Source organism: Prevotellamassilia timonensis, from assembly GCF_900106785.1.
Lineage (GTDB): Bacteria > Bacteroidota > Bacteroidia > Bacteroidales > Bacteroidaceae > Alloprevotella > Alloprevotella timonensis.
The window spans coordinates 1-57,671 of the sequence record NZ_LT629830.1 but is presented as its reverse complement, the minus strand read 5'-3'; the positions used below and the strand labels follow the sequence as shown (position 1 = coordinate 57,671).

General features: G+C 49.1%; 44 protein-coding genes and 2 tRNA genes. 34 read left to right on the top strand and 12 right to left on the bottom strand.

Features of this window, described 5'->3' with window-relative positions; translation table 11 throughout:
- Nucleotides 1-86 precede the first annotated feature (86 nt).
- Nucleotides 87-1,001 carry an energy transducer TonB gene (locus BQ5453_RS00260; RefSeq protein ID WP_071121645.1) on the top strand — a complete coding sequence of 305 codons (915 nt, stop codon included), beginning with the start codon at nt 87-89 and terminating at the stop codon, nt 999-1,001.
- Between the two features lie 104 nt (nt 1,002-1,105).
- Here the strand turns inward: BQ5453_RS00260 and BQ5453_RS00255 are convergent, their stop codons facing one another.
- The 5 genes from BQ5453_RS00255 to BQ5453_RS00235 form a co-directional block, all read right to left on the bottom strand.
- Nucleotides 1,106-1,594 carry a 3'-5' exonuclease gene (locus BQ5453_RS00255; RefSeq protein ID WP_071121644.1) on the bottom strand — a complete coding sequence of 163 codons (489 nt, stop codon included), beginning with the start codon at nt 1,592-1,594 and terminating at the stop codon, nt 1,106-1,108.
- A 7-nt stretch (nt 1,595-1,601) separates the two neighbouring features.
- Nucleotides 1,602-1,886, bottom strand: coding sequence for a virulence RhuM family protein (locus BQ5453_RS00250; RefSeq protein WP_071121643.1), 285 nt, complete (start codon nt 1,884-1,886; stop codon nt 1,602-1,604).
- A gap of 211 nt (nt 1,887-2,097) precedes the next feature.
- A tRNA-Pro gene (locus BQ5453_RS00245) sits at nt 2,098-2,170 on the bottom strand.
- 59 nt (nt 2,171-2,229) lie between these two features.
- Nucleotides 2,230-3,678, bottom strand: coding sequence for a CotH kinase family protein (locus BQ5453_RS00240; protein WP_235859998.1), 1,449 nt, complete (start codon nt 3,676-3,678; stop codon nt 2,230-2,232).
- Between the two features lie 146 nt (nt 3,679-3,824).
- Nucleotides 3,825-4,886, bottom strand: coding sequence for a DUF1573 domain-containing protein (locus BQ5453_RS00235; RefSeq protein ID WP_071121655.1), 1,062 nt, complete (start codon nt 4,884-4,886; stop codon nt 3,825-3,827).
- Between the two features lie 195 nt (nt 4,887-5,081).
- Between BQ5453_RS00235 and BQ5453_RS00230 the strand changes: the two genes are divergently transcribed.
- The 4 genes from BQ5453_RS00230 to BQ5453_RS00215 all read left to right on the top strand — a co-directional run bounded on the left by BQ5453_RS00230 (nt 5,082) and on the right by BQ5453_RS00215 (nt 10,104).
- Nucleotides 5,082-5,837: an exodeoxyribonuclease III gene (locus BQ5453_RS00230; protein ID WP_071121641.1), complete on the top strand. Its 756-nt coding sequence runs from the start codon at nt 5,082-5,084 to the stop codon at nt 5,835-5,837.
- Between the two features lie 608 nt (nt 5,838-6,445).
- Entirely contained in the window at nt 6,446-8,224 is a 1,779-nt protein-coding gene (gene sppA / locus BQ5453_RS00225) for a signal peptide peptidase SppA (protein ID WP_071121640.1), read from the top strand.
- A gap of 55 nt (nt 8,225-8,279) precedes the next feature.
- Complete coding sequence (lpxK, locus tag BQ5453_RS00220; protein WP_235859997.1) at nt 8,280-9,308, top strand: tetraacyldisaccharide 4'-kinase; 1,029 nt, start codon at nt 8,280-8,282, stop codon at nt 9,306-9,308.
- Nucleotides 9,292-10,104 carry a purine-nucleoside phosphorylase gene (locus BQ5453_RS00215; protein ID WP_071121638.1) on the top strand — a complete coding sequence of 271 codons (813 nt, stop codon included), beginning with the start codon at nt 9,292-9,294 and terminating at the stop codon, nt 10,102-10,104. The genes lpxK and BQ5453_RS00215 overlap by 17 nt, the downstream gene beginning before the upstream one ends.
- A 518-nt stretch (nt 10,105-10,622) precedes the next feature.
- On the opposite strand, the gene BQ5453_RS00210 is transcribed toward BQ5453_RS00215, so the two are convergent.
- The 4 genes from BQ5453_RS00210 to BQ5453_RS00195 all read right to left on the bottom strand — a co-directional run bounded on the left by BQ5453_RS00210 (nt 10,623) and on the right by BQ5453_RS00195 (nt 13,486).
- Nucleotides 10,623-11,018, bottom strand: a complete 396-nt coding sequence (locus tag BQ5453_RS00210; RefSeq protein WP_071121637.1) for a DUF2752 domain-containing protein — start codon at nt 11,016-11,018, stop codon at nt 10,623-10,625.
- 12 nt (nt 11,019-11,030) lie between these two features.
- On the bottom strand, nt 11,031-11,588 hold the full coding sequence (locus BQ5453_RS00205) for an AraC family transcriptional regulator (RefSeq protein ID WP_071121636.1): 558 nt from the start codon (nt 11,586-11,588) through the stop codon (nt 11,031-11,033).
- Nucleotides 11,585-12,577, bottom strand: coding sequence for a DUF4435 domain-containing protein (locus BQ5453_RS00200; RefSeq protein WP_071121635.1), 993 nt, complete (start codon nt 12,575-12,577; stop codon nt 11,585-11,587). The genes BQ5453_RS00205 and BQ5453_RS00200 overlap by 4 nt, the downstream gene beginning before the upstream one ends.
- An 81-nt stretch (nt 12,578-12,658) precedes the next feature.
- Nucleotides 12,659-13,486: an AAA family ATPase gene (locus BQ5453_RS00195; protein ID WP_071121634.1), complete on the bottom strand. Its 828-nt coding sequence runs from the start codon at nt 13,484-13,486 to the stop codon at nt 12,659-12,661.
- 261 nt (nt 13,487-13,747) lie between these two features.
- On the opposite strand from BQ5453_RS00195, the gene BQ5453_RS00190 reads away from it, so the two are divergent.
- The 3 genes from BQ5453_RS00190 to BQ5453_RS00175 all read left to right on the top strand — a co-directional run bounded on the left by BQ5453_RS00190 (nt 13,748) and on the right by BQ5453_RS00175 (nt 18,430).
- On the top strand, nt 13,748-16,813 hold the full coding sequence (locus tag BQ5453_RS00190) for an outer membrane beta-barrel protein (protein WP_071121633.1): 3,066 nt from the start codon (nt 13,748-13,750) through the stop codon (nt 16,811-16,813).
- A 198-nt stretch (nt 16,814-17,011) separates the two neighbouring features.
- Complete coding sequence (locus BQ5453_RS00180) at nt 17,012-17,416, top strand: BamJ family beta-barrel-assembly machinery protein (RefSeq protein ID WP_022103244.1); 405 nt, start codon at nt 17,012-17,014, stop codon at nt 17,414-17,416.
- A 12-nt stretch (nt 17,417-17,428) separates the two neighbouring features.
- Nucleotides 17,429-18,430, top strand: coding sequence for an acyltransferase family protein (locus BQ5453_RS00175; protein ID WP_071121631.1), 1,002 nt, complete (start codon nt 17,429-17,431; stop codon nt 18,428-18,430).
- A 97-nt stretch (nt 18,431-18,527) separates the two neighbouring features.
- Here BQ5453_RS00175 and BQ5453_RS00170 read toward each other — a convergent pair whose 3' ends face one another.
- The 3 genes from BQ5453_RS00170 to BQ5453_RS00160 form a co-directional block, all read right to left on the bottom strand.
- Nucleotides 18,528-18,968, bottom strand: a complete 441-nt coding sequence (locus tag BQ5453_RS00170; RefSeq protein WP_071121630.1) for a heavy-metal-associated domain-containing protein — start codon at nt 18,966-18,968, stop codon at nt 18,528-18,530.
- Between the two features lie 74 nt (nt 18,969-19,042).
- Complete coding sequence (locus tag BQ5453_RS00165; RefSeq protein WP_071121629.1) at nt 19,043-21,295, bottom strand: heavy metal translocating P-type ATPase; 2,253 nt, start codon at nt 21,293-21,295, stop codon at nt 19,043-19,045.
- Between the two features lie 53 nt (nt 21,296-21,348).
- On the bottom strand, nt 21,349-23,364 hold the full coding sequence (locus BQ5453_RS00160; protein ID WP_161942387.1) for a TonB-dependent receptor plug domain-containing protein: 2,016 nt from the start codon (nt 23,362-23,364) through the stop codon (nt 21,349-21,351).
- A 304-nt stretch (nt 23,365-23,668) separates the two neighbouring features.
- Here BQ5453_RS00160 and asnA point away from each other — a divergent pair, with 304 nt between their 5' ends.
- The 26 genes from asnA to BQ5453_RS00030 all read left to right on the top strand — a co-directional run bounded on the left by asnA (nt 23,669) and on the right by BQ5453_RS00030 (nt 57,420).
- A complete protein-coding gene (asnA, locus tag BQ5453_RS00155; RefSeq protein WP_071121628.1) occupies nt 23,669-24,706 on the top strand; it encodes an aspartate--ammonia ligase in 1,038 nt (345 codons plus the stop codon).
- 1,239 nt (nt 24,707-25,945) lie between these two features.
- The gene (gene xseA, locus BQ5453_RS00150; protein WP_074027628.1) at nt 25,946-27,361 is read left to right on the top strand and encodes an exodeoxyribonuclease VII large subunit; all 1,416 of its coding nucleotides are present in this window, start codon (nt 25,946-25,948) and stop codon (nt 27,359-27,361) included.
- A gap of 411 nt (nt 27,362-27,772) precedes the next feature.
- A complete protein-coding gene (gene xseB / locus BQ5453_RS00145) occupies nt 27,773-27,973 on the top strand; it encodes an exodeoxyribonuclease VII small subunit (protein ID WP_022101355.1) in 201 nt (66 codons plus the stop codon).
- Nucleotides 27,960-28,736 carry a tRNA (guanosine(46)-N7)-methyltransferase TrmB gene (gene trmB / locus BQ5453_RS00140; RefSeq protein WP_022101354.1) on the top strand — a complete coding sequence of 259 codons (777 nt, stop codon included), beginning with the start codon at nt 27,960-27,962 and terminating at the stop codon, nt 28,734-28,736. The genes xseB and trmB overlap by 14 nt, the downstream gene beginning before the upstream one ends.
- A gap of 138 nt (nt 28,737-28,874) precedes the next feature.
- Nucleotides 28,875-29,975: an Mrp/NBP35 family ATP-binding protein gene (locus tag BQ5453_RS00135; RefSeq protein WP_071121627.1), complete on the top strand. Its 1,101-nt coding sequence runs from the start codon at nt 28,875-28,877 to the stop codon at nt 29,973-29,975.
- Between the two features lie 6 nt (nt 29,976-29,981).
- Entirely contained in the window at nt 29,982-31,130 is a 1,149-nt protein-coding gene (locus BQ5453_RS00130) for a DUF2027 domain-containing protein (protein ID WP_071121626.1), read from the top strand.
- Nucleotides 31,131-31,348: 218 nt separating this feature from the next.
- Nucleotides 31,349-32,212 carry a MotA/TolQ/ExbB proton channel family protein gene (locus BQ5453_RS00125; RefSeq protein WP_022101350.1) on the top strand — a complete coding sequence of 288 codons (864 nt, stop codon included), beginning with the start codon at nt 31,349-31,351 and terminating at the stop codon, nt 32,210-32,212.
- Nucleotides 32,213-32,235: 23 nt separating this feature from the next.
- Entirely contained in the window at nt 32,236-32,847 is a 612-nt protein-coding gene (locus BQ5453_RS00120) for an ExbD/TolR family protein (protein WP_022101349.1), read from the top strand.
- Nucleotides 32,848-32,859: 12 nt separating this feature from the next.
- Nucleotides 32,860-33,504: an ExbD/TolR family protein gene (locus tag BQ5453_RS00115; RefSeq protein WP_022101348.1), complete on the top strand. Its 645-nt coding sequence runs from the start codon at nt 32,860-32,862 to the stop codon at nt 33,502-33,504.
- Nucleotides 33,505-33,531: 27 nt separating this feature from the next.
- Nucleotides 33,532-34,395 (top strand): energy transducer TonB, encoded by an 864-nt coding sequence (locus BQ5453_RS00110; protein ID WP_022101347.1) that lies wholly within the window; start codon nt 33,532-33,534, stop codon nt 34,393-34,395.
- A gap of 774 nt (nt 34,396-35,169) precedes the next feature.
- Nucleotides 35,170-35,243, top strand: a tRNA-Met gene (locus BQ5453_RS00105).
- Between the two features lie 183 nt (nt 35,244-35,426).
- A complete protein-coding gene (locus BQ5453_RS00100; protein WP_071121625.1) occupies nt 35,427-37,655 on the top strand; it encodes an LptF/LptG family permease in 2,229 nt (742 codons plus the stop codon).
- A 115-nt stretch (nt 37,656-37,770) separates the two neighbouring features.
- Entirely contained in the window at nt 37,771-38,979 is a 1,209-nt protein-coding gene (locus BQ5453_RS00095) for a bifunctional 3,4-dihydroxy-2-butanone-4-phosphate synthase/GTP cyclohydrolase II (protein WP_071121624.1), read from the top strand.
- A gap of 13 nt (nt 38,980-38,992) precedes the next feature.
- Nucleotides 38,993-39,718, top strand: a complete 726-nt coding sequence (locus BQ5453_RS00090; protein ID WP_071121623.1) for a Bax inhibitor-1/YccA family protein — start codon at nt 38,993-38,995, stop codon at nt 39,716-39,718.
- Between the two features lie 90 nt (nt 39,719-39,808).
- Nucleotides 39,809-40,996 carry a pyridoxal phosphate-dependent aminotransferase gene (locus tag BQ5453_RS00085; RefSeq protein ID WP_071121622.1) on the top strand — a complete coding sequence of 396 codons (1,188 nt, stop codon included), beginning with the start codon at nt 39,809-39,811 and terminating at the stop codon, nt 40,994-40,996.
- 491 nt (nt 40,997-41,487) lie between these two features.
- Nucleotides 41,488-42,996, top strand: a complete 1,509-nt coding sequence (locus BQ5453_RS00080) for an N-acetylmuramoyl-L-alanine amidase (RefSeq protein ID WP_235859999.1) — start codon at nt 41,488-41,490, stop codon at nt 42,994-42,996.
- Between the two features lie 38 nt (nt 42,997-43,034).
- Nucleotides 43,035-43,952, top strand: coding sequence for an MlaD family protein (locus BQ5453_RS00075; protein WP_071121620.1), 918 nt, complete (start codon nt 43,035-43,037; stop codon nt 43,950-43,952).
- A gap of 1,002 nt (nt 43,953-44,954) precedes the next feature.
- The gene (locus BQ5453_RS14645; RefSeq protein WP_262503116.1) at nt 44,955-45,083 is read left to right on the top strand and encodes a hypothetical protein; all 129 of its coding nucleotides are present in this window, start codon (nt 44,955-44,957) and stop codon (nt 45,081-45,083) included.
- 268 nt (nt 45,084-45,351) lie between these two features.
- On the top strand, nt 45,352-46,734 hold the full coding sequence (gene dnaA / locus BQ5453_RS00065) for a chromosomal replication initiator protein DnaA (protein WP_022101395.1): 1,383 nt from the start codon (nt 45,352-45,354) through the stop codon (nt 46,732-46,734).
- Nucleotides 46,735-47,069: 335 nt separating this feature from the next.
- Entirely contained in the window at nt 47,070-49,964 is a 2,895-nt protein-coding gene (locus BQ5453_RS00060; RefSeq protein ID WP_071121618.1) for a TonB-dependent receptor, read from the top strand.
- Between the two features lie 375 nt (nt 49,965-50,339).
- On the top strand, nt 50,340-51,572 hold the full coding sequence (locus BQ5453_RS00055) for a site-specific integrase (RefSeq protein ID WP_048927172.1): 1,233 nt from the start codon (nt 50,340-50,342) through the stop codon (nt 51,570-51,572).
- A gap of 22 nt (nt 51,573-51,594) precedes the next feature.
- A complete protein-coding gene (locus BQ5453_RS00050) occupies nt 51,595-51,984 on the top strand; it encodes a virulence RhuM family protein (RefSeq protein ID WP_048927171.1) in 390 nt (129 codons plus the stop codon).
- A gap of 200 nt (nt 51,985-52,184) precedes the next feature.
- Entirely contained in the window at nt 52,185-53,426 is a 1,242-nt protein-coding gene (locus tag BQ5453_RS00045) for a primase-helicase family protein (protein WP_054350315.1), read from the top strand.
- Nucleotides 53,427-53,700: 274 nt separating this feature from the next.
- A complete protein-coding gene (locus BQ5453_RS00040) occupies nt 53,701-54,678 on the top strand; it encodes a toprim domain-containing protein (protein WP_048927169.1) in 978 nt (325 codons plus the stop codon).
- Nucleotides 54,679-54,894: 216 nt separating this feature from the next.
- Nucleotides 54,895-56,199, top strand: coding sequence for a MobV family relaxase (mobV, locus tag BQ5453_RS00035; protein WP_048927168.1), 1,305 nt, complete (start codon nt 54,895-54,897; stop codon nt 56,197-56,199).
- A gap of 312 nt (nt 56,200-56,511) precedes the next feature.
- Complete coding sequence (locus tag BQ5453_RS00030) at nt 56,512-57,420, top strand: MUN family extended-spectrum class A beta-lactamase MUN-1 (RefSeq protein ID WP_206340447.1); 909 nt, start codon at nt 56,512-56,514, stop codon at nt 57,418-57,420.
- The last annotated feature ends 251 nt before the right edge of the window (nt 57,421-57,671 follow it).

The following is a 57,671-nucleotide window of genomic DNA, read 5'->3' as shown; positions in this document are numbered from 1 at the left end:
GCTGAAAAAATATCTTTTATGTTTGAAAATACTTGGGATAAAATTATTGATTGGTTTCACGAATAGTTCTAAAATGCAAAATACTTATGAAAACAAAACTTGCAATAGCAGCTTGTGCGCTGTTTATGTCATGCGCATCGTATGCGCAAACATTTGATGTCCCGGCAGGTGCTCCTGGGTATATCGAAAATCCGTCGTGGAACATTAAGGCTGGACTGCCAAAAATCGATCAAATTATCTTTACCCGTGAAAAGACGCAGGTGTTTTTTGAAACTTACTCGAAAGGATATGCTTGGTGTCAGATAGATAAAGGAACCTACATCAAGTGCAAGCCGAGTGGCAAGGTTTTGAAACTGTTGAAGGCAGATGGCATAGCCATTGCGCCAGGTCAAACATACTATCGTGACAGAGAAACGCCTATTTATTTTAACCTCACCTTCCCAGCTTTGCCGCAAGGCACCACATCATTTGACTTGATAGAGTCTGCTACGAGTGATTGGAATTTTTACAATGTCAGAAATGAATCAATGAATACATTTGCCATTTCTTCTCAGGACTATGTCAATCCTAATGGTATCGGTGGCGCTATTAATATTGATGAGTTGAAGGAAGATAATCTGCGTGCAGGTGGTAAAACATCGTCTCCCAGAAACCCAGAAGTGGTGGATAATGCTCTCGTAGAAGTGCCGGCTACATATCCTGGTGGTGTGGATGCTTTAATGCGGTTCGTAAGCCAAAACGTTGTATACCCGGTCAGTGCTTGGGAGAATAATTTGCAAGGTACAGTGATCGCTCGTTTCAAGGTAGATGTGGACGGCAAGGTAAGCAGCGTGAAGATAGAAAAGTCTCTTTCACGCGATTGCGACAAGGCCGTGGTCGATGTTATTTGCAAACTTCCTCGTTTCGTTCCGGCCAAGCAGAAAGGCCATCCCGTGCCGGTATGGTTCCGATTGCCAGTGAGATTCCGTGTTGCCAGTGATGTGCCAGCGTTACCTGATTAAGCTGTAGCATGTGTGTATTTTTGACCTATAGGTCGGTATTTGGCATAAAATAAATTAACCAAAGTTTCCCACCCGCTTTATTGGGGGTGGGAAACTTTGGTTAATTACAAAATAGCCATCGCAATAGCAGCACAAGCTTCGGCGTCGGCCAAAGCGTGATGGTGGTTTGTAATGTCATAACCACATCGTGCGGCAATAATGTCGAGGGTATGATGCCCTTTGGGCCAAACTTTACGCGAGGCGATGCAAGTGCAGTGAAATTCGTAGTCAGGATAATCCATCTGATACACGCGGAATACAGCCTTCAGACAACTTTCGTCAAAAGCCTTGTTATGGGCCACGAGAGGGAGCCCCGTTATCTTGGGCTCTATCCGTTTCCACACCTCAGGAAATATTGGCGCATCTTCAGTATCGGCAGCGCAAAGGCCGTGCACCTTACTGCACCAGTAGTTATAATATTCAGGTTCGGGCTTGATGAGCGAGTAAAACTTATCCACTATCTCACCGTCACGCACTACAACGATGCCAACCGAACAAACCGAGCTGCGCTCGTTGTTAGCCGTTTCAAAATCTATTGCGGCAAAGTCCTTCATGTCAGAACTACTTATTGATTTTCTGCATTTGAGTAAGTCCCTCTTTCCTGCCATATTTCTTGGGTGTCGCAAATTTTGCGACTACCGGCTCGCCTTCAAGTTCTTCTCTCAATGCATTATTGATATGCTTTGCGATAGTTTTGTAGTCTCTTTCATAAAGTTGAGCAATTTGCTCTCTGTTGAGCCAAACAGAATCATTCTCTAATTTTACTTCAAGTTGGGTGTTGCCTCCTTCAGTTGTGTATAGAACTATAGACGAACCGTTATTGGCAATAATTTTATGTTCTGCCATATTCTTTCTTATTGTGAGTTGGTGTCCAATATTTTATTTACTTTCTGTCGGAAAGAGGCGGCATTTCGCTTATGAGGCTTTTATAGGCTGTACAAAAAAAGAGGGTGCGTCGTTTTGATACACTCTCTTTTCTGTCGGAAAGAGGCGGCATTTCGCTTATGAGGCTTTGCACAAAAAAAGAGAGAATATAAAATATATCCTCTCTCTTCTGTCGGAAAGAGGCGACTCGAACGCCCGACCCCTACGTCCCGAACGTAGTGCGCTACCAACTGCGCTACTTTCCGATTTTGGTAGTGCAAAGGTAGGAACATTTTGTGAAATATCCAAGCGGTAGCCCAAAAAATTACTTCTTTATGACTTTACGCGCCCGTCCGTCGGAGCCAACTTCGATGTAAACCCCTGCTGGCAACTGATGGAGTGGGGTGGTGGTAGTAACCTTTTGACCGGTCGTGTTGTAGATGGCTCTGCTTGTAGCAGGGGCGCTGGTGGGGCAATCAGCCACCTCCGTGAGCCACCAGGTGTAATAAGCCATTAGGCTGTCCACTGTGGCTACGCGTGTGGCCAGGTGTTGCAGAGCTTCCTCCACCTGGTTGTGCAAGCTGTTCTGTACTTGCAAATTGGTGTTCTGCTGCGTATTGCAAGTCAGTCGTATGGTTTCGAATGCAGTAGTGTTGTGTTGTTCAAAAGCATGAAGACGGTTGGCCACCTCGGTGTAAATGCTGTTGTGCACCTCGTTCCATACGTCAACGTAGGCTTGCACAAAATCGGGGCGCGTAAACAACCTGTTGTAGTAAAAGCAAATGGCATAGTGTGGCACGCTCCATTCGTCGTCGGGCGTGGTAAACGAAGAGTCAAAATCCCACGGCGTAGCCATTTTCAGTTTTGACGTTTCGGGGTGCAACGGGTCAAGGTTTTGGCGGTACATATACATGTTGCTGCCCCAAGCGTCCTTCGTGCCCAAATAGTCGTGTGCCAGCACCCATCGTGCAAAAGAGTGCAAGTCGGCAATACTGTCCAAGGGGCGGTTGTTATAAAGCGAGTCCTCAAAAGCCTCAATACAGTTTACAATCTCGTCCATTTGTCCAGCAGTTATCTCGTTCAAGTCGGGGTACTTGAAAGTCCAGCCCATGGAGCTCTCCTGGTGTGAGGTTTTGAAATAAGCACCATCGGCATTCCACCAATAGGCGTCGTTCTCGGCTATAAAGCCACTATCGTCCACCTGTATGCGCCCGTCACCACGAGCGATGGCCTCAATAAGATAGTATATGCCACGGTATTTCCCGTTCAAGTATACCTGCACAAAGTTACCTTCGGGCGCCCATTCTGCCCCCGTGGCGCGACTCACTTCAGTGCCAACCAGTGGCAGAATACACGTTTGTTGGTTGGCAAACACCTTCGAATGCCATGTGCCGCGCAGCAGCACCCAATCCTTATGTTTGTATACTTTGCTGCCCCGCATCAGCAGGTCGGCCTTTTTTACCAACTTTATTTTGTAAGGCAGTTGCTCCTTGGCTGAGGCCGCCGATGTGTTGCCGCGCACCTTGATGGACATTCCCGATGCGCCCTCGGCCCATTCGCCGCTATCGTAGAGCGTGTCCGTGCCAGTAGTCATAACCATTCGTCCCATCACTTTGGTACGGTTGCCAATGCCCACACCTGTGCCCCCCTCGGGTGGGTAAACTATATCGAAGGTCGGTTCTTCGCCATCGATGGTAGTGATGTAAAGAGTTACGGGGCGTGGGTCGCCCGACGTGTTAAGGCTTTTCGCGCTGTTGTCTGCGGTATACGTCATTATAGCGTGGCAGCATACCGCCTGGTATACTGCCACGAAGATCATGATAAATCGTAGCAAAATGTGTCTGTGTTAGCTCAGCTTGTATATATAAAACGTGTAGTGCGTTGTGTCCTCAGCACAGGAGCTGGTGGCTACTTGCTGGTTTACTTCTTCACCGTCACATCAATCACAATTTTCGGGTGGTCGGGGTCGTTGGTGATAAGCAGCACGCGACGGCGGCCTTTGAAGTATGATGTGTTGGTGCTGATCGTAATCTTCATTTTCTCGGTGTGGCCCGGGTCGATGCGGCGCTTGTTCAAGCTCACACTGATGCCAGGGTTATACACCTGCAAGGCGCTGATAACCAACGGCGTTTTGCCCGCATTGGTCAGCATTACCTGTCCGGTCACCTTCTTCTTTTTGCCCAACGGACCGAGGGCGAGGTGTGTGCTGTCAAGCTGAGCCACGGGTGCAAGAGCGTGTTGTGTGGGCGTGTCGAAAAAGTCGGGCAGCAGTGTGGCCGACACATTTATTTCCGTTTCCTTGCTCACGCGGTCGCCCATAAAGCGGCTCAGGTAGATGCTTGTCTGCGTCAGTCCCATGGTGTGCAGTTCGTTGCTGTTGAGTGTGAGCAATATGCGTCCCACACGTCCGGGGCGAATTACAGCCGGGTCGGCCTGTGCCGTCAGGTATTTAGGCAAGTGCATCAGTTCGGGGCGGAACGACTTTTTGCTTGAGTTGAGAATAGACAGCACATAGGTGGGCGAGTCGCCGCGGTTCACGTCGTCAAACTCCACATCGTCCGTACTCAAGTAGTATTCGCCCACTTTGTAGGGATATTCGGTGGTAGCCTCGGCGTTAGTCATCGACACCACGCCCATCAGCGACAAGTAGTGCGGTTGTTGGTCAAGATTGGTGTACACAGCCAGCCCCTTGTTAAAGTGGCCCAGCATCTCGGCATTGTAGGTGGCCTTGATGTAGCCCGTGCTGCCAGGCCCTATGGCTGTGGTCGTCCATTCGGCATTGGTGCAGCCGCAGTCGGTGCGCACGTTGGTTATGAGCAAGTCCTGAGTGCCCTTGTTCATCACCTTGAATGTGGCAGTTTGCGGCACATGCCAAAGCAGTGTGCCAAGTTCCTGAGTTGTATGGTCAAATTCTATTTTAGGCTGTGCCATTGCAGCCATTGAGGCCACGAGGGCAAAAGCCAGCAGCAGTATATGTTTCATGATGACAGTTTGCAGAGAATGCGTAATAAAATTGCGTTGCAAATTTAAGAAAAAAAAGTGAGACTGCATTTGGTATCAATATAAGTTGCTATCTTCGCAGAACATAATAGACCCCGCTGACGGATTTCTTTGTTAACCCGTTACCTCGTTAACCAAGAGATCCGCCAACGGATTAGAACAAGCAAACACAAGTCAATGAAATTCATATCGTGGAATGTAAACGGCCTGCGTGCCTGCGATGGCAAGGGCTTTAGAGAGAGTTTTGCAGCGCTCGATGCCGACTTTTTTTGTCTGCAAGAGACGAAGATGCAGCCCCATCAGCTCGACATGGCGTTTGAGGGCTATGAGTCGTATTGGAATTCGGCCGAAAAGAAAGGCTATTCGGGCACAGCCATTTTTACGCGTCACAAACCGTTGAACGTGACTTATGGCCTTGGTATTGAGGAGCACGACCACGAGGGCCGTGTCATCACCCTCGAAATGTCGCAGTTCTACCTTGTCACCGTGTACACCCCCAACTCGCAGGACGGCCTGCGCCGACTCGACTACCGCATGACGTGGGACGACGCATTCCGCCAATATTTGCTGTCGCTCGACGCCAAGAAACCCGTGGTGGTGTGTGGCGACTTGAATGTGGCACATGAGGAGATAGACTTGAAAAATCCCAAAACAAATCGCAAGAATGCCGGTTTTACCGACGAGGAGCGTGCCAAATTCACCCAACTGCTGCAGGCCGGCTTTACCGACACCTTCCGCTATTTCAACCCCACGCTTGAGGGCGTGTACTCCTGGTGGTCGTACCGGTTCCGTGCCCGCGAAAAGAATGCCGGGTGGCGCATCGACTACTTCCTGGTGTCAAACCGCTTGCAGCCACAGCTCACCGATGCCAACATTCACAACGAGGTGTTTGGCTCCGACCATTGTCCGGTGGAGGTGGACATTGACTTTTGACAGACACAACGGTGCGCCCGTTCTGCGTCAGTCAAAATCAGCTTGAAAACTGGGGCGTACGTATGCCGGCACCTCCGTAAAAAAGGAAAACGAGGTTTATCTGCCATCTTACACTATTTGAGTGTAATGCGCTGATAATGAGTCGGTTGCGCAGTGTAGGATAAGTAAAACCTTGCCTACACACTACTTGCACTCAGCGTTGCGGCCTGCATGACGGGGTGCAAAACCAGTAATAGCAGGCCGTGCAACCGTTTCCTCCGACAGAAATGCCGCCCTCCCGCAACAGAAAATCCGCTCCCTCGTCACAGAAATTGCCGCATCGGATTACCGAAAAATCCGCCCCATGCACGCCGTGCAGGTTGGTGCAAGTGCATGTGCAATTAGTGCACGTGAGTGTAGGTAGCTTTGAGTATATCTTACACTGCGTAATGTATTGAAAATCATGCTGTAACGCACAATTAGTGTAAGATGCAAGCAAAGTTTATGAAACTCTCTGACGCGTGTGCGCGCGAGGGTGGGTGCAAAATAAATCTTACGAAGTGTTGTAGTAAAAGCACAAACAGCTGCGTCAAATTGTGCAGTAACGAACAACAAAACAACCACAAATTATGAAACAATTTCTGAAGTACGTTTTAGCCACTATTGTTGGTATAGCTTGCATTAGCGTGTTCACCTTGGTGCTGAGCTTCATTGTGATGGGCGTTATAGCAGCCAGCAGTGATAGCAAGCCCACCATCAAGGACGGCACAGTGCTGCGCATCAGCCTGAGCGGCACCATCACCGAGCGTTCAAACGACAATCCGTTTGCCAAATATTTGGGCAACGATGCGGCCGACAACCAGGGCCTTGACGACATATTAAAGGCCATCAAGGTGGCCAAAACCGACGAGCGCATCAGCGGCATCTACCTTGAGGGCGGGGTGCTGAGCACCGACTATGCCACATTGCAGGAACTGCGTCATGCCTTGATGGACTTCAAACAGAGCAAAAAGTTTATTGTAGCCTATGCCGACAGTTACACCCAGGGCAGCTACTATTTGGCATCGACCGCCGACAAGCTGTTTGTCAACCCGAGCGGCATGATAGATTGGCATGGCATAGCCTCACAACCCATATTTTACACCGACTTGCTCAAAAAGGTGGGCGTAAAGATGCAAGTGTTCAAGGTGGGCACCTACAAGAGTGCCGTTGAACCTTTTATACTGACAGGCATGAGCGATGCCAACCGCGAGCAGGTGCAGTCGTTTGTGGGCAGCATCTGGCAACAGGTGTGCAAGGACGTGGCAGCTTCGCGCCGCTTGGCGGTGGACAGTCTCAATGCCTATGCCGACTGCTACACCACCTTTGCCGACCCCGAGCAGTATGTGGACACCCGCCTGGTTGACGATTTGGCCTATGACGACGAAGTGCGCCAGGTGTTGCGTGTTTGCAGCCAGCAGGAACAGGTGAACTTTATTGACCCGGCCCAGCTGGCCAAACTCGATGTGGCGCCCACCTCGGGCGATGGAGCCATAGCCGTGTACTATGCCGAGGGCGACATTGTGGACGAGGCAGCGCGCACCAACTTCTCAGGCGAAATGTCGCAAATTGTGGGCAGCAAAGTGGTGGCCGACCTTGACAAACTGGCCAACGACGACAAGGTGAAGGCTGTGGTGCTGCGCATCAATTCGGGTGGCGGCAGTGCCTATGCTTCGGAGCAAATGTGGCGTGCTATCCAGTTGCTCAAACAAAATAAACCCGTGGTGGTGTCGATGAGCGGCATGGCGGCTTCGGGCGGCTATTACATGTCGTGCGCTGCCGACTACATTGTGGCCGAACCTACTACCCTCACTGGCAGTATAGGCATATTTGGCATGATACCCGACGCCAGCGGCTTGCTGACCGAAAAACTGGGCTTGCACTTCGATGTGGTCAAGACAAACAAGGCATCAGACTTTGGTGCCATGGGGCGTGGCTTTAATGCCGACGAGGCTGCTGCCATGCAGGGCTATGTAAATCGCGGTTACCGACTCTTTTTGGACCGTGTGGCAGCTGGCCGTCACATGACCCCGATGCAGGTTGACCGCATTGCCCAAGGCCGCGTATGGACTGGTTCACAGGCGCTCGGCATCAAGTTGGTTGACAAACTTGGCACACTCGACGATGCCATTGCCGTGGCTGCCCAGCGTGCCGGCTTGAAGTCGTACTACCTCACCTCTTGTCCGCAAAAGTCGTCGTGGATTGACCAGTTCCTCGACAGCACCGTAAAGCGCGACTACATGGAGGAGAAATTGCAAACTGCCCTTGGCGAGTACTACCAGCCCTTGCGCTTTGTGGGCGGTTTGCGCAGCTTCGATGCAAAGAGCTGCGTACAGGCACGCATGTTCTATGTGCCGAATGTGAAGTAAACTCATTTAGAACACCCCATAAACGCGTAACCTTATCAAACTGTTATCCTACATATTGCCCCTTGTCACGGCACCGCTTTCACTCATTTGGGGGGCGGTGGCTGTGACGCGTGCATGGCTTTACGACCATGGGGTGCTTGCATCGCAAGGCTTCGGCGTGCCCGTCATCTGTGTGGGCAATCTGGCCGTGGGCGGTACGGGCAAGACCCCCCATGTGGAGTATTTGCTGCGTTTGCTGCACCACAATGGGTATAGCGTGGCCATGCTCTCGCGCGGTTATGGACGCCACACTAAGGGCTACATACTGGCCGATGCCGCCCGGCACGGGGCTGCCGACATAGGCGACGAACCCTACCAGATATTGCACAACTGCCCCTTTGCCACTGTGGCTGTATGCGAAAAACGCGTGTATGGCATAGCCCAACTGCTCAAGCTCAGCACGCCGCCCGACGTCATAGTGCTTGACGATGCCTATCAGCACCGCCAGGTCAGGGCCGGGCTTAACATACTGTTGACGTGTGCCAACCGCCTTTACACCCACGACCATTTGCTGCCATGGGGACGCTTGCGCGAACCGGCCTGTGCCGCCCGCCGCGCCCAACTGATAGTGGTGACCAAGTGTGCCGAAAATGAACGTCCGCCATTGGGCGTGGCACAAGGGCAACGCTTGTTTTACAGCCAGGTGCGTTATGGCGTGTTGCAGCGGCTCGATGGTTCAAACGTTGAACCCGAGGATTTGGCCTCTAAACGCGTGCTGCTGGTGGCTGGCATAGCCAACCCGGCACCGCTGAAGCAATATCTTGCACAAATGGGGGCAGAGGTGGCTTTGGCCGAATTTCGCGATCATCATACGTTTACGCTGGCCGATGCCAAATGGCTGTCGCGTTTGTGGCACACTAACAACTGCCAACTGGCGGTGACCACGCAGAAAGATGTGGAGCGCCTGCGGCAAATAGCGCATAGCCTGCCGCAACCATTAGTTGGTAGCTTGCTGGTGCAGCCCATTGTGGTGGACATTGAGCCGGCACGTACTGACGAAAAATTGTTCAACCAAACAATACTTGATTATGTTAGAGCAAATTAAAGAAACTGCTGCGTGGATTAAAGCCCACACGCAAATGCGTCCGCACACTGCCATTATTCTTGGCACTGGGTTGGGACATCTTGCAGAAGAAATCGAGATAGTAGATGAGTTTGCTTATAAAGATATTCCCAATTTCCCGGTAAGCACGGTTGAGGGACACAGTGGCAAACTGATATTTGGCCGTTTGGGCGACAAAAATGTGATGGCCCTGCAAGGTCGTTTCCACTACTATGAGGGTTACAACATGAAGCAGGTAACCTTCCCTGTGCGTGTGATGTATGAATTGGGCATCAAAACCCTCTTTGTGAGCAATGCTGCCGGTGGCATGAATCCTGACTTCAAGATTGGCGACCTCATGCTCATTACCGACCACATCAACTTTATGCCCGAGCACCCGCTGCATGGGCCAAACTTCCCTACGGGGCCGCGTTTTCCCGACATGCACGAAGTCTACGACCACAAATTGCTCGACATGGCACGCAGCATTGCCAAGGAAAAGGGCATTCGCACGGTGGAGGGTGTGTACCTTGCCACCCAGGGCCCGACCTATGAAACGCCGGCCGAGTATAAGATGTACCACACCTTTGGTGCCGATGCCGTGGGCATGTCAACTGTGCCCGAGGTGATTGTGGCCCACCATTGTGGCATTCGCACCTTCGGCATCAGCATCATTACCGACTTGGGCATTGAGGGCCAGATTGTGGAGGTGAGCCATGAGGAGGTGCAGCGTGCTGCCAATGCGGTGCAGCCGCTTATGGCTGAGATCTTCCGCGAGATGGTGCATCGCATTGATTAGGTTGATGGATCTGACGTGGTAGTATCTCGTTTATATTGTCATATCTTAAATTATTGTTGTACTGTACAACGTAAATATGCGAACGGGGTCAAGCGCCAAACGCTAGCACTAAGCGCTAACTCTAAACGCTAACACTAAGCGCTAACTCTAAACGCAAGTACTAAGCGCTACCACCAAACGCTAACTCTAAACGCTAGCACCAAACGCAAGCTCTAATGGGGGCGACGCGTCCCGCGTCGGGCTAAGGCAAAGGCTCACAGACAAACGTGTAATTAGCGTTGTCTGCGAGCCTTTATTTAGTGTATGAAATTGTCCCGACGCGAGACGCGTCGCCCCCATTAGAGATAGCGTTTGATGGTAGCGTTTGGTGCTTGCGTTTGGTGCTTGCGTTTGGTGCTAACGTTTAGAGCTAGCGTTTGATGCTAGCGTTTGATGGTAGCGCTTAGAGCTATCGTTTAGTTGTAGCGTTTAGAGCCTGGCCCCGTTCGCGTATTTGCGTTTAGCCGGACAGCAATACATTAAAGCACATTTCGCACAATGCCCCATGCTGTGAACAGCACAATGTAAAGCGTGATGGCCGTTTTGCCCTCGAATATGCGGCGCAATCGCCACTGGCGCTTGCCCTTGACGGCATATTCGGTGTACAGCACCGCCATAAGGTATGGCACAGAATAAACCATGAAGTAGTTGTAGCTCAAGGCTTCGGACAACCGGCCATGCAGCAGGGCGTGAATGGCACGTTGTGCGCCACAACCCGGGCAGTCGTAACCGGTGATTAGCTTGAATGGGCATTTGGGCACAAAAGTGTGGCCAACGGGGTTGACGCAATAAAGCAGCACGGCGCAGGTGATGAGGGTCAGTGCTGCTAACAGCTTGATGTGGTGGCGCACAAATTGGGCGAGTTGGTTAACCATGGCTTGTTTATCTTATAGCGTGTCGAGTGGCTGACGTTCGTGATGTCCACAGGCTTTATAGGCTGTTGGCGTCATGCCCGTGAGTTGCTTGAACTGGCGCGAGAGATGTGCCACGCTTGAGAACCCTGTGCGCCAGGCTATCTCCTTTATGCTCAAATCGTCATAGGTTATCAGTTCCTTAACATACTCCATGCGCTGCAACAGGTGGTACTTTTCGATGGTGCGCCCCTCGGCGGCAGCAAAGGCGCGGCTCAGGGTGGGGTAGTCGGTATGTATGGTTGTGGCCAGCCATTCGGACAATGGCTGGCTTGTGCACTTGTCGTGGCGGACGTAGGTCATTACCGATTGCTTGATGCGCTGTATCAACAGGTCGGACTTGTTTTCGACCAGGTCAAAACCTATGGCTATCAATGCCTGGCGTATTTGCTCTAATTGCGATTGGTCGGGGGTCTCGGCTATGTGTGCCTCGCCCAACGACACGCTATCGGGCGTGAGGCCGAGTTGTGACAGTGTGCTGGTGACGGCCATGATGCAACGGGGGCAGACCATGTTCTTAATGTGCAGTATCATGAGGCTGGGGGTGCAGGTTGTGCTGTAGTATCGGTTTGGGGATGGAGAGAGTCAATAAAGTCTTTAATGTCGGTTTGCACCCGTTTGTATTGCGGGCATTCGGTGTAGGTGGTGTGTTTGCGCAGCATCTCCTCAATGGCCGCTGTGGCATTTTGGTAGGCCGACAGCTCATTTTGCATTTGCACATTGTGCTCGGCCAGACGGCGTATTTCGCGCTCACGCTCGCGTCGCAACTGTTCGCACACCATGTTAAGCAGTGGCACGGCCACCCCGTCGCACAGGTCGTGTCCGCGCATGTACAGGTAGGTGGTTTCGGGCGTCAGTCCCAGGCGCAGCAGCTCGTTGCGCAGCGGCTTGTAGGTAGAACGCCCTTGCGGAAACTGGCGTTGCAGACGGGCTATTTTGGCATTGACAAGGTGGCGCAACTTTTCGAGCGTCTGTTCGGGGTGGTAAAAGTTGAGTTTGCCGAGCTGTACGATGTGGTAGAAGTCGAGCATGGAGAATTGCTTGTAGGTGCCGTAGCGGTAGCACCAGACGTTCCACACAAAGAGCGGCCAGATGGTTTGTGAGTATTGGCGCATAAAGCTCTCGAAGTCGAACAAGTGGTGGTCGTTGAGTGTGGCCATGACGCACACCTGCTGCATGGCAGGTGCGTAGCACTGGTAGTTTTCGATGGCATAGACGTAGGTGTGGAACACGTATGGGTTGTTGCACACCTCGGCCGAGGCCAGGGTGGCACCTTGCATCAGATAGTCGTAGTCGGCATCAACACAGGCAATCATACATTTGCCCAAACGCGGGCCAAGCTCGTTGGCCAAGGCTATCTTTTTGCCTTTGCACAACGAGGTGCGCGACGGCAGCATCACCTCAAAGTAATACTTGTCCGTTTCGAGCGGGCGCAGCAGATTGCTCCAAAAAAACACATCGTCGTAGCTCTCAACGTAGGCCACTATGCGCTCGCGGGCATGACGCCCGCCAAGGCGGTTCATGGCCGACACGTATGAGGAGTTGATGTTATCTTTCAAGCGTTTCACGGTGAAGGACTTTTGGGTTGATAAGGGAGAGAGAACTTAGACGGTAATGTCGCCCACTTCGGTCACGGCGTCCTCCCAACCGTCCATGATGAGGGCTGGCGAGTGGGTGGTGAGCACAATCTGTGCATTGGGGTTGAGCTCGCGCACAAGGCCGATGAGGTGCTTTTGCCACTCAAAGTGCAGACTGGCTTCGGGCTCGTCCATAAACAACACATAGTGCTGCTGGTCCTCGGTGAGCACGGTGAGCAGAATGAGCAGTATTTGCTTTTCGCCGCTCGACAGTAAATAGGGCGGCAACTTTTCGTCGTATTGTATGAACTGCAGTTCGTTGCTTTGACGGTCGATGCGTTTTCCCGTCTCGGCAAACAGTTCGTCCACAATGTCAAGAAAGCGCGTTTTAAGGTTGGCCGCAATGGCCGCTTTGTCGCGTGCCTCGGGGTCGCCGCTTGTGAGCAGGGCAATCATGCGGTTGCCCACATTAACTTGGTAGTCAAGGTAGCGGCGCTGCACCAGGTAGAGCTGCCAGTCGAGCTCGGTGACGATACGGGCATCGTTAAGTGCACCAATAGGCTCGGACGAGAGCATTTTGCGGTCGAAACTGCGTATGACGTCGTAGTGAATGCCTGTGGCATCGCTCGGGTCGAACTCCATCTTTACTCCAAAGCGTGTGTTGCCCTGTATGTCGCCGGTGGTAGGCACGGAGCGCAGATGCTGTATGAGGCGGTTGAGAATGGTGCTTTTGCCCGCTCCATTGTGTCCGCTCAGCACATTGACGTCGGGGCGCAAGTCCCACACAATGTGCTTGTGTCCGCTCCACAGGCTCGATATTTCGATGCGCTTGATGTGATTGGCTAATTTTATCATGGTAGTGCTCGTTTCGTTGTTTTATATATGTAAGCGTGTACAACAAAAGTAATGACATTTGTCGTAATGCGCAAGTGTGGGGCACGCTTTCGTCGACAGAATGAGTGGTTTCGTCGATTTTTAAGGTATTATAATACGATTGTGTTAAACCTTTGTACCAACTTTGCATCTCAATTACGTGTGCCGCTCATTGTGGCGCGCCGAATGGGACGGGCGAACGCCTGCTGCTAACATTGCAATAAAACAATACAACACACTTATATGAAACACAAGTTATTACTCTTCATGCTATCGTTTGTGATGGCCGCTGGGGCGATGGCACAACGCTATGTTGTGACAGGTACGGCAGTTGAGTCAAAATCGAAGAATGCTGTCGACTTTGCCACCGCGGTGCTACTGCGCTCAGACAGTACAGCTGTAACGGCTGCCACCACCGACGAGAACGGCATGTTCCGCTTTGAGCCTAAAGAGGCTGGCAAGTACATCGTAAAATTGTCGTATGTGGGTTTTAAGCCCCTTACGCGTAATGTGGAACTGACGGCTGAGGCCGACTCTGTGGGGCTGGGCACGCTGCTTCTGACATCGAACGACAAGGTGCTGGGCTCGGCTACTGTAACCGCCACCGCGTCACGCGTGGAACAAAAGGGCGACACGACCATGTTCTCGGCTTCGGCCTATCGTGTGCCCGCAGGCTCAACGCTCGAGTCGCTCGTCAAGCAGTTGCCGGGTGTGGAGGTGAGCGACGATGGCACCATAAAGTGGAACGGTAAAACCGTGCAGGAGTTCTTGATAAATGGCAAGGACTTCTTCAAGGGCGATACCAAAACTGCCATGAAGAACCTGCCCACCGAATTGGTGAGCAAAATCAAGGCTTATGACAAAAAGAGTGATTACACCGAACAAACTGGCATAGACGACGGTGAGGAGACAACCGTGTTGGACATCTCTACCAAACGCGAACTGAACGAGTCGTGGGTGTCGAACTTGGACGTGGCATACGGCAATCATGACCGCTATTCAACCCGTTTCTTTGGTACCCGCTTTACCGACAAGACGCGTGTGTCAACCTTTGCTTCGCTCAATAATACCAACGACATGGGCTTTGGCGGTCCGCGTGGCTTTGGCGGCGGTGGCGGTGGTTTGACGGCCACCAAGCGCGTTGGTGTCGACTTCTCGTGGGAGAATGGCAAAAAAAAGCGTGAGGCCGGTCGCTTGGAACTGGGCGGATTTGCCCTTTACAGCCACACGGGTACCGATGCGCTGAGCACAACAAACTCTGAAACGTTCCTTACATCGGGCAGCAATTCGTCGTTTGGCAACAGCAGCAGTTTCAGCGGTTCGCACAGCACCAGCGTGATGAGCCGTTTGCGCTTGGAGTGGAGCCCCGACTCGATGACCAACATCAATTTCCGACCCAGTTACAGCTACTCGGAGTCGCGCAACAGCGGTAGTTCGCGCTCGGCCACTTTCAACAGCAACCCCTACGACCTTGATGGCATGGTGAGCCCGCTCGACAGCATCTTTGCCAGTAACTATGCCGAGCGCAATCCCGAACTGGCGGCCATCATGGTCAATACCAACAAACGCCTGTCGATGGGTGACAGCAAGTCGCACAATGTCAGCGCCAACTTGAACCTCGTGCGCCGTTTGTCGAGCAACGGACGTAACGTGTCGTTGCGTGCCAGTGGCGGTTATACCAAGAGCGAGAGCCATTCGTACGCTATTTCAAACATTGCATACAATCCGGCGTCTGGCCAGACCAACAGCTATCTTAACCAGTACAGCACAACCCCTGGGCGCAACTACAACGTGAGCGCACGCTTGGGCTATGTGGAGCCTTTGGGCAAGAATTGGTTTGCCGAGGCCCGCTATCAGTTTAGCTACAAATATAACAAGAGCGACCGCTCGCGCTACAACTTGAACGAGTTGAACACAACAGATTTCCCCGGGTTGAGCGACTACGATGCCAGCTTTGGCAGTACTGACGAAAGTGTGCGCCCGTCACTTGGCTCGCTGCCCACTTCGGACGAGATACTGAACAAAGTGCGCGACGAAAACAACTCGCAGTATGCTACCTACAAATACACCGACCACACAGCCACCCTCGGCATACGTTACAACTCAAGTGCGGTGCGCTTTAATGCCGGTGTAGACTTTAATCCGGAGCATACCAAAATGGCCTATAACCGTCCGAGCCAGGTTGACACGGTGGTGGCCCGCAACGTGTTCAATGTGTCGCCGTCGGTGCGCTTGCGCTACAACTTTTCAAAAACCAACCGCTTGGAAATACGTTACCGCGGCTCGTCATCACAACCCTCAATGACCGACCTGCTGGCTGTGGTTGACAACTCCAACCCCTTGAGCATATCGATGGGTAACCCGGGTTTGAAACCATCGTGGAACAATTCGCTGCGCATCAATTACAATGGCTATAATGCCGACCGCCAGCAAGGCATGATGGTGGGCGTAGATGCCACGCAGACAAAGAACTCTATCTCCAACCGTATGGTGTATGATGCCAAGACCGGTGTGAGCTATTTCCGACCCGAAAACATCAGTGGCAACTGGGACGGCCGTGGCATGTTTATGTTCAATTCGGCCATCGGCAAGCAAAAGTTGTTCAACATCAACACTTTTACAAGTGTGAGCTATCAGAATGCGGTGGGTTATGTCAGCACCAAACCGAATGACCTGATTGTGACGGAGCAGACCTATGAGGGATACAGCAAGGTGTTTGAGCAGGCTGCCTCGCAAAAGAACACGACCAAAACGCTTGGCGTGGACGAAAACCTCAACCTCTCATACCGTTCAACCTGGTTCGATGTGGGCTTGCTTGGCAAACTCAACTATCAACATGCACGTGCCTCGGTGCAGCAAAATGCCAATATGGACACTTGGAACTTTGCTTATGGTGCCAATGCCAATGTCAACCTCAGCTTTGGGTTGAGCTTTTCAACCGATATTCGCATGAGTTCACGCCGTGGCTACTCTGATGCCTCGATGAACACCAACGAACTGCTGTGGAATGCACAAATAGCCCAGTCGTTCCTCAAGAACAAGGCTGCCACATTGAGCATTCAGTTCTACGATATATTGCAGAAGCAGAGCAACGTGAGCCGCATGATTAGTGCCACACAGCGCACCGACTCGTGGAACAACGCCATCAACTCATACTTCATGGTGCACTTCATCTACAAGCTGAACATCTTCCCCGGTGGCAGCAGCAAGAAGGGCGATGACAAGACCGACCGTCCGGGCCCGCCCGATATGCGTGGCCCCGGTGGCATGCCCATGCGCCCGATGGGCGGTCCAGGCGGACGTTTCTAATAGCATTTTCGAACACCTACTTATGGCGCAACCATTTGCCGGATATGGCAAGTTGGTTGCGCCTTTTGTTTGTGGTAATTATGGTGTGTTGATGAAACATTGCGTAACTTTGCAGAGCATGAAAGTTACATTGACCGCATGGAGGACGAGTGTTGATGAAACATTGCGTAACTTTGCAGCCATAACAATCACATTATTATGAGTAAGAAGACTGACTATAAACTGAAGAACGAGGCTTTCTTGGTTGACAAAAAGCAACAAGAGGGCGTGCACGAACTGCCTAAGGGCGTGCTTTACGAAATACAAAAGAGCGGCAATCCCCAAGGGCGCCGCCCCGACCTGCGCAGCGTGGTGTGCGTGCATTATACCGGTCGGCTGATAAACGGACGTGTGTTCGATGATTCGCGTCGCGACGGCATTCCCGCCGCCTTCCGCCTGTACGAGGTGATTGATGGCTGGCAAATTGCACTGAGCCAGATGCGCCCCGGCGACCGCTGGACCATATACATACCCTCGCAACTGGCTTATGGTAGCCGCACCGATGGCGACATACCGGGCAATTCGACATTGATATTTGACGTAGAACTGATAAGCATAGCTTGACGCGATAAGGAAATGAGTGAAATACGTTTGGCGCGTCAGTCTAACATGGAACTGTTGCGCATAGTGGCCATGCTCATGGTGATGGTGCTGCACACCGGTTATGCCTCGTTTGGCTATCCGCGTACGGTATGGCTTCAGGCAGAGCCCCTGCGTTGGCTCGGGCTGACCATGACCGAAGTGTACACCGTGGCGTGTGTCAACATATTTGTGCTGATAACGGGTTGGTTCGGCACCACATTCCGCACAAAGGGGGCTATGCGCCTGGCCATACAGCCTGTGTACGTCACCATTGTGCTTACCCTGTATGTATGGTTGGCCGGTTTGCCGCAGCCAGCTGGCGTGATGGGCTATGTACGTCCTATATGGAGCTATTGGTTTGTGTGCAGTTATTTAGTGCTTTACCTCCTTACGCCAATGCTTAATGCCTTTGTCGAAAAGAGCGATGAGGCCGCGCTGCGCCGTTTCTTATTGGTGTTCTATGTCATAACGATACCTTGCTCCTTTGTGTTTGCCGATTTGCAAAAGGGTTATTCGGCCGTGTCATTTGTAGGCCTCTATCTGTTAGGCCGCTATTTGCGCCTGTATGGTGCGGCGCGGTTGCAGCATTGGCCCCGTTGGCGTTTCATGGTTCTGTATGTTGTGCTAATGGGCACAATGGGCCTGGTAGGGTGGGGCGCAGGTATGATGAGCCAAACGTTTATGGGTGCGTTTGTACCCTTTGTGGTAGCCTACACCAATCCCATCACCATTGTTGCCGCAGGTGCCATGTTGTTATTCTTTTCACGTGTCAGATTGCAAAGCCGCCTCGTCAACTGGTTGGCAAGCGGTAGTTTTGCAGCTTATTTGGTGCATCAAAACATATTGGTGCGTAAGGAATACTATGCCTATATCCGCCATTTGGCCGACGTCATACCCTCTACGCCCTTGTTTATGTTGGCAGTGTTGGCTTCAATCGTGGCAATATATGTGATAAGCACATTGGCAATACAAGTAGTCATCAGAATGGTCAAATAACAGCAAACTGCTGACATTGAAGCAGAGGCCCTCACACTGACAATATAAATTGTGCAGTGTGAGGGCCTCTGGTGTCAATAAATATAATCAGCCAATGCTATTTGCCGCAGCAGCTCTTAGCCTTGTCGCAGCTCTTAGCCTTGCCGCAGCCCTTGGCCTTGCCGCATTTGCTTTTGCCGCACCGCTTGTTCTTGTTGCAGGTAGGCTGTTTGTTGCATTTCACGTTGTATTTGCAGCGCACATCATCGTCTGATGCAGCCACAACTCGCACGTAGTAGCCAATCTTCTCAAGCGCCTTGATGAGTTTGGCCACGGTTGTTTTGTCTTCGTCATATTTTACCGTCACCATTTGACGTGGCACATTGGTCACAATATCTTTCACGCCTTTCTCAAAGCGCAAAGCCTTCTTTATCTTGGCCTCGCAGTTGCTGCAGTGCATTTGGGGCTGAGTGGTGAATACCACCGTTTCGATGTCCTTGGCCAGAGCCAGCGAAGTGCTGACAACCAGCATCATGATAAAGGTCAAAAACTTCTTCATTGTCCAGTTGTGTATTAAAGGTTTGTAATCAATTCAGATGTGTCGATTGGGCATCGACGGGTTCCTAAGCCGCATTATAGTTTTCCCATGCCGCTACGCAGAGAGTTCGCCACCACGCTCACACTGCTCAGAGCCATGGCCGCGCCGGCAATCATGGGGTTGAGCATGAAACCGCACAAAGGGTATAGCACCCCGGCAGCAATGGGCACGCTTACAACGTTGTAGAAGAAAGCCCAAAACAAATTCTCCTTGATGGTGCGCACCGTGCGGTTCGACAGTCTGATAGCCTGGGGCAGACGCATGAGGTCCGATGTGAGCAGCGTCATCATAGCTGTGTCGATGGCAATGTCGCTGCCTCGTCCCATAGCCACACTCAAGTCGGCCTGTGCCAGGGCAGCACTATCGTTAATGCCATCGCCCACCATGGCCACCTGGTGTCCGGCAGTTTGCAAGCCTTTCACAAAGTCAGCCTTGTCGGCAGGCAGCATACGCGCCACGTAATGGTCGGCCCCCACTTGGGCGGCTACAGCAGCGGCGGTGGCTTCGTTGTCGCCAGTGAGCATGTATGTGCTTATGCCCAAAGCCTTTAGTTCGCTCACAGCCTTGGCCGATGTGCTTTTAAGCTCATCATTCAGGGCCACCAGCGCCACCACATGCTGTTCATCGGCCATGGCCACAATGGTATAAGCCTTGTGCAGCCAACTGTCAATCACATTGCGTTGTGCGGTGGTAAAGATACGCTTTTTGTCCTGCATCAGCGTTGTGCTGCCTATTAAAAAATGTTGGCTGCCAACCACTCCTTCAATGCCGTTGCCCGGCAGAGCCGCAAAGTGGGTCACCTCCAGCGGCTCCGCCCCTTTGAAATGTTGGCAAATGGCCTCGGCCAAAGGGTGTTCAGACCGGTGCTCCAATGCGCATAGCACGGCCGCCAATCTCCCGTTGTCTTGTGCAAAATGAGTGTCCACCACCTCGGGGTGCCCTATGGTGAGGGTGCCTGTTTTGTCGAGCAGCACGCAGTCGATGCGGCGGGCCGTTTCAAGGCAAGTGGCGTCCTTAATTAAAATGCCATTGTTGGCCCCTCGTCCCATGCCCACAATGATGGCAGTAGGTGTGGCAAGTCCCAACGAGCACGGACAAGCTATGACCAATACCGACACCATGGCTATCAAACCATGCGTCAGCCCATTGTCGGGCGACAACACCAGCCATGCCGCCAGACTAAGTAGTGCAATGCCAATGATGGCAGGCACAAACATCGCCGCAATGCGGTCGACCAGCGCCTGCACGGGCACCTTGCTGTTTTGAGCATTCTGCACCATGCGCACAATGTGAGCAAGCAATGTGTCGGTGGCAGCCTTTTCGGCGCGGTAGCGCAAAGTGCCATTCTTGTTGATGGTGCCTGCCATGACACGTTCGCCAAGCGTTTTGCCCACAGGTGTCGGTTCGCCGCTCAGCATGCTTTCGTCCACAGTCGAAGTGCCTTCCGTCACCACGCCGTCCACAGCAATGCGCTCACCGGGACGTGCCATCAGCACATCGCCGGGCTTCACATCGCCAATGCTTTTGGTGCGCTCAGTGCCGTTGGGCATAATGGTAATAACCTGTTTGGGTTGGAGTCCCATCAGCTTGCGTATGGCATTGGTCGTGCTGTGTTTGGCACGTGCCTCGAGCATACGTCCAAGCAGAATGAAAGCCGTAATAACCCCCACACTGTCAAAGTAGAGGTGAGGCTTCATGCCGTGTGCTGTAAACCATTGTGGAAAAAACAGATTGAAGAAACTGTACACGTATGACACGGTAATGCTCAGCGCCACCAAGGTGTCCATGTTCGATGTGCCATGTTTAAGCAACCGCCATGCTGGGGCATAGAAAGCCCGTCCGAACTTCCAAAGCGAGAAACTTGCAAGGAAGAACAGTGCCACCTCTTGTCCGCTGAACAAACCAGGCATCAAACTCAGCACCAGTAGCGGAACGGCCGTCAGCACAGCGCCATAGGCCAAACGCTTGGTTTGCTGCAGTTTGCTCATTTCGGCTTCGGCGGCTTTGTCCACAGCCTGTGTGCCTGCCGTCCGACAACTGTTTTCGCCGCCACCGCCCTCGGTTTCGGCCTCCTCCACCACCAGTTCAAACCCCATGCGTTCAACCGCCTGTTGCAGGTCGGTGGGTGTGCATTGCGCATTGTCGTAAGTAACTTTGGCCACATTCATGGCCAGACTGACATTGACCTCGGCTACGCCCGCCACCGAGCGCAGTGCTTTGTCAACGTGTGCCGAGCACGAGGCACAGCTCATGCCCTTTACGGGATATGTTTGGGTGATAACAGACATAATGTACTTATATATATTGCGTTGATGAAAGTCTTGGTTATTGGGTTGACGAGTTAATAATTTATTCTCACACCGGCGTAAGCCATGGCACCATGCACCGGTCCCCACACCTGTGTGGCGTCAAACTTGTCGCTCCACGGGTGTTCGGCGTGTAAAATGGGGTTGCGCTGCTTGTAGTTAGTAAGGTTTTCGCCACCCACATAAATGCTGAAGTGGCGGAACCAGCGCGTAATCTGCGCATTCAAGCTGGCATAAGCCGGGAAAGAGGTCGTCGCCCCCTCCACACCATTGGCCAGCAGGCGGCCGCCGCCGTTGAGCTGCGCCGTCACGTCAAACTGCCACAGTTCGAGCGGCGTTTTGTACGATACGGTGAGCAGTCCCTTGTAGCGGTTGGTAAAAGGCTTCTCCTGCACTTGGCCGCCAGTGTACTGGCGCACCAGGTTGTAGCGGTAGGCCGCAGTCAGTGTCAGGTTGCGCAGCAGCGTATAGGTAGCCTCCACCTGCATGGTGTGTGAGTAGCTGCGGTGCCCGTCAAGGTTATGCAGATAGATGTGCTGCACATCGGTATCGTAGTCAACCACCACCTGTTCGTCAAAGTGCGTGTAGTAGTACTCGGCGCTGAGGTCGAGAATGTGTCCGCCCACAGGCACCTTCAAGTTGAGGCTCGCACCATAGTTCCATGCCGCCTCTTGCTTCAGATGGCCCACAACCAGTTGGCGGTTGCTTGCCAGCAGATAGTTGAATTCGCCCAAGGCGTGAATGGTGCGGTACCCCTTGCCCGCCGACAACCGCAGACTGAGCACGTGGTTGGGGGCGTACTTAATGTGAAAACGGGGTGTGACAAAGGTGCCGTACATCGAGCTGTGATCCACACGCATACCGCCCATCACCACCCATTGCTCGTTAGGTGTAAAGGTGTATTGCGCATAGGCACCCGGTGTCGTCTCATGTTCGTCAAGCCGTTGCGGTGCCAGTTCCGTGTTATGCGTCAGGCGGTAGTGCTGGTTGTAGTAGTCGTGGTTGAGGCTCAATCCGGCCGACAGCTTGTGTGCTTCGGTAAAGTCCGTTTCAAACAGCAGCGAGGCATAGCCATTCTTTTGCCGCACATCATAGGTGCGGTGTCCGTATGTGGCGTCGGCATCGTGGTAACTGCCCGAAAGTATCAGCGCCAGGTTGGTGCCATGCGCTTTGTTTATAATAAAGGCATTCTTGGCAAAAGCAGTGAGGCGTGTCGTCTCCATGTCAATGCCGTAGCGTTCGCTGCCCTCGTGTGCTGCGTGCTTGGTTTGGCCCCCTTCGCGCTTTTCGTTAAGGCCGCCCACGGCAGCTTGAAAAATGTAGCGGTCGCCCACCCATGCCCAACGGTTCATCAAGTTGCCTTGACGCACATTCGGCTTGTCAAGAAAGCCGTCGTGGTTTTCGTCGTGGTGACCAAAGTTATTCTCATAGTGCGCCAGCACGCCCGTGCTGAGTTTCTTTTGCTTAAAATGCACATTGCCGCCAAAGTTAGCCTCAATGCGGCTCTTGGTGTCGCCATACAGGTTAACCTCCATCGAGGGGTCGGATTGCGGTTTTTTATATTCCACGTTAATCTGTCCCGTAATGCTCTCATAGCCGTTCTTTACCGAGGCGCTGCCCTTCGACACCTGTATGCTCTGCATCCAAGGTCCCGGAACGTAGCCCAAAGCGTAAGGCACAGCGGCTCCTCTGAAGTCGGGAATGTTCTCGCTCAGCATTTGCACATAGCTGCCAGCCAGTCCGAGCAACTTTATTTGTTTGGCCCCAGTGGCGGCATCGCTGTAACTCACGTCCACCGAAGGGTTGGTGGTAAAACTCTCGCCCAGATTGCAGCAAGCAGCCTTGAACAGTTCTGTGCGCGACAGTGTAAAGCCATTTTCGGCACCGCTCATGCGCGACACGCTTTTGCGCTTTCCCGTCACTTGAGCCTGGCTGAGCTCACGTTCGGGGGTGGGGGCTATCGAATCGTTAAGCACATCTTGTGCCTGAACTGCAATGCTTGTCGACAGGGCCAGCATTGGCAGTGTATGTCGTTTGGTCAGTCTGTACATGTTATTATGTTTGTGTCGGTTTATGGTGCAAAGGTAGGCACTATTGTGATGCCAGTCGTTACACAATTCCGCAAAAGTGTTGCATCAAGACAAGTATGCCCTCAATGTGACATGAGAACCCGAATAACAGTGTTTGATGTAACTATATGTTACAAAATATGTCATATAACATCACAAAACGTAAAGTATCGCGCAAAATATTTATCGTATAGAAATTATTTCGTACATTTGCGCTACCAAATAGTGCATTGCGGCATGCCGGGTGCACATATTCCTATGCAACCAATACATTATATAATAAGAAATGAGTCAGCTCATACACCCCAAAAACTACAAAGCCCTTCTCGATATGCACAAAACCGAGCAAGGCATCAAACTCATAAAGGACTTTTTTCAGCAAAACTTGTCAACCGAATTGCGTTTGCGTCGTGTCACCGCCCCCTTGTTTGTGATGCAGGGCCTTGGCATCAACGACGATTTGAACGGCATTGAGCGTCCGGTGACGTTTCCCATCAAAGACCTTGGCGACCGTAAGGCCGAGGTGGTGCACTCGCTTGCCAAGTGGAAGAGACTTACGCTTGCCGACTACAAAATTCCCACAGGACACGGCATTTATACCGACATGAACGCCATACGTGCCGATGAGGAGCTTGACAATCTGCACTCGCTCTATGTTGACCAATGGGACTGGGAGGCCGTCATCAACAAGGAGGACCGCACCATCGCCTTCTTAAAGGACGTGGTAGAGCGCATCTATGCCGCCATTCGTCGCACCGAATATTTGGTGTGCGAAACTTACGACAGCATCAAACCATTCTTACCCCAAAAGATACACTTCGTGCACAGCGAGGATTTGCTGCAGATGTATCCCGACATGACACCCAAGGAACGTGAGGACGCTATTTGCAAAAAGTATGGCGCAGTGTTTGTGATAGGCATTGGTGGTAAACTGTCAGATGGTAAAAAGCACGACGGACGTGCCCCGGACTACGACGACTGGTCTACCGTGTCTGAAGATGGTTATGCCGGACTCAATGGTGACATACTGATATGGTACCCCGTGCTTGAACGTTCATTTGAGCTCTCGTCAATGGGTGTGCGTGTGGACAAGGCCGCCCTGTTGCGTCAACTCGAAATTGAGGGTGAGGAGGAACGCGAAAAGTTGTATTTCCACCAGCGTTTGCTCAACGACGAATTGCCTCTGTCAATAGGTGGCGGTATTGGTCAGAGCCGTTTGTGCATGGTATTGCTGCACAAGGCACACATTGGCGAAATCCAGGCCAGCATTTGGCCCGAAAGCATGCGTAAGGAATGTCGCGAACTCGGCATGCCGCTGATTTAGTAGGTACTCAAAAAGTTTGTATCAACGGTAATAGAGTCGATGATTGGCAGTTTTGCCCCCATCGTCTCTATTACCGTTTATTGTTGTCTGTTGTTGCCCGGTAAAACGTAGACATGCGAACGGAGTTAGGCACCCAAGGCTACCGCCAAGCGCAACCATCAAAGGCAAGCATCAAACGCAAGCACAAAACGCTACCACAAAACGCAAGCACTAAATGCTACCACTAAACGCAAGCACTAAACGCAAGCTCTAATGGGGGCGACGCGTCTCGCGTCGGGGTAATGAAAGGAAAAAGTACGACCTCTACTAAATAAAAGTTGCATCTTTTCCCCGACGCGAGACGCGTCGCCCCCATTAGAGGTAGCGTTTTGTGCTTGCGTTTTGTGCTTGCGTTTTGTGGTAGCGCTTGGTGCTTGAGTCCGTTCGCATGTTTACGTTTCACCAGGCTGCAATAATTGCTGTCAAAGATTCCTCCACCTCCATATTTTTGTTTGTGACAGATAATCTGCCATCTTACACAAAACGTGTGTAAGTATCTGATAACTAATTTGTTATGCAGTGTAGGATAATAAAAAAACATCTTACACACCGCTTGCACACCAAATGCCATGCAGATGGGAAAATGCGTTGCGCGAGAGCGGCAGCACACCAACGGGAGGCAGAAAAATCTGTCGGAGCATCATACTTTCCGCTCCCCCTATGCCCGCATTCCGTATGGCCGTTGCTGCGTGTCCGTCGCCCGATGACGTATTTATAGAGTGACAAATGTGGGTGTAAGATGTGGTGTAGGATAGTGTAAGATGCAGTGTAAGATAGTGTAAGATGTTTTGAGATTATCTTACACTGCGTAATTCATTGGTAATCAAGGTGAAAGGACTAAAAAGTGTAAGATGCAAGAAAAGACTCTTTGCCTTTTGTGTAGTACATTGGCGTGCAGTGTGCAAGCTGTTTGCTGCGGCAAAGGTATGAGGTATTTGTCGTAAAAAATAGTGCCAGGGCGTGAGGGGCTGCAAAAGCACCTTGCACATTCGTATAAGTAGGTGTTCAAAATTATTTTATACAATCAGTAGGTGCCATTTTCACATTGAAAGCACATTCTCGAGGCGCATCTGTTCCCTTCGGCCTCAGTCACATAGCCCGCTATGCTCTCTCACCCGAAGGGAACATCTGCGCCCCGATAATGCACTTTCAATGTAAAAATAATTTTGAACACCTACTTATTATTCGTAACTTTGCTCTATGATAGACCCATTTGCACCCACATATCAGGATTTTGGACACGAACCGCAGCAAGCCAAGCCGCGTGCCATCACGCTGTTTGAACTCAACAGCCGCGTGCGTGCCACACTGCGCCAAACCATGGCCGACTGCTATTGGGTAGTGGCCGAAATAAGCGAATTGCGCGTGGCATCGAATGGACATTGCTACATGGAGTTCGTGCAAAAGGACGAAGCCAGCGGGTCGCTCGTGGCCAAGGCGCGTGCCAACATCTGGCGGCAAAATTATGTGATGATAACGTCACACTTCGAGCGTGCCACAGGTCAGCGGCTCGATGCCGGCATCAAGGTGATGGCCTGTGTCGTGCCAGAGTTTCATGAACTGTATGGCTTTTCGCTCAACGTGATAGATGTTGACCCAACCTACACTATGGGCGACTTGGCTGCACGCCGCAAGGAAATAATCCGTCAGCTCGAGTCCGATGGCGTGATGAACCTTAACAAGGAACTCCCCCTGCCGCGTGTAATCAGCCGAGTGGCCGTGGTGTCAAGTGCCACGGCGGCGGGCTACGGCGACTTTTGCAACCAGTTGCAGCAGAGCGGCTACGATTTCACAGTCGAACTCTTTCCGGCCATCATGCAGGGCGACCGCGTAGAACAGAGCGTGATAGCGGCGCTCGACCGCATAGCGGCACAGGCCAGTGAGTGGGACGTGGTGGTGATTATACGTGGCGGCGGTGCCACAACCGACTTGAATGGGTTTGACACTTACATGCTGGCTGCCAACGTGGCACAATTCCCCCTGCCTGTGCTGACGGGCATCGGGCATGAGCGCGACGACACCATCATCGACCTCGTGGCCCACACCCGCCTTAAAACCCCTACGGCAGTGGCAGCCTTCCTGATAGAGCGCCGCGGCAACGAACTGGCCATGCTCAAAGCTTTGCAGGATCGATTGTTGCAGGCCGTGCAACAGCGCTTGCAGCGTGATGGCCAACGGCTCACGCTCCTTGCACAACGTGCCAATTATGCGGCCATGCAGCAGGTGGCCTGGCGCCGGCAGCGCTTTGACAGTGTGTCGCATCGCTTCGAGCTGGCATCGTCACGCTATGTGAGCCGCCAGCGCGAATGTGTGCTGAAGTTGGGTGCCAAACTCGAACTCTTGATTCAGAGCAGATTGCAGCAACAACAGGGGGCGCTCGACAGATATCCGCAGCGCCTGCGCAATGCCGTAGACCGCGTGTTGCTTCAGGCACACCACCGTCATGACATGCTGCAACGCAGCATCAAGCTGGCTGCTCCCGACCGCATACTGGCCATGGGATTTAGTATCACCACCCATAACGGCAAAACCGTGCGCGATGCCGCTACACTGAAGCCGGGTGACGAATTGCTGACACGCTTCCAGACAGGCCAAGCCAAGAGTGTGGTGGAGTGAAGTGGTGGACAAAAGGGTCATTGGTGGCATTCGCCTTGCACGATGATTCAGTCCCCCGCTCTCTTGCCCAATCAGTAAGTAGAATTATACACAAATTTCGGATTTAGACGGGTACGGCCTGAATCACCGTGCAAGGCGAATGCAATCAGGATTGCTTGATTTGCTGAGCCGCAGCCGATGATGTCAATAAAAGGCCAAAAGCGCCGAACGCTACCTCTAATGGGGGCGACGCGTCTCGCGTCGGGAAAATATGCAGCTATTATTAGCGGTAGTAACGTTCGTATTTAACTCCTGTCTCTATCCCGACGCGGGACGCGTCGCCCCCATTAGTGCTTGCGTTTTTCGCAGCGACTTTTAGAGACCGTGCGAAACTAAATCCGAAACTTCAAGAATGATATTATATATGCACTTATGCCCCAAAAGAAATTGACCTACGAACAAGCCATGCAGCGGTTGGAGACCATTGTGCAGGGCTTTGAGCAGAATACGCTCGAGCTTGACCAACTGACGGCACAACTGGCCGAAGCGCAGCAACTTATAAAAATGTGCAATGACAAATTGCAGCAAGTAGAAACCGATGTAAAGCAAATACTCAATAATGAGCAAGAATAAACTCGCAAAATTTGCCGACATGGAGCGCTACCCGCACGTGTTTCAGGCAGCCGATGTGGCAACCAATGACACACCATTTGCCATGCGCGGGCGTTGGCACGCCGATTTTTTCAAAAACGACAACCCGATAGTGCTCGAGCTTGGTTGCGGCCGTGGTGAGTATACCGTGGGCCTTGGACGTCTGTTTCCTGATAAGAACTTTATAGGCGTCGACATCAAGGGTGCGCGTATGTGGACCGGAGCCACCGAATCGCTTGAGGCTGGCATGAGCAATGTGGCATTTTTGCGCACACACATTGAGTTTATCGACCGCTTTTTTGCCCCTGGCGAGGTGGCCGAAATATGGCTCACCTTTTCTGACCCGCAAATGAAGAAGGTGACCAAGCGTCTGACCTCAACCTATTTCATGGCGCGTTACCGCCGCTTTTTGCAGGACAATGGTTTGATACATCTCAAGACAGACAGCAATTTCCTTTTTACTTACACCAACTATATGGTGGAGGCGAACAAATTGCCTGTCGACTTCAAAACCGATGATTTGTATCACACCCTGGCTGCAGAGCAGGACGAGGAGGTGAAACAGATATTGGGCATACAAACTTATTACGAGCAGCAGTGGATTGCCCGTGGGCTGACCATCAAATATCTCAAATTCCAGTTGCCACAGCAGGGCGAACTCGTGGAGCCTGATGTGGAGATAGAATTAGACGATTACCGTAGTTATAACCGCAGCAAACGCTCGGGGCTGACTACGAGCAAGTAGGGTTCTGAGTTCTGAGGTTATGAGGTTATAAAGTAACCTTTGAGAGCTCGACAAACCTCGGTAACCTTATAACCTCAAAACTCAGAACTAAAACCTCATAACCTTATAACCTCAAAACTCATAACCTCATAAACCTCAATGCAATTATATCCAAAACTCATAACAGACGCCCTGGCGCAAGTGCGCTATCCGGGCAATGGCAAAAATCTGATTGAAGCCGGCATGGTGGAGGACGACCTCCGTATAGACGGCATGCACGTGTCATTTTCAATTATATTTGAAAAGTCAACCGACCCCTTCATGAAGTCGGTGCTCAAGTCTGCCGAAGCGGCAATCCATACCTATGTTGATAAAGACGTGGAGGTGGAAATCAAAACCAAAACCACGCAAGCCGCACGTCCCGAACCCGGCAAAATGTTGCCGCAGGTGAAGAACGTGATTGCCGTAAGCTCAGGCAAGGGCGGTGTGGGCAAGAGCACAGTGGCTGCCAACCTGGCAGTGGCGTTGGCCAAACTCGGCTATAAGGTTGGTTTGCTCGATGCCGATATATTCGGCCCGTCGGTGCCCAAAATGTTCCACATGGAGGCCGAAAATATCTTTGCCGAAATGAAAGATGGGCGACAAGTACTCATTCCCGCCATGAAGTACGGGGTGAAAATATTGAGTATCGGTTTCTTTGTCAATCCCGACACCGCCACATTATGGCGCGGCGGCATGGCATCGAATGCCCTGAAGCAGCTCATAGCAGATGCCGACTGGGGCGAGCTCGACTACTTCGTGCTCGACACCCCTCCAGGAACGTCAGATATACACCTCACTTTGTTGCAGAATTTGGCCATAACCGGTGCCGTGATTGTGTCAACCCCACAGGCTGTGGCCTTGGCTGATGCACGCAAGGGTATTGACATGTACCGCAACGACAAGGTGAATGTGCCCATACTCGGTTTGGTGGAAAACATGGCATGGTTTACACCCGCCGAACTGCCCGACAACAAGTACTACCTGTTTGGCAAGGAAGGCGTGAAACGCTTGGCCGAGGAGATGCAGGTGCCCCTGTTGGGACAAATACCCATTGTGCAAAGCATTTGTGAAAGTGGCGACGAGGGCGAGCCCGCAGCAGTGAAAGATGACACCATGACGGCGTTGGCCTTCCGCAATTTGGCCGAGGCTGTGGTGGCAGAAACCGAAAAACGTAACAAGGAACTGCCCGCCACGCATATTGTTGAAATGAAAAAGTAGTAAACAATGGTAAAGATAGGAGACAAAGTCCGCTTTCTGAATGATGTGGGAGGCGGCACGGTGACAGGTTTCCAGAGCAAGGACGTTGTGCTGGTGGCCGATGCTGATGGCTTTGAAATTCCCACCCTCGTAACCGAGGTGGTGGCTGTCGAAACAAACGACTATAACATAGCCAAGGTGGTGGCAGCACAGCAGAAAAAGAAAAAGGACGAGGCCGACAAACCCGCACCAACCTCGGTAAAGAATGCCTTGGCCGTGACGGACGACGATGAAGAAGAGGAGGAAACCGATGTGGCCGACAAGGAACTTACTTACCGCCCCATGGGGCAGGAGAGGAGAGGGGCCAACGAATTGAACCTTTGTCTGGCCTTTGTGCCCCAAAATATCAAACAGGTGAGCGACACCCCGTTTGAAGCCTACTTGGTGAACGATTGCAATTACTTTATACATTATATATTGCTCACCTACGAAGGCAAAGCTGTAACGGTGCGCCATGAGGGTGAAATTGCGCCCAACACCAAGGTGTTGCTCGAAGAGTTTCAGCGTAACCGCTTAGAAGAGTGGGAGCGCGTGACCATACAGACCTTGGCTTTTAAGCGCGACAAGGCATTTATGCCCAAACCGGCGTACAGCGTTAATCTGCGCATAGATGGCACAAAGTTTTACAAGCTCCATGCCTTCCAGTCCACCATGTTCTTCAATACCCCTGCTTTGGCGTACGACGTCATAAAGGACGACCGTCCGGCACGTGCCATGTTTGTTGATGCCGAAGAGTTGCGTGAAGCCATGCAGTCGCCCGAGGAACAACTGCACCCCGAGGAGCACAAGGTGAGCGGTGCCGAAAAACGTGCCCGCCAGAAACAAGATCGCAATGCCGTGGTGGAGGTAGACTTGCATGCTACCGAGCTGCTCGACACCATGGTGGGACTCGAGCCAAAGGATATACTGGACTACCAAATAAAGGTGTTTCGCGACACCCTTGACGAACATGCCAAGGAGCATGGACGCCGCATCGTGTTTATACACGGCAAGGGAGAGGGCGTGCTGCGCAATGCGCTGATTAAAGAATTGCGCACACACTACAAGCAATGCCGCTACCAAGATGCCTCGTTTCGGGAGTACGGCTATGGCGCCACGATGGTAACCATTCCTTGACACGTTGGCAGACTCGCACAAATGCCCGTTATCACCGTCATTTTGTGTGATATGCTTTATAACACAAAATTAACCGCAAAAAAGTGACATGGAAAAGTCGTATTTGCTTTTTATGTGTTATCTTTGCCCCGAAATAAAGTGCCGTATGCTATATAGGTATGGCAAATCAACTGAAAACAAACAACTAAAATTTCTACAAACAATTAATCTTTACAACAATGGCAACTACAAATGCTAGCGCACCCAAGGGTGCACCCAAACAATCAAAGGGCTTTACCGGCATCAAGTCTGGTTTCGCCGTAATCATCGTATGTGCAGTCATCGCAGTATGTCTCTACCTCTTCGGTGCTGGTTATCTTGGCAACTTTAAGGGTGCTGACAACGATCCCGCAATGTTCTCTGTACTCTCAGACAATACTTACGAACCTGCTGGTATTCTTGGTACTGTATACAAAGGTGGTTTCGTTGTACCTATCATTTGGACTTTGTTCGTAACTGTAGTGGCTTTGGCCATCGAACGTTTCTTTGCTATCCGCAATGCTTACGGCCGTTCAAGCCTGACCAAGTTCGTTGCTGACATCAAGGTAGCTCTCAAGCAGAACGACCTCGTTAAGGCTCAGCAGCTCTGCGACAAGCAGCGTGGTTCAGTAGCCAACGTAGTAGGCGCTACACTCCGCAAGTACAAGGAAATGGAAGAGAACAACACACTGACAAAGGAACAGAAGGTGCTCTCAATCCAGAAGGAACTCGAAGAAGCTACAGCTCTCGAAATGCCTATGATGCAGGAAAACCTTCCTATCATCGGTACTATCGTAACACTCGGTACTTTGATGGGTCTGTTCGGTACTGTGCTCGGTATGATCAAGTCATTCTCAGCCATGGGTGCTGGTGAAGGTGGTGCTGACTCTTCAGCCCTTTCAGTAGGTATCTCTGAGGCCCTTGTAAATACTGCCTCTGGTATCGCAACTGGTGCGCTCGCCGTTATCGCTTACAACTACTACACTAACAAGATCGACCGCTTGACTTTCAGCCTCGACGAAGTCGGTTTCACTATCGTAGAAACATTCTCAGCAACTCACTAATCGCATAAAAAGGTATTTAAGACATGGGACGTTTTAAGATTAAAAAACAAGATACGTTCATCGACATGACGCCGATGAGCGATGTCATGGTCCTGCTGCTTACCTTCTTTATGTTGACTGCTACTTTCGTTAAGGAAGAACCCATCAAGGTGGTAACACCTGGTTCGGTATCTGAAATCAAGATTCCTTCTACCAACTTGCTCACCATCTTCGTAGAGAAGAACGGCAAGGTGTTCATGACAATGGACTCGCCCGAAGGCCTTACAAAACTCGCTGATGCGATGAACGAGGCTGGTAAGTTGAGCCTTTCACCGCAGGAAGTGAAGGAATTTGCACAGGTTCCTACATTCGGTACACCGCTCAACACCATCAAAGGTTGGTTGGCCAGCGGTGACCAAAAAAATGAACTGCTCACCAAGAGCAAAGAGGCCGGTATTCCTTGCGACAGCGTAAACAATGAGCTGAAAACCTGGGTAAGCACAGCACGTGAAGCGTGTGGCGAGAATATGCGTATTGCAATTAAGGCTGACAAGTCTACTTCCTACGCTGTAATTAAAAGAGTTATGGATTCTCTGCGCGAGATTGAGGAAAATCGTTACAACCTGATTACCTCACTCAAGGGCGTGGATAACTAAAATTTGAATGTTATGGCAAAATTAGGTGGAAGTAAACAAAAGAAAATGAGCTCGCGCGTGGACTTCACGCCGATGGTGGATATGATCATGTTGCTCGTGACATTCTTCATGCTTTGTACTACGCTCCTTAAACCGCAGACAATGGAGATTTCAATGCCTTCGGACAAGGAAGATGTAAAGGAAGAAAATCAGAGCCAGGTGGCCGCTTCGAAGGCTATCACTATCCTCATCGATGAGAATAACACGCTGTACTACTTTAAGGGTAAACCTGATGGTGGTACTGATATTCCCAACGAAGGTAAATTGTTCGCCACTACTTACGGCAAGAATGGCTTGCGCAAGGTGTTGCTCGAAAGCAACCCGCAGGCTGTAAAGGCTGTACAGGCATTGAAGGACAAGTACGCTCGTATGGTTACCTCAAACGTTCAACAAGAACAAAAGCAGAAAGCTCAGTTCAAGGAAGAACTCAACAAAATCAAAAATGCCGAATACACACCCAGTGTAATTATCAAGGCATCTGACAAGGCAACCTACGACAACCTTATTCAGGTACTCGACGAAATGCAGATTTGCAGCATTGGTCGTTATGTGATTGATAAGTTTGCAGACGGTGACAGACTCAAGATTGAGGCTCTCAAGAACGGCACTGCGCAGTAATAACAATAAGCTAAGTAACAAATAATTATGTCTAAAATAGATTTAGCATCAAAACAATGGTGTGACTTGGTCTTCGAAGGACGTAACAAAGAGTACGGAGCTTATCGTAACCGCGCCAACAAGGGCAAGTTCCAACTCCGTGCAATTATTATCGTCGTTATCATTATTGTGGCTGTAGCTGCTGCTTTGCTCGCTAAATCGGCAGTAGAGCAGGCTTTGGCCAAGAATAAGGATATGGCTTCTGAAGAGGTTACCGAACTTCAGGAATTGAAGAAGGATGAACCTAAGAAGGAAGAACCTAAGAAAAAAGAACCCGAACTCGAATACGAGAAGCCGGTTGAAAAGGTTAACGTAAAGTCGTCTATCCAATTCACCGTGCCTAAGATCGTTGAAGATGACAAGGTGGACCACTCAAAGGAACTCAAAACTCAGGATGAGGTAACTAAGAATAAGTTCGCCATTGCCGCTCAGGACTACGTCAACCCTAATGGTGACAACAGCGGTATCAACATCGACGATTTGAAGGAAAACCAGCGTGCCGGTGGTACGACTGTACCTCCTAAAGAACCCGAGGTTATGGATAATGCGCTCGTTGAGCAGCAGGCTACATACCCTGGCGGTGAGGCAGCTTTGATTCAGTTCGTAAACAAGAACGTTGTTTATCCGGCTATCGCTCAGGAACAGGAATTGCAGGGTACTGTAATACTCCGTTTCAAGGTAGATGTAGATGGTTCGGTAAGTTCGGTGAAGGTTGAAAAGTCGCTCTCACGTGAGTGTGATAAGGCTGCAGCTGACGTTGTACGCAAGCTCCACCGCTTTGTACCGGCCAAGCAGAATGGTCACCCTGTACCAGTTTGGTTCCGTCTTCCGGTTCGTTTCCGTATTCAGTAATACGCTTTATTACTTGAATTACGTATAAGATTATAAGCCGGGCAATGAACATGAGGTTCATTGCCCGGCTTTCTTGATTCTGCATTGGCTGTTTTCCTTTTTGTTGTCTGTTTGCAGAATGGCTTCATCAGTAGGCACACAACGCAAGCACTAAGCGCTACCTCTAATGGGGACGACGCGTTTGGTGATAGCGTTTAGTTGTTGTGCTTTGTGCTTGAAGAAACGCAAGCACTAATGGGGGCGACGCGTCCCGCGTCGTAAAAATTCAGTTGTTATTTAATGGAGTTAGTATCTTTCCTTCTTATTTTTCCGACGCGAGACGCGTCGCCCCCATTAGAGGTAGCGTTTGGTGGTAGCGCTTAGTTGTTGCGCTTTGTGCTTGAAGAAACGCAAGCACTAATGGGGGCGACGCGTCTCGCGTCGGGCATTTTACAGTAGCCCCGTCCCGCGTCGTAAAAATTCAGTTGTTATTTAATGGAGTTAGTATCAATTCTTTTTATGTTTGTAGTCTTGGCGCGATTTCCAGAGTAGGGTGTGGCATCGTTTTTTTGTCGGAATGTGGAAAATGTTATTTTATTTGCCCGTTTCTTGCTCCCTTTTGTTGTGTTGCCCATGTTGCTGAATATCAAAGCTTTAGTGCGCTTTGTGTACGTGTTGTATAGGTTGTGGCTGAAAAATTATTTCAAAAAAGTGCTTGAATAGTTTGCAGGTTTATAAATTTGTTGTACCTTTGCACTCGCAAACGAGAAACAACGACACTCGCAAGCCAATTATGGCGCGATAGCTCAGATGGTTAGAGCGCATGATTCATAATCATGAGGTCGACAGTTCAATCCTGTCTCGCGCTACAAAGCAGTTACAACACTTTGGTTGTGACTGCTTTTTTCTTATTTGTATTTTGTATTATCAGCGCGTATTTGTTTGTTTTGTGTTCTGTTAGCCCATAGCTCCGAAAAAAGTTGTATTTTTGCATAGTCATGCGGTATGGCATAGTGTCCGAGCGTGACTTAATATTGCATCATAATACAATAATGGTCATAATAAAGAAGTTAGACTGGTATGTACTCAAAAAGTTCCTGCTCGTGTTTGCAGGGGCTTTCTTTGTCGTACTCTTTGTTTTTATGATGCAGTTTACATGGCGTTATGTAGACGATTTAATAGGTAAGGGACTGTCGTTCGACATTTTGGCCAAGTTTTACTGGTATATGGCTCAAACTTTGGTGCGCGACTCTTTGCCCCTTTCGGTATTGCTGGCTTCGCTCATCACCTTTGGTAATATGGGGGAGTCGTTTGAGTTGCTGGCCATGAAGGCGGCAGGCATACCGTTGATACGCATCATGCGCCCGTTGGCCATTTTTGCAGCATTCTTGACGGGTACATCATTCTACTTTCAGAATTTTACATCGCCAGATGCGCAGATAAATATGCGCACGCTCCTGTTCAGCATGAAAGAGCAGTCGCCAGCGGTAGAGATACCCGAAGGTGTGTTCTACAATGGCGTGCCTAATATCAACATATATGTGCAGCGTAAGAACACGCTCACAGGCATGTTGTACCAAACCATAATTTACAAAACAGATCAGGGTTTTGACCGTGCGCAGATTGTGCTGGCAGATTCGGCCCGCCTGGAGGTGACACGTGATAAAATGCACTTGCGCCTGGAACTGTGGAATGGTGAACAATTTGAGAGTCTTGAATCGTCGGGCGGTGCAGCCACGCAAATGATGCAGAATGGTGCGCATGAGCCTTTCGACCGCGAAACATTCCGTTTCAAGACTTTGCTGATAGACTTTGACAGCAACTTCAACTTGATGGACAAAAGTCTGATTGCCGGTATGCCCACTGCCAAAAACATGAAGCAAATTCAGCAAAGCGTGGACTCGATGAATGCCGAGTTGGACTCTGTGGGACGGCAATATTACAAAGATGCCTGTGTGACATACTATCGACGTCCGCAGTTGCCAGCAAAGGACTCTGTGGCGTTGTTGAACTTGTTGCGGTCGCGCCAAGGGCAGAGCACACTCGCTTTTGACACGATTGTGGCTCATGCAGACCCTCAAAAACTACAGATGGCAAGGCAAATTGCACTGTCGAGCGTGAAGTCTGTTTCGGCAGATTTGGAATGGAAAGCCATGGGCGCAGACCAAGAACAGCGCAGCTTGTTGGGGCACGAGGTGGAATGGCATAATAAGATAACCTATTCGTTGGCTTGTTTGCTCTTCTTCTTTGTAGGTGCACCGCTGGGTGCCATCATACGCAAGGGTGGCCTCGGTATGCCAACCGTCATTTCGGTGGCCATATTCATTGTGTGGTACATCATTTACACCTCGGGCATGAAAATGGCTCGCGATGGCAATATCAACATGGTGCTCGGTATGTGGATAAGCACAATGGTCATTGCACCGTTCAGCGTATTCTTTACGTATAAGGCCAACAAAGATTCGGTTGTGTTCAACATAGATGCTTACAAGCATTTCTTCGTGCGCTTGTTTGGCTTGCGTACGTCACGTCACATCTTCAGGAAAGAGGTTATTATTGATGAGCCGCGCTTGGACAAATTGCCTGCAGAGATTGAGGCACTCATTGCAGCATGCAAGGCTTACAACGAGAAGACTAAATTGTTGCGCGCGCCAAGCTATGCGAATATATTCTTCCATCATGTGCCAGATCGTGTGGCAGAGCAGATTGACGAACAGATGGAGCGCATCGTTGAGGAATTGTCGAACAGTCGTAACCGCGTGGTGCTTGAGGTGCTAAATCGCTATCCGATATTATATACTCATGCGCACACTTCGCCTTTTGACAAAAAATGGGCCAATGTGGCGGCGGGGCTTTTTGTGCCGTTGGGCATAGTGCTTTGGTTTAGAATTTGGCGTTTCCGCCTGCGCCTTTACCGTGATATGCGTGTGATTGTGCGTACCAGTGAGCAACTCTTGGCATTGCTGCAGGGAAATACGCTCGTTGAAGGAGGTGACACCGTGGCCAATGGCGCAGCTGTATCGCCCTCGGGGGGCATAATCCAACGTTGGACTTTGAACCGGCGTGTTGTCATAACCTTGCTGGCTGCTGTTTTGTTGGCCATGGCCGGTTATGGCGGTTGGCACGCTTGGCGCCGGTATCAGTATAAACGCTACATGCAGGAGCATGGCGAACTCACGCCGAATACCCCCAAACAGCCCGATGGCGGTGTTGCGCCCGGCCAATTGCCTCTTGGAAATGGCGCACCGCTTCCCTTGCGATTGCCGCAACAGGCGCCTTGACAAATAGTGGAGTGGGGACTGGCACAGGCCCGTTTTATGCGTGTGGCCTCACTGTGGTTTGTTGGCAAACATTAGGCTATGCACACTCAAATAAGATAATATAATACGAAACATAATGAGCTCATTCAAACTTGCTTCGATTGAGGAAGCTATACAAGATTTCAAAAAAGGACAATTCGTTATTGTAGTAGATGACGAGGACCGCGAAAACGAGGGCGACCTGATTATGGCTGCCGAATTGGTGACACCCGAGCATGTGAATTTTATGTTGCGCAATGGCCGTGGTGTGTTGTGTGCGCCTGTTACCATAGAGCGTTGCAACCAATTGGGGCTTGAACATCAGGTGCAGACCAATACCAGTATGCTTGGCACCCCGTTTACGGTAACAGTCGATCTGCTCGAGGGGTGTACTACTGGTGTAAGTTGCCATGACCGTGCAGCTACCATACGTGCCCTGGCCAACTCCGACAGTCGGCCTGAGAGTTTTGGACGACCGGGACATATCAACCCCCTTTATGCACAAGATCGTGGCGTGTTGGCACGTGCCGGACATACCGAAGCTGCAGTAGACCTTGCCCGTTTGGCCGGCATGCAACCTGCCGCTTGCTTGATAGAGATACTTAATGAAGATGGAACTATGGCGCGTATGCCGCAGTTGCAGGCGTTTGCCGAACGCGAGGGCTTGCATATCATCACCATCAAGGACCTTATAGCCTACCGCCTTAAAACGGAATGCCTTGTTGAAAAAGGAGAAGAGGTGGATATGCCTACCGAATATGGTCACTTCCGTTTGATACCGTTCCGTCAAAAGAGTAACGGACTCGAACATATCGCTTTGATAAAGGGCGAGTGGGAGGCTGATGACCCCGTGCTTGTGCGTGTGCACTCATCGTGTATGACTGGTGATATTTTTGGTTCAGAGCGTTGCGATTGTGGCGAACAACTGCACAAAGCCATGCGCATGATAGAGAAAGAAGGCAAGGGCGTGGTGCTTTACCTCAATCAAGAGGGGCGCGGCATTGGGCTGATGGCCAAAATTGCAGCTTATAAATTGCAGGAAGAGGGCTACGACACGGTAGATGCCAATGTGCATCTTGGTTATGACCCCGACGAACGTGACTATGGCGTTGGTGCACAAATACTCGGCATGCTCGGTGTGCGCAAAATGCGTTTGCTCACCAACAATCCTGTAAAGCGTGTGGGCCTCGAGGCTTATGGACTTGAGATTACTGAAAATGTGCCAATAGAAATTACGCCTAACAAGTATAACAAGCGTTACCTTGAAACCAAGAAGGAGCGCATGGGACACACTTTGCACTTATAAAATCTGATCGATTATGGAACGTAACATTTATGAATACAATCCCAATGTGGTTGAAGCTCCGCAGTCGGCCACGTTGAGCACGTCGTCGCTGATGACGAAGGTGTATCTGTGGATGACAATGGCTCTGGCTGTGACAGGTATGACAGCCTTTTATGTGGCAGGCAATGAGTCCTTGCTTTATACCATAGCCTCGAGCCGCGGCCTGATTTGGGGCATATTCATTGCCGAGTTGGCTTTGGTATGGATACTTTCGGCCAATATCATGCGTTTGTCGTTTGCTGTGGCAGGGCTGATGTTTGTGGCTTACTCTGTGCTCAATGGCGTGGCCATGTCATATATATTGTTGGCGTACACCGAGTCGAGCGTGGCTACGACGTTTTTGGTGACAGCCGGCACATTTGGCGCCATGAGTGTGGTCGGTTTTACTATTAAAAAGGACCTCTCGGCATTTGGCCGCCTTTTAATCATGGTTCTGTTTGGCCTTATTATAGCCACTGTGGTCAATATGTTTGTGGCCAGCAGCACGTTAGATTGGGCTTTGACATACATTGGCGTGTTCTTGTTTTGCGGTCTGACTGCTTATGACACGCAGAAAATGAAGGAAATACTTCGCCAGAGCGAGGGCGCAGGCGATACAAACATGCTGAAAATAGCTTTGTTGTGCAGTCTTTCGCTTTATTTGGACTTTATCAACTTATTCTTGTATCTGCTCCGCATTTTGGGTGACAGACGCAGCTGATTATTAAAAAACGAAGGGGTTGGGTGCAAAACACATGAGGTTTGGCACTCGCCCCTTTTACACATACATCTTTAATACATATCTACAAAAATGCTTTCAACACTCGTAAACCGTTTGGCCCCTTCGGCCACCCTTGCCATGTCGCAAAAGAGTGCAGAACTCAAGGCACAAGGCGTTGACATTATCAACCTCTCGGTTGGCGAACCCGACTTTAATACCCCCGATCATATAAAGGAGGCTGCTAAAAAGGCTATTGACGAGAATTATTCGCGCTATTCGCCAGTGGCAGGTTATCCTGCATTGCGCAAGGCTATTTGCGCTAAACTCAAAAATGAGAACGGACTGGATTATGCTCCAGAGCAGATTGTATGTTCGAATGGTGCCAAGCAATGCGTGTGCAATGCTGTGATGGCCATCGTTTCACCGGGTGAGGAGGTAATTATTCCTGCACCTTATTGGGTGAGCTACCCGCAAATGGTGCTCATGGCTGATGGCAAGCCCGTATTTGTGGAGGCTACCATAGAGCAGGATTTCAAAATTACTCCTGCACAGCTCGAGGCTGCTATCACACCTAAAACACGTGCCATTATTCTTTGTTCGCCCAGCAACCCAACAGGTTCGGTATACAATCAGACCGAGCTTGAGGCTTTGGCCGAGGTGCTCCGCAAACACGAGGGTGTGTACGTAATCAGCGATGAAATTTACGAACACATCAACTATGTAGGCCAGCATGCTTCAATAGCTACTTGTGAGGGTATGAAAGAGCGTACAATCGTTATCAATGGTGTGTCGAAAGCATACGCCATGACAGGTTGGCGTATCGGTTTCTTGGCAGCCCCGATTGAATTGGCCAAGGCTTGCAGCAAATTGCAGGGACAGTACACCAGTGGTCCTTGCTCGGTGAGCCAAATGGCTGCTACTGCAGCTTTTGCTGGTCCGCAACAGTGCGTGGAAGATATGCGACAGGCTTTTGAACGTCGTAAGAACCTGATTGTAAAATTGGCAAAGGAAGTTCCTGGCTTTGAAGTAAACGATCCTCACGGTGCCTTCTACCTCTTCCCCAAGTGCAGCTACTATTTCGGCAAGACTGATGGACAGCGTGTAATCAAAGATTCTATGGATTTTGCCATTTATTTGCTTGAAGTAGGCCATGTGGCTACAGTGGGTGGTGCCGCGTTTGGTTCACCTGAGTGCTTCCGAATGAGCTATGCCACAAGCGATGAAAACATTGTTGAAGCCTTGCGCCGCATTAAGGAGGCTGTCAGCAAATTGAAGTAAAATCGAGTTGTGAATAGCAGGTCGGAATGCAACGTTCCGAATGCTTTTACATGAAATGACAGTATGTGCCGTTCAGGGTTGGACAAGTGTGCCACCTTGAACGGCATGTTGTTTTATATGTTGCGCGATTATTTTGCACAACCATCATTTTGCATTACCTTTGCAGAAAATAGGCAGCACCTCGGCATAACGTTCAAGCAAGCTTGACGTTCTGCGCTCGGTTTGCACTATTTTTGCACAAAATAGGCAGCACCTCGGCATAGCGTTCAAGCAAGCTTGACGTTCTGCGCTCGGTTTGCACTATTTTTGCACAAAATAGGCAGCACCTCGGCATAGCGTTCAAGCGAGCTTGACGTTCTGCGCTCGGTTTGCACTGCATTTGTATGTAGTAATGATTTTATACTACACTAAGAAACTTATAGCAAAATCTCTTAAAACACATGAGGCCTTCTCTTTTGAAATACTTACAAATTGTTCTGTTTGTCGCAATAATGCCGTTTGTCTCGTTGGCTGACGTAGAAAAGCGTAATTTTACACTCGTAATTGATGCTGGACATGGCGGGCATGACGCAGGGGCAATTGGTGCCTATTCAAAAGAAAAGGATATCAATCTTAAAGTGGCGTTGGCATTTGGCCGGCTGGTTGAAAATAATTGCCCTGACGTAAAGGTGGTTTATACGCGTAAAACAGATGTGTTTATACCTTTGCAACGACGCGCCGATATAGCAAATAATAACAAAGCTGACCTTTTTGTGTCGGTACATACCAATGCGTTGCCTGCAGGACGACAGGCTTATGGGTCTGAAACCTATACGCTGGGTATGGCACGTGCCAATGCCAACTTGGCTGTAGCCAAACGTGAGAATTCAGTTATTACGCTCGAGAGCGATTACAAAAGTACCTATCAGGGCTTTGATCCGAATAAGGCTGAGAGCTATGTGATATTTGAGTTCATGCAGGACAAGTTTATGAAGCAAAGTGTCGATCTCGCTACTTGCATTCAGCGTCAGTACGCCTCGGCAGGACGACCAAATAAAGGTGTTCATCAAGCTGGATTTTTGGTGCTTCGCAATACCTCGATGCCTTCGGTGCTGACAGAATTGGGCTTTATTACCACACCTTCTGAAGAAGCGTATCTTAATTCACAACAGGGCGTGACAGAGTTGAGCCGCAGCATTTATAATGGTTTCCTGGCCTATCGCCGCATGCACCAGCGTGGTGTCAACGACATTCCGGCTAACCTGCCATTGCAGGTGGCTGCTGCGAATGATGTGGCACAGCAACCTGTGAACGCTAACTGCAAAGACACCCCCTCAGCTAAAGAGGTGGCTGTTGTACCGGTTCAGGCTGTGCCCACGGCGCGTATAGCGAAGTCTGATGCAGATAAAAATGAAGAGAAGCCTGTGACTGAAACGTGCAGACCATCACGACCTAAAACGCGACCGGTAACGGCGCAGACTGCACCAGTACGCAAAGTGGAGGAACCAGCTGCCAAGCGGACACCGGCTGTGGCAAATAAGCCTGTGGCAACACATAAGCAAAATGCTACACCTAAGCAAAGTGCTAAACCTAAGCAAAGTGCTGCACCTACACCTAAGCAAAGTGCGGCAGCTAAGTCTACAGCCAAGGATAAGGATACAGATAAAGCCAAGGGCAAGCAAACAGCAACGAAGAAGGAGTCCCCGAAGGAGACAAAGGGTAAGAATACAAAGAAAGAACAAATGGGCGCACGTGCCAAGCAACGTGTGACTTACCGTATACAAGTGGGTGCGGGCAAGAAGGAAATTGCCGCTAACGACCCACAGTTTAAGGGCTTGGACGTAACGCGTGTGAAGGAAGGTGCGCTTTATAAATACTATTATGGCACCTATCACACTTACGCTGAGGCGCAAAAAGCACAGAAAACGGTGAAGGCAAAATTGCCCGCAGCCTATATAGTAGCCACTGTGGCAGGCAAAAGTGTGACTGTGGCCGAAGCGCGAGCCAAGGAAAAAGAATAATAACAGACTCAACTACTTGCAACAGAATAGAACAAAGTATGAAGAAGGAAATGAAAATAGCACTCACAGCAGTGGTGGCACTCGTGCTGCTGTTTGTGGGATTGAACTTTTTGAAGGGCATTAACGTGTTCAAGTCAACCAATACCTATTATGTCAAGTTTAAGGACGTAGCAGGTCTTGCTGTGTCGAACCCCGTCTATGCCAACGGCTACCCTGTGGGTATTGTACGTACGATTGATTATGACTATAAGCGTGGCGAGTATGTGGTGGTAGGCATCGAACTCGATGATGAGATGCGCGTGCCGCAACAAACGCGTGCCGAACTCGAGGCCGAACTTATGGGCGGCGTGAAAATGACGCTTGTGCTTGGTCCCAATCCTGTTAAGAATATAGAGCAGGGTGACACCATACAGGGCGGCATGCACCTCGGTGCAATGGACAGAGTGGGCGAGATGGTGCCGCAGATAGAAAAGATGCTGCCAAAACTCGACTCGATTATGGACAACTTGAACCGTCTCACTTCAGACCCCGCCTTGGCTGCCACATTACACAATGCACAGGCTATAACAAGCAATTTGAAGCAGACGTCAGAGAAACTTAACGTGCTGATGCAGAACGATGTGCCTGTGATGCTTGCCAGTTTGAAAAATACCAGTGCCAATGCCGAGCGCTTTACGGGAAAATTGGCGGCGCTTGATGTACAGACTACGCTCAATAGTGCCAATGCTACGTTGGCCAGTGCCAATCGTTTGGCCAACCAGCTTGGCGAAATGTCTACGTCGCTCGATACAAAACTCAAGAGCAAGGATAACACACTTGGCTTGTTCTTGAACGATCGTGGCGTATATGACAACTTGAACTCTACCTTGCGCAATGCAGACTCGTTGATGATAGACCTCAAGTCGCACCCCAAACGTTATGTGCATTTCTCCATATTCGGCAAGAAGGATAAGTAATTACCCAATATTGAACACCTGTTCAGGTGACAGGTGGTTTTATACAAATGGAACGGGCGCTCAAGCGTGCCCGTTCCATTTGTCTTAATATGGCAATTTGGGCTGGCGCAAGCCAAAAAGCTGGTTTTGTATCGCTCTTTTAAGGGCGAACAGTCCTTTTTCTGGTGTGAGACGAGATTGCTGAAAAAAAACGACGCAGGACGCGTCGCCCCCGTTAGTGCTTGCGTCTTGAATCAGATTGACAGGTTAAAAAGCAAATTCGAAGCCATGTAAAGAACTATTGTGCCAGGGCATTGCGCTCTAATGGGGGCGACGCGTCCCGCGTCGGTGAAATACAATGCACGCACACCAAATAAAGGCTCACAGACAGCAGTAATTACACTTCTGTCTGTGAGCCTTTACCTTAACGCGGGACGCGTCGCCCCCATTAGTGGTAGCGTTTAGTGGTAGCGTTTGATAGTAGCGTTTGGTGCTTGAGTCCGTTCGCATGTTAGCGTTTCACCGAAACAGCAACAATTTATAAAAGCTCCACGACGATAAAGTTGCACTTGGTACCTTAACCTTACTACAAAAACTTTACTTGTCGTGTATCTTACATCTTACACAAACACGTTGCAACTCATTGACTATCAATGCTTTATTCAGTGTAAGATACTGCCAATCCTACCTACACACAACCTACACAACCCACATGCTGCCACACGGCACGAGCACGGGAGGAAGATATCACGGCATAGGGGAGCAGAAAAGTCTGTTGCTCCGACAGATTCTCCTACGTCCCTATGGTGTAAACCCCGCCGCATACGTCCAAACCGACTGTGCGACAGCGGGATGTGATGTGTAAGATATATGCAAGGGCGTGTAAGATACTTTGAAATCATCTTACACACTTGAAACCGTTGTGTATCAACTTGTTACGTGTAAAAAGTGTAAGATGGCAGTAAAAGCACATACATTTGTTTACAAGAGGACTGATGAACTCAGGACACACTTGTCTTGTTCTTGAACGATCGTGGCGTATGTGACAACTTGAACTCTACCTTGCGCTCTGCCGACTCGTTGATGATAGATCTCAAGTTGCACCTCAAACGTTATGTGCATTTCTCCATATTTGGCAAGAATGGCAAGTAATTAGTAATTACCTAATATTGAACACCTGCTCATGTGACAGATGTTTTTATACAAATGTAACGGGCGATTAAGCGTGTCCGTTCCATTTATCTTAGTATGTGCAATGCTACGTGTGACGGGCTGTGAGGAGAACTTTATTGCAGCGACTGTCTTCATGTTCTATTGACAATCCTTGTTAGCAAAATGTGCTTTATATCTTTCGTCATTTCAAATAAAATTCGGAACTTTGCAAACCCTATCGGCAAGTTGTAAACTCTAAATATCCTCAATGCAAGACCATACGCTCACATATTGGCAGACATCGTTGCAGTATATCAAGCAAAATGTACCTGCAGACATATACAAGGCATCGTTCGAGCCTTTGCAGTTTGTCAGTTTTGACGAGGGATTGCTAAAGGTTGGAGTGCCCAACAAATTGTTTGCAGAGTTGTTTGAAAGCAACTATGCCAAATATTTCTTGCAGGTAGTCAGTCACTATTGTGGGCGCAGCGTCAGGCTGAAGTATGTGATAGAGCAAAAGCCGGCTGAGAATGTAGCGCCCAATCCGATATTGGTGACGCCAAACGAAAAGGAAATTAACCGATACCGGGTAACTCCACAACAGACGCAGGCAAAAATGCCGCCGCTCGATTCGCAACTCAACCGTCGTTACACGTTTGAGAATTTTGTAGAGGGTGGTAGCAACAAACTCTCGCGCAGTGTGGGACTAAGCATAGCCGAGAGTCCGGGCAAAAGTGCTTTTAACCCATTCTTTCTGTACGGGCCGAGCGGTGTGGGCAAAACACACTTGGTCAATGCCATAGGTGTACGCATCAAGCAGTTAAATCCCGAAAAACGTGTGCTGTTTGTATCGGCGCACGTGTTCAAAACCCAATATACCGACTCGGTAATACATAACACGCAAAACGATTTTATCAATTTCTATCAGTCGATTGAAGTATTGATAATTGACGATATACAGGAGATTACTACGTCGAAAACTCAAATGGCCTTTTTCCACATATTCAACCATTTGCAGCAAAATAACAGACAAATAATCATTACATGCGATCGTCCGCCCGTGCTGTTTGAGGGCATAGAGGAGCGTATGCTCACCCGTTTTAAGTGGGGTATGGTAGTGGAAATGGAAAAGCCCGACACGCAGCTGCGCCGCGACATATTGGTGTCAAAGATACGCCGCGACGGTTTGGAGCAGGCTATCCCGCCTGATGTGGTGCAGTATATAGCCCAGAATGTGGAAAGCAGTGTGCGTGAGCTCGAGGGTATTGTCAATTCCATTATGGCCTATTCGGTGGTTGATAATTGCGAAATAGATATGCAATTAACCCAGCGTGTAGTGGCACGTGCCGTAAATTTGGAAAAGAAAGAACTCTCTGCCGATGACATATCTGCAGCAGTATGCCAGCGATATGGTGTGAAGCAAAAGGACCTCTCGTCAAAAAGTCGCAAACAGACTATTGTGCAGGCGCGCCAGTTGGCAATGTTCTTGATACACAAGTACACCGACACCACTTACAGCCATATAGGTAGAATGTTTGGCAAACGCGATCACAGCACCGTACTTTATGCCTGTAATCAGGTGACACGTCGCATTGGAGTGGAAAAGACTTTCAGACGCGAGGTTGAGGAACTTGAGAGCGTGCTGAAGTAAACGCATTCTTTGGGTCATCTCATAAAATAATTATTGGTGTCCGATAAAACTCAAAAAAGCGCATACTTGTTAGGCTCAACCGCTGATTTTAGGCGGTTGAGCTTATTATTTGTGCAAGACAAGCCCCCTCTAAGATTTACGAAGGTTCGGGAGGAAAAATTGAGGCCTTTTCAAGAAGGTTAAGCCAGTCCTTCTCTGGGTTGTTTAACAAACTGAAAAGGTTAACATAGTTATCGGACACCAATAATATTCAAACGTTTTTTTTAACTTTGCCACGCAACTTATTCTAAATAAAATTGAGCCCCACATAATAACCTTACTTTACCACACAAGCCATGAAAGCATTACACCTACACATATTATATAGTCTTGCACTACTCGTATCTATTACACTGAGTGCAACAAATGCCTTTGCACAAAAAGAAAAGACAAGCAACATCTACATTCATGTAGTAGACAAAGTTTCAAATCGTCAACTAAGCCAAGCTCACGTATCAGTTTTAACACAAGACAGCACACTCATAAGTACGTGCCATGTGGGCTACAGCGGAGGGTCGACAGGCGGACGTGAAATATTTTATGCCTGCGAGGTCAAGTCATCACACCCCTACTACCTTATCAAGTTTGAATGTAAAGGCTATAAAACACGCATCATACGTGCTGAAGCCACTACTGAAATAAAGTTCAACGAGGTAGCTCTTGAACGTGAAGTAGCCTTGCGCAACCTTAATGAAGCAGTAGTAAATGCCACAAAAATAAAAATGGTGATGAAAGGTGACACTATTGTGTACAATGCCGATGCCTTTGAACTTAGCGAGGGATCGATGCTTGACCAACTCATAGGGCAATTGCCTGGTGTAAAGATTGAGAGAGGTGGCGTCATTACCATTAATGGCAACAAAGTTAGTTCTATGCTCATTAATGGCAAAGACTTGTTTAATGGCGATGTGCAAAAGGCCATGGAGAATCTTCCCGCCTACATTGTAAGCAAAGTAAAAGCCTACCAAAAGGCGCCTGATGATGCTTACTTAACACGACAAGACAAGAGCGCACAAATAAATGATCCGTGGGTGATTGACGTAAACTTGAAAAAAGACTACAACCAAGGATGGATTGCTAACGCTGAAGCAAGTGGCGGCACTGACAGCCGCTTCTTAAGCCGACTATTTGGCATGCGCTTTACAGACCGCACAGAACTCTTTGTGTATGGAAGTGCTAACAACCTTAACGACAAGACACAACCTTGGGGAGACGGCACATGGTATAAAAATGTGGTGCCAAATGGGCAAATGAGCATTCAGAAGGCAGGTGCAAACTTTGCATATAACGGCCGTAACAACAAGAACCGCATCAGCACTTCTGTAAATATAACACACAGCACCAACAACATAGACAATCGCTCGGTCAAAACTAACTACTATGAAACCAATGACACGTATGGGCGATCACACTTCTTAAACCATGCTACCATTTGCTCCACAGAGTGGTTGGCTGATGGAAAGTATGCAGGCAAAAATGCATTTTTAACGTGGTATCACTCACTTACATTGGGCAATACCCACACACATAGCGATAACCAAAACATTACATTATACCAGCAAATTACAGAAACCTATCCTACCGCTGTACTTGATAGCATTTTCATCCTTAAAGGCTATGTGCAGCCATTTCAACTGCCCCTCATTAACTATTACAGAGACCTATCAAAAGAGCAAACAAAAAATTGGCATTTGTATGAAATGCTAAACCTTAGTTTGTCTAAATGGACGTTCAACCTTCAAGGTGATTATAACAAAACAGAACAACACCTATTTTCACAATATCTGTTGCACTCACCACAAACAAGTACTACTGATGATTTCCGCAATCGTTACACAACAAAGCCACAAAACAACTATAGCATATATGCAAGCATCACCCGAAATCTGTTTCGCAAAGAAAAGGGCAATTGGTCAAACGACATGAATACCTCTTACACCATAAGCTATGCACGTAATGAAAATTCATCGGTGCTATATCGTTTAGACAAATGGAATAATGGATGGAACACTCCTGACGGAAAACAATTAGGTTTGTTACCCTCTACCTATGATTCGCTGAGTGTATGTACTGACTGGGCTAACAGTTTTATGACAACAACCAAGGATTGGCATCAGCAACTACGTATCAGCTATCAATTAAAACACGGAAAGAAATTCACATTTATCCTTTCGCCTGAATTGAACTACATGCACCGTAATGTGAACGATTGGCGCAACAATCAGCAACTACAAATCGTGCGCAAAAACTACGCATGGGTTGCGCCAAGGTTAGACATTAGTCTTTACAAATTCAAACTTACAGCTATTGTACGTCGTCAACTGCCCAATGCTAATTATTTGTTAGACGCGTACAATAATAGCGACCCCTTGTTCATCAATAAGGGTAACCCTGCTCTAAAAGCTGCAGACACATATAGCATAAGATTACAATACAATAAATTCAGTCGTCACACGATTGTACAAACAAATCTTGACTACAGCCAAACACACAATGGCATTGGCATGGCAAGATTTTATAACACACTGACGGGAGTTACCACCATGCAACCCGCCAACATAAATGGCAATTGGCAAACAGAATGGATGGGTGACTTGGCTCACGAACTTGACAAAAAAGAACGTTGGGAACTAAAAGGTAGTATCAAACTCACATACCTACATAGCAATGACCTTGTGCAGGAAGCAAAAAATGAAGTGCCTATTTCGTCAATGAGCCTAAGCACTGTGCGCAACTTCTACACTAACGCATCTGTTGGCATCAACTACAGAAGCAAGCCATTAAATGCAGGACTGCAAGTACAGCTTGACTGGCAACACGCCACAAGTCAACGTGCTAATTTTACAACCTTAAACAATAAAGACATCAGTTCAACCTTTACACTATTAGCCAAACTGCCTTGGAAGGTAGAGATAGCTTCAGACATCACCTTATTCAGCAGACGTGGCTATGCTGACCACTCTATGAACTCTGACGAATGGATATGGAATGCTTCAATTGAGAAACGTTTGCTAAAAAATAGTGCATTATCATTCAAATGTTCTGCAGTTGACCTCTTGGCGCAACGGCGTAACGTAGAACGAAAGGTTAATGCACAAGGATACACTGAAACGTGGTATAACACCATTCCACGTTACCTACTCTTCACTCTGAGTTATCGCTTTCACAAAGCACCCAAACGTAAATATTGACAATTACTTAAGGGGCTTACTTTTTTAAATAAAGAGCATGAAACTCTATTTATAAAGGGTTTAAGACGGAAGAAGTCGCGTTTCGGCGTTTTATCGGACACCAATATAAAATAAACAGATAGCTAAAAAGTAAATTTGAGAAAAGCGTAGCGATTCAACTGAAAGAGTGGTCGTTACGCTTTTGCTTTTGATGTGGAAAAGGTCGTTTGCAGACATCCAAAAGCCACACAACGCAAGAGTTCAGTTACCACATCATTACTGCCGTAATGTGTGAACTTCCAGAATAAGCATCTGTTTTTCTGCGATTTGCGTAATTTTGCGTAGCTGTTGGTAACTCACGGTAAACTAATTTTGTCACCAAAAAAGAAGTGAGTTATGCGAAGTACATTCAAGGTCTTATTCTACGTGAAGAAAGGCAGTGCAAAGCCCAACGGCAACCTGCCACTGATGTGCCGCCTTACGGTGGACGGAGAGATTAAGCAGTTCAGTTGCAAAATGGAAGTTCCACCCCATTTGTGGGATGTGAAGAACAACCGTGCTTCGGGCAAGAGTGCCGAAGCGCAGAGAATCAACCGTGCGGTTGACAAGATTCGGGTGGAGGTGAACCGCCGCTACCAAGAACTGATGCAGACAGACGGATATGTGACCGCTGCCAAACTGAAAGATGCCTATCTCGGTATCGGTATCAAGCAGGAAACCTTGCTGAAACTCTTTGAGCAGCACAATGCGGAGTTTGCAAAGAAAGTCGGACACAGCCGTGCCAAAGGAACATTCCAACGGTACATAACCGTCTGCAAGCATATTCGGGAGTTCCTGCCCCATACATACAAGCGTGAGGATATTCCCCTCAAAGAGTTAAACCTCACGTTCATCAACGACTTCGAGTATTTCCTGCGCACGGTGAAGAAATGCCGCACTAATACCATTTGGGGCTATATGATTGTGTTGAAGCACATCATTTCCATAGCGAGAAATGACGGTCGTCTGCCGTTCAATCCCTTTGCAGGGTATATCAACTCTCCCGAAAGCGTGGACAGGGGGTATATCACGAAAGAGGAGATACACACCATGATGAATACCGAGATGCCCGACAAGACCCACGAGCTTGTGAGGGACCTGTTTCTGTTTTCGGTGTTCACGGGGTTGGCATATTCCGATGTCAAGAACCTCACCACCGACAACCTGCAAACTTTCTTTGACGGTAACTTATGGATTATCACCCGAAGAAAGAAGACCAACACCGAATCGAATATCCGTCTGTTGGACGTTCCCCGAAAGATTATAGAGAAGTATAAGGGGATGGCAAAGGACAATAAGGTTTTCCCCATGCCAAGTAATACGACCTGCAACAAAAAGCTGAAAGCCATAGCCGATTTGTGCGGTATAAAGACACATTTAACATATCATGTCGCAAGACATTCGGCAGCAACTACCATACTGTTATCCAACGGAGTACCCATTGAAACCGTCAGCCGCCTGTTGGGGCATACCAACATAAAGACCACTCAAATCTACGCGAAGATAACCGCCCAAAAGATAAGTCAGGACTTGGAACTGTTGTCCGACAAGTTGGGGGATATGGAGAAAAGCATTTGCAGTGCCATTTGATAACCCATAAAGAAGAATACAGATGAAAGAGAAACGAAGCATCATCACGATGGACGGACAGGGCAACATCGCCCTGCCGACCGATACAGTCTCCATTGCCATGACCGAGTGGGAACTCTGCGAGTTGTTCGGGGTTATCGCCCCAACAATCCGAGCAGGGATAAAGGCTCTTTGTAAAAGCGGTGTTTTGAGGGAATATGAGACAAAGCATACCATCAAACTGTCGGACAAACGCAGCATGGAGGTTTACAGTCTTGAAGCCATCATCGCCCTTGCTTTCCGCATCAACACATTCGGAGCGGAACAGGTTCGCAGAGCCATACTTGAAAGACTGTACTTGCGAAAAGAAAAAACAGGCATCTTCTTTTCGCTGAACATCACTGATACGGCAAATCCGAAATACTTTGCATAGGCGTATTGCCATTCACACATACTCACGCACCCGAAGAAGCATCTGTTTTCAGCTCTGTTTCTTCGGATTTTTTGTTTTTACAGCCCCGAACAGCCCCGAAGTATTTTTTGCTGCGTTCTGCTGTGATTTGCGTATCAACTTATCCGACAGTTGATTATACTTTTGTAGCTGACATTTTTTCAAACTTAAATCATTGGAATATGGAAGCAAACAAAGTAAATGACAGCCACCGACCGCCCACAGATGGCGGCATGGCAAAGGAAGAGTTTATCCGTGTCGGCACAACGCTCTACAAGATTGTGGAGCAGCCAAGACTGAACGGAGGGTATGTAAGGAAGCGCATCGCATGGAACAACGAGACCCTGCGCCAAGACTATGGCAAGGACTACATCGGCAGCGTACCCAAGTATGACGGCTTCTGCACCGTACCCGAACACGTCAGCTATCAGCCTGTAATCGGCAAGTTCCTTAACCTCTACGAGCCGATACCCCACCAACCGCAAGAGGGTGATTTCCCCTCTGTCCGCTCATTGGTGGAACATATCTTCGGGGAGCAATACGAGTTGGGAATGGACTATCTTCAACTGCTCTACCTGCAACCCATTCAGAAGTTGCCCATCCTGCTGTTGGTGTCGGAGGAGCGCAACACAGGCAAAAGTACATTCCTCAATTTTCTGAAAGCCCTGTTTCAGAATAACGTGACATTCAACACCAACGAGGATTTCCGCAGCCAGTTCAATTCCGACTGGGCTGGGAAACTCCTTATCGTGGTGGACGAAGTATTGCTGAGCCGCCGGGAGGACAGCGAGCGGTTGAAGAACCTGAGCACGGCACTATCCTACAAGGTGGAAGCCAAAGGCAAAGACCGTGACGAAATTGCGTTCTTCGCCAAATTCGTGCTGTGTTCAAACAACGAGTACCTGCCTGTCATCATTGATGCAGGTGAAACCCGTTATTGGGTGCGCAAGATAGACCGCTTGCAGTCGGATGATACCGACTTCCTGCAAAAACTGAAAGCGGAGATACCTGCTTTTCTCCACCATTTACAGCATAGGCAGCTATCCACCGAAAAGAAAAGCCGTATGTGGTTCACGCCCTCACTACTGCATACCGAAGCCTTGCAGAAGATTATCCGCAGCAACCGCAACAGATTGGAGATAGAGATGCACGAGCTTATCCTTGACATTATGGAAAGTGTAGGCACGGACACTTTCTCTTTTGACTGCAACGATATTTTTCTTTTGTTGCGGTATTCACAGGCAAAAGTGGAGAAACATCAAGTACGCAGGGTATTGAAAGAGTGTTGGAAACTTAATCCTGCACCCAACACGCTTACCTATACCACCTATCAGTTGGACTATACCCGTGACTGTCACTATTCGCCCATGCGGAAGACAGGACGGTTCTACACCGTGACAAAATCGTTTTTGGAAACACTATGATTATTTTGATGAAATGATGAATAAGTATATAAATATATTGAAATATAGATATTTACATTCTCATCAAACATTCATCAAAAGTATCTCACTGATGAAAGGAGAAAACAGGACGGACAGACCATGCCCGACACCGTAAACGATGAATTTCTCTTTTCGTGAGTGGTTTGATGAATAAATGATGAGATGATATATAGATATAAATCAATGTGTTAAACCATATGTTCATCAAATCATCGCTTTATCAACCATCATCAAATCCGTAGGAATATACATTATGACAATACAGGAAGCAAAACAAATCAGAATAGCAGACTATCTGCAAAGTCTGGGGTACACACCCGTCAAGCGACAAGATAGCAGCCTTTGGTACAAGTCACCGCTGAGAGAGGAAGCCGAAGCCTCGTTCAAGGTAAACACCGAACTCAACCAATGGTATGACTTCGGCATCGGCAAGGGTGGCAATATCATCGCATTGGCTTCGGAACTCTACCGCTCCGACAACGTGCCGTATCTGTTGGAGTGCATCGCCAAACAGACACCGCATCTGCACACCGCCATCCATGTACCATTTTCTTTTGGTCGGCAATCCGTTTCAGAACCGATGTACCGACATCTGCAAGTTTCGGAGTTATCCTCTCCTGTACTATTATCCTATTTGCAGGAGCGAGGAATAAGCACCGAACTCGCCAAGAGGGAATGTAAGGAACTGCATTTTGAAAACAAGGGCAGACCATACTTCGCCATCGGTTTCCCGAATATGGCAGGTGGTTATGAGGTGCGCAACCGCTATTTCAAAGGTTGTGTCGCTCCAAAGGACATCACCCATATCCGACAAAGTGGAGAACAGCCGACAACCTGTTATCTTTTCGAGGGCTTCATGGATTACCTCTCGTTCCTTTCCATCCGTGTGAGGAACAATCCGCAATGCCCCCGACTGACCACGCAGGATTATATCATCTTGAACTCCGTTTCCAATCTCGCAAAGGCGGAGGGCATATTGGCTGACTATTCCCAAATCGGCTGTTTCCTTGACAACGATACGGCAGGACGGACAGCCTGTGAGCATCTGCAAGCAAGGTTCGGGGAACGCCTTTCCGACAAGTCCATACACTATAGTGAGTATAAGGACTTGAACGACTACCTGTGCGGTAAGCCCTTGTCCCAATCGGCAGAGCCGATGAAGCAGGAGAGGCAAGTCCAATCCGCAAGGCGGATGATGCAGCCACCGAAAAAGCGAGGGCTGAAGATGTAGGGAGTGAGAACGCTTGCAGCCGTGCGGATATTTACAAGCGGAAAATACCATAGCTTATTAGGGAATTTTCCGAGCCGCATTGCAAGCAACGCTGAAAATTCCCCAATAAGCCAAAGAGGTTGCACCTCTCTGGACTCTCCCAAGCCAACGGCAGAAGCCGTACAGGAGAATAATCAACCATTGTTTCACAAGCTAAAAAAGAAAGGAAAACCATATATGGGATTTGTCGTATTACATATGGAAAAGGCGCACGGTTCCGACAGCGGAACGACCGCCCACATCGAGCGTTTTATCATACCGAAGAACGCCGATCCAACTCGCACGCATCTTAACCGAAAACTCATCGACTATCCCGATGGAGTGAAAGACCGAACAGCAGCCATCCAACACCGTTTGGAAAACGCAGGGTTGACACGCAAAATCGGTAACAACCAAGTACAGGCAATCCGCATCATCGTGTCGGGAACGCATGAGGACATGGAGCGTATCGAAAAAGAAGGCAGATTGGACGAGTGGTGTGCCGACAACATGAGCTACTTTGCCTTCATGTTCGGTAAGGAGAATATTGTGGCTGCGCACCTTCATCGGGACGAGGAAACGCCACACATACACATCACCCTTGTTCCAATCGTAAAGGGGGAACGTAAGCGCAGGAAACGGGAGGAACAGACAAAGAAACGCTACCGCAAGAAGCCGACCGACACCGTAAGACTGTGTGCCGATGACATTATGACACGGCTGAAATTGAAGACCTACCAAGATACCTACGCCATTGCGATGGCAAAGTACGGATTGCAGCGTGGCATAGACGGTTCAACGGCACGGCACAAGTCCACGCAGCAGTATTATCGGGACACACAGAAACTTGTCGATAGCCTCAAAGCGGAAGTGGTAGATTTGCAGGAGCGGAAAGAAGCGGCACGGCAGGAACTCCGCCAAGCCAAGAAAGAGGTGCAGACTGAGAAACTGAAAGGCGCAGCCACGACCGCAGCGACCAACATAGCCGAGAGTGTCGGTTCTTTTTTCGGCAGCAACAAGGTCAAGACGCTGGAGAGGGAGAACAAGAATCTGCATGAGCGTGTATCAGAACTTCAAGAAGAAGCCCGACAAAGGGAACAGCAACAGGCGAAACACATACAGGAGATAACAGACGCTTACGAGCTGCGACACCGCAAATTGTCCGAGTTTACAGACTTTGTGAAACGCTACTTCCCATATGTGGAGAAGCTGATACCGACAATAAATTTCCTGCGTGAACGCTTGGGCTTCAATGACGATATTATCCGAAGATTATGCACATTCAAGGACGTTCCCATAAAAGGCAAGCTACATTCTTCCGAGTTCAACCAAGGCTTTGAAACCCAACGTGCCGTCTGCTCCATTAAAGAGGATGAAAATGGAAAGTTCGATTTCAAGATTGATGGAGTATCACATATAAGCTGGTTCAGAAAGAAGATGAACGAGTTTAGGGAAGCTATCGGAATACCGAAACCAAGACAAAACAGAGGTATGCAACTGTAAATCAAAATAAAGTCCGTGATTGTTGAATGACATATCACGGATTTTTTGTACTTTTGCACTCGGATTGAGGCAACTCTATCCAAGACATAAGAAAAAGAAGCGTTATGCTTTCTTGTAAGTCGAGAACGTAGGAAATTCAAGACACTGCACAAGGATGGCATAGTGGTTCTCACGCATATAGCGTGGGCTGCTATACTACATTCGTGCATTTAGGTTTCCTACGACCTTCGACTTAGAATGTTGCATTGGTAGTCCACGTTTCTGCATTTGAGCATCCGCTTCTTTGGGCTAAGAAGCAAAAAAGAAAACTATATGAAACAAAAAGTTCCACTATCAAAAATGAACATGACAAAAACGCTATTATCAGTTATGCTTTGTTGCTGTTGCAGCATTATGGCTTTCGGGCAGAACATGACCCAAGAAATTGAAAAGATTATCAAAGGGAAGCAAGCGTCTGTCGGGGTAGCAATTATCCATAATGACGATATAATTGCCATTGCCAACGAGGACAAATATCCCACTATGAGTGTATTCAAATTCCATATAGCAGTGACAGCTCTGAAAAAAATGGAAGCAGAGAATATTCCGCTGGACAAAATGGTGTATATCAAACAGAAAGAAATGCTGAAAAACACGTATAGCCCGTTAAGGGATAAATATCCCGACCAAGGGATTCGTATATCTTATAGGGATATAATCAAATACACAGTATCGATTAGCGACAACAACACATGCGATTGGTTAATAAGGTTTGTTGGTGGTATTGATAAAGTGGACTCCTACATAAAATCTCTTGGGATAAAGGATATGAATTTCACGGAGACAGAGGAAAGCATGCATACGGACATTATGTTATGCTACAACAATTGGAGCACACCATTAGCTATTGCGCAATTGCTCAAGAAACTTCATACAGAAAATATTTTGACAAAAGAGCATTTTGCGTTTTTAGAGACAGCCATGCTTGATTGTGTGTCTGGCAAGAACAAACTAATAGCGGGGTTGCCTACCGATATAAAATTTGGGCATAAAACGGGACGTTCTAACCGAACTGCTGATGGCATACAGATAAGCGAGGGAGATGCAGGAGTGATATATCTTCCCAACGGTGAGAAGTGCTACATTGTCGTTTTGATAAAGGATTCTCGTGAGTCTGATGATGATAACGCCAAAATAATGGCAGATATATCAAATATAGTTTATCGTCATTTGAATAAATAAAAATCCAATTGTAATGAATCAAAGTCTCTAACATATATTTGTTGGAGACTTTTTGTTAAATTTCATATCGGAAAAGTGTGCGTTTCAATAAAAAGTAATAACTTTGCAAATGAAAGAGTTATTTGACAGTATAGCACCGCAAAACGCTGAAAATAGCACAGTTGCTAACTCGTTACCACTGTTTCTCAAATACTCAGTTAAATGTTTATTCTTCTAACGGTTATATTAAACCGTTTCAAATCTAAAATAAT

What these genes read in the sequence shown, in the direction of transcription:
- BQ5453_RS00210 (WP_071121637.1), bottom strand. Translation starts at nt 11,018, where the DNA reads ATGGTTAACCAACTCGCCCAATTTGTGCGCCACCACATCAAGCTGTTA.
- BQ5453_RS00180 (WP_022103244.1), top strand. Translation starts at nt 17,012, where the DNA reads ATGAGTAAGAAGACTGACTATAAACTGAAGAACGAGGCTTTCTTGGTT.
- BQ5453_RS00250 (WP_071121643.1), bottom strand. Translation starts at nt 1,886, where the DNA reads ATGGCAGAACATAAAATTATTGCCAATAACGGTTCGTCTATAGTTCTA.
- BQ5453_RS00085 (WP_071121622.1), top strand. Translation starts at nt 39,809, where the DNA reads ATGCTTTCAACACTCGTAAACCGTTTGGCCCCTTCGGCCACCCTTGCC.
- BQ5453_RS00235 (WP_071121655.1), bottom strand. Translation starts at nt 4,886, where the DNA reads ATGAAACATATACTGCTGCTGGCTTTTGCCCTCGTGGCCTCAATGGCT.
- BQ5453_RS00060 (WP_071121618.1), top strand. Translation starts at nt 47,070, where the DNA reads ATGAAAGCATTACACCTACACATATTATATAGTCTTGCACTACTCGTA.
- BQ5453_RS00090 (WP_071121623.1), top strand. Translation starts at nt 38,993, where the DNA reads ATGGAACGTAACATTTATGAATACAATCCCAATGTGGTTGAAGCTCCG.
- BQ5453_RS00135 (WP_071121627.1), top strand. Translation starts at nt 28,875, where the DNA reads ATGCAATTATATCCAAAACTCATAACAGACGCCCTGGCGCAAGTGCGC.
- BQ5453_RS00170 (WP_071121630.1), bottom strand. Translation starts at nt 18,968, where the DNA reads ATGAAGAAGTTTTTGACCTTTATCATGATGCTGGTTGTCAGCACTTCG.
- BQ5453_RS00080 (WP_235859999.1), top strand. Translation starts at nt 41,488, where the DNA reads ATGCCGTTTGTCTCGTTGGCTGACGTAGAAAAGCGTAATTTTACACTC.
- sppA (WP_071121640.1), top strand. Translation starts at nt 6,446, where the DNA reads ATGAAACAATTTCTGAAGTACGTTTTAGCCACTATTGTTGGTATAGCT.
- BQ5453_RS00095 (WP_071121624.1), top strand. Translation starts at nt 37,771, where the DNA reads ATGAGCTCATTCAAACTTGCTTCGATTGAGGAAGCTATACAAGATTTC.
- mobV (WP_048927168.1), top strand. Translation starts at nt 54,895, where the DNA reads ATGGGATTTGTCGTATTACATATGGAAAAGGCGCACGGTTCCGACAGC.
- BQ5453_RS00165 (WP_071121629.1), bottom strand. Translation starts at nt 21,295, where the DNA reads ATGTCTGTTATCACCCAAACATATCCCGTAAAGGGCATGAGCTGTGCC.
- BQ5453_RS00055 (WP_048927172.1), top strand. Translation starts at nt 50,340, where the DNA reads ATGCGAAGTACATTCAAGGTCTTATTCTACGTGAAGAAAGGCAGTGCA.
- BQ5453_RS00255 (WP_071121644.1), bottom strand. Translation starts at nt 1,594, where the DNA reads ATGAAGGACTTTGCCGCAATAGATTTTGAAACGGCTAACAACGAGCGC.
- BQ5453_RS00120 (WP_022101349.1), top strand. Translation starts at nt 32,236, where the DNA reads ATGGGACGTTTTAAGATTAAAAAACAAGATACGTTCATCGACATGACG.
- BQ5453_RS00125 (WP_022101350.1), top strand. Translation starts at nt 31,349, where the DNA reads ATGGCAACTACAAATGCTAGCGCACCCAAGGGTGCACCCAAACAATCA.
- BQ5453_RS00205 (WP_071121636.1), bottom strand. Translation starts at nt 11,588, where the DNA reads ATGATACTGCACATTAAGAACATGGTCTGCCCCCGTTGCATCATGGCC.
- BQ5453_RS00200 (WP_071121635.1), bottom strand. Translation starts at nt 12,577, where the DNA reads ATGAACCGCCTTGGCGGGCGTCATGCCCGCGAGCGCATAGTGGCCTAC.
- BQ5453_RS00130 (WP_071121626.1), top strand. Translation starts at nt 29,982, where the DNA reads ATGGTAAAGATAGGAGACAAAGTCCGCTTTCTGAATGATGTGGGAGGC.
- BQ5453_RS00115 (WP_022101348.1), top strand. Translation starts at nt 32,860, where the DNA reads ATGGCAAAATTAGGTGGAAGTAAACAAAAGAAAATGAGCTCGCGCGTG.
- BQ5453_RS00100 (WP_071121625.1), top strand. Translation starts at nt 35,427, where the DNA reads ATGGTCATAATAAAGAAGTTAGACTGGTATGTACTCAAAAAGTTCCTG.
- BQ5453_RS00215 (WP_071121638.1), top strand. Translation starts at nt 9,292, where the DNA reads ATGTTAGAGCAAATTAAAGAAACTGCTGCGTGGATTAAAGCCCACACG.
- BQ5453_RS00260 (WP_071121645.1), top strand. Translation starts at nt 87, where the DNA reads ATGAAAACAAAACTTGCAATAGCAGCTTGTGCGCTGTTTATGTCATGC.
- BQ5453_RS00040 (WP_048927169.1), top strand. Translation starts at nt 53,701, where the DNA reads ATGACAATACAGGAAGCAAAACAAATCAGAATAGCAGACTATCTGCAA.
- BQ5453_RS00195 (WP_071121634.1), bottom strand. Translation starts at nt 13,486, where the DNA reads ATGATAAAATTAGCCAATCACATCAAGCGCATCGAAATATCGAGCCTG.
- BQ5453_RS00175 (WP_071121631.1), top strand. Translation starts at nt 17,429, where the DNA reads ATGAGTGAAATACGTTTGGCGCGTCAGTCTAACATGGAACTGTTGCGC.
- BQ5453_RS00075 (WP_071121620.1), top strand. Translation starts at nt 43,035, where the DNA reads ATGAAGAAGGAAATGAAAATAGCACTCACAGCAGTGGTGGCACTCGTG.
- BQ5453_RS00110 (WP_022101347.1), top strand. Translation starts at nt 33,532, where the DNA reads ATGTCTAAAATAGATTTAGCATCAAAACAATGGTGTGACTTGGTCTTC.
- xseB (WP_022101355.1), top strand. Translation starts at nt 27,773, where the DNA reads ATGCCCCAAAAGAAATTGACCTACGAACAAGCCATGCAGCGGTTGGAG.
- BQ5453_RS00050 (WP_048927171.1), top strand. Translation starts at nt 51,595, where the DNA reads ATGAAAGAGAAACGAAGCATCATCACGATGGACGGACAGGGCAACATC.
- trmB (WP_022101354.1), top strand. Translation starts at nt 27,960, where the DNA reads ATGAGCAAGAATAAACTCGCAAAATTTGCCGACATGGAGCGCTACCCG.
- xseA (WP_074027628.1), top strand. Translation starts at nt 25,946, where the DNA reads ATGATAGACCCATTTGCACCCACATATCAGGATTTTGGACACGAACCG.
- BQ5453_RS00230 (WP_071121641.1), top strand. Translation starts at nt 5,082, where the DNA reads ATGAAATTCATATCGTGGAATGTAAACGGCCTGCGTGCCTGCGATGGC.
- BQ5453_RS00240 (WP_235859998.1), bottom strand. Translation starts at nt 3,678, where the DNA reads ATGACGTATACCGCAGACAACAGCGCGAAAAGCCTTAACACGTCGGGC.
- BQ5453_RS00160 (WP_161942387.1), bottom strand. Translation starts at nt 23,364, where the DNA reads ATGTACAGACTGACCAAACGACATACACTGCCAATGCTGGCCCTGTCG.
- BQ5453_RS00045 (WP_054350315.1), top strand. Translation starts at nt 52,185, where the DNA reads ATGGAAGCAAACAAAGTAAATGACAGCCACCGACCGCCCACAGATGGC.
- BQ5453_RS00190 (WP_071121633.1), top strand. Translation starts at nt 13,748, where the DNA reads ATGAAACACAAGTTATTACTCTTCATGCTATCGTTTGTGATGGCCGCT.
- dnaA (WP_022101395.1), top strand. Translation starts at nt 45,352, where the DNA reads ATGCAAGACCATACGCTCACATATTGGCAGACATCGTTGCAGTATATC.
- BQ5453_RS00030 (WP_206340447.1), top strand. Translation starts at nt 56,512, where the DNA reads ATGAAACAAAAAGTTCCACTATCAAAAATGAACATGACAAAAACGCTA.
- asnA (WP_071121628.1), top strand. Translation starts at nt 23,669, where the DNA reads ATGAGTCAGCTCATACACCCCAAAAACTACAAAGCCCTTCTCGATATG.